The 43,048-nt window shown below is 73.2% G+C and carries 40 protein-coding genes, 1 tRNA gene and 1 pseudogene; 16 read left to right on the forward strand and 26 right to left on the reverse strand.

Going from position 1 to position 43,048, the window contains the following annotated elements; translation table 11 throughout:
* Positions 1 to 154: 154 nt before the first annotated feature.
* Genes JQN72_RS03610 through JQN72_RS03625 form a run of 4 tightly spaced genes read right to left on the reverse strand, consistent with a single transcriptional unit; the run spans position 155 to position 3,677 of the window.
* Complete coding sequence (locus JQN72_RS03610; protein ID WP_204133801.1) at positions 155 to 1,075, reverse strand: ABC transporter substrate-binding protein; 921 nt, start codon at positions 1,073 to 1,075, stop codon at positions 155 to 157.
* A gap of 55 nt (positions 1,076 to 1,130) precedes the next feature.
* On the reverse strand, positions 1,131 to 1,892 hold the full coding sequence (locus tag JQN72_RS03615; RefSeq protein WP_204133802.1) for an ABC transporter permease: 762 nt from the start codon (positions 1,890 to 1,892) through the stop codon (positions 1,131 to 1,133).
* The gene (locus JQN72_RS03620; protein WP_204133803.1) at positions 1,889 to 2,536 is read right to left on the reverse strand and encodes an ABC transporter permease; all 648 of its coding nucleotides are present in this window, start codon (positions 2,534 to 2,536) and stop codon (positions 1,889 to 1,891) included. The genes JQN72_RS03615 and JQN72_RS03620 overlap by 4 nt, the downstream gene beginning before the upstream one ends.
* Position 2,537: 1 nt before the next feature.
* Positions 2,538 to 3,677: an ABC transporter ATP-binding protein gene (locus JQN72_RS03625; protein WP_204133804.1), complete on the reverse strand. Its 1,140-nt coding sequence runs from the start codon at positions 3,675 to 3,677 to the stop codon at positions 2,538 to 2,540.
* An 84-nt stretch (positions 3,678 to 3,761) separates the two neighbouring features.
* On the opposite strand from JQN72_RS03625, the gene JQN72_RS03630 reads away from it, so the two are divergent.
* A complete protein-coding gene (locus JQN72_RS03630; protein ID WP_204133805.1) occupies positions 3,762 to 5,084 on the forward strand; it encodes an MFS transporter in 1,323 nt (440 codons plus the stop codon).
* Positions 5,085 to 5,093: 9 nt separating this feature from the next.
* Here the strand turns inward: JQN72_RS03630 and JQN72_RS18830 are convergent, their stop codons facing one another.
* The 4 genes from JQN72_RS18830 to dcd are packed head-to-tail and all read right to left on the reverse strand — an operon-like array spanning position 5,094 to position 7,353.
* Positions 5,094 to 5,663 carry a YetF domain-containing protein gene (locus tag JQN72_RS18830; protein ID WP_204133806.1) on the reverse strand — a complete coding sequence of 190 codons (570 nt, stop codon included), beginning with the start codon at positions 5,661 to 5,663 and terminating at the stop codon, positions 5,094 to 5,096.
* Between the two features lie 26 nt (positions 5,664 to 5,689).
* The gene (locus JQN72_RS03640; protein ID WP_204133807.1) at positions 5,690 to 6,388 is read right to left on the reverse strand and encodes an alpha/beta hydrolase; all 699 of its coding nucleotides are present in this window, start codon (positions 6,386 to 6,388) and stop codon (positions 5,690 to 5,692) included.
* A gap of 20 nt (positions 6,389 to 6,408) precedes the next feature.
* Positions 6,409 to 6,774 (reverse strand): divalent-cation tolerance protein CutA, encoded by a 366-nt coding sequence (cutA, locus tag JQN72_RS03645; RefSeq protein WP_204133808.1) that lies wholly within the window; start codon positions 6,772 to 6,774, stop codon positions 6,409 to 6,411.
* Positions 6,775 to 6,777: 3 nt separating this feature from the next.
* Positions 6,778 to 7,353, reverse strand: a complete 576-nt coding sequence (gene dcd, locus JQN72_RS03650; RefSeq protein ID WP_204133809.1) for a dCTP deaminase — start codon at positions 7,351 to 7,353, stop codon at positions 6,778 to 6,780.
* Positions 7,354 to 7,471: 118 nt separating this feature from the next.
* Here dcd and JQN72_RS03655 point away from each other — a divergent pair.
* From JQN72_RS03655 to JQN72_RS03665, 3 genes and pseudogenes are all read left to right on the forward strand, one after another.
* Positions 7,472 to 7,542, forward strand: a tRNA-Gly gene (locus JQN72_RS03655).
* Positions 7,543 to 7,634: 92 nt separating this feature from the next.
* Positions 7,635 to 8,544 (forward strand): annotated as a pseudogene (locus tag JQN72_RS03660) (IS5 family transposase).
* Positions 8,545 to 9,072: 528 nt separating this feature from the next.
* A complete protein-coding gene (locus tag JQN72_RS03665) occupies positions 9,073 to 10,236 on the forward strand; it encodes a D-alanyl-D-alanine carboxypeptidase (protein ID WP_204133810.1) in 1,164 nt (387 codons plus the stop codon).
* A gap of 28 nt (positions 10,237 to 10,264) precedes the next feature.
* On the opposite strand, the gene JQN72_RS03670 is transcribed toward JQN72_RS03665, so the two are convergent.
* On the reverse strand, positions 10,265 to 10,786 hold the full coding sequence (locus JQN72_RS03670; RefSeq protein ID WP_204133811.1) for a hypothetical protein: 522 nt from the start codon (positions 10,784 to 10,786) through the stop codon (positions 10,265 to 10,267).
* Between the two features lie 310 nt (positions 10,787 to 11,096).
* Here JQN72_RS03670 and JQN72_RS03675 point away from each other — a divergent pair, with 310 nt between their 5' ends.
* From JQN72_RS03675 to JQN72_RS03690, 4 genes are all read left to right on the forward strand, one after another.
* Complete coding sequence (locus JQN72_RS03675; RefSeq protein WP_204133812.1) at positions 11,097 to 12,968, forward strand: acyl-CoA dehydrogenase; 1,872 nt, start codon at positions 11,097 to 11,099, stop codon at positions 12,966 to 12,968.
* A gap of 102 nt (positions 12,969 to 13,070) precedes the next feature.
* Positions 13,071 to 13,373, forward strand: a complete 303-nt coding sequence (locus JQN72_RS03680) for a hypothetical protein (RefSeq protein WP_204133813.1) — start codon at positions 13,071 to 13,073, stop codon at positions 13,371 to 13,373.
* Entirely contained in the window at positions 13,373 to 15,073 is a 1,701-nt protein-coding gene (locus JQN72_RS03685; RefSeq protein ID WP_204133814.1) for a hypothetical protein, read from the forward strand. Before JQN72_RS03680 ends, JQN72_RS03685 begins: the two co-directional genes overlap by 1 nt.
* The gene (locus JQN72_RS03690; protein ID WP_204133815.1) at positions 15,073 to 16,110 is read left to right on the forward strand and encodes a hypothetical protein; all 1,038 of its coding nucleotides are present in this window, start codon (positions 15,073 to 15,075) and stop codon (positions 16,108 to 16,110) included. Before JQN72_RS03685 ends, JQN72_RS03690 begins: the two co-directional genes overlap by 1 nt.
* Before the next feature lie 69 nt (positions 16,111 to 16,179).
* On the opposite strand, the gene JQN72_RS03695 is transcribed toward JQN72_RS03690, so the two are convergent.
* Together JQN72_RS03695 and JQN72_RS03700 are read right to left on the reverse strand one after the other, a co-directional pair.
* Positions 16,180 to 16,434 carry a DUF6458 family protein gene (locus JQN72_RS03695; protein WP_204133816.1) on the reverse strand — a complete coding sequence of 85 codons (255 nt, stop codon included), beginning with the start codon at positions 16,432 to 16,434 and terminating at the stop codon, positions 16,180 to 16,182.
* 190 nt (positions 16,435 to 16,624) lie between these two features.
* A complete protein-coding gene (locus JQN72_RS03700; RefSeq protein ID WP_204133817.1) occupies positions 16,625 to 17,989 on the reverse strand; it encodes an FAD-binding oxidoreductase in 1,365 nt (454 codons plus the stop codon).
* A 139-nt stretch (positions 17,990 to 18,128) separates the two neighbouring features.
* Here JQN72_RS03700 and JQN72_RS03705 point away from each other — a divergent pair, with 139 nt between their 5' ends.
* Positions 18,129 to 18,350, forward strand: coding sequence for a DUF2188 domain-containing protein (locus tag JQN72_RS03705; protein ID WP_204133818.1), 222 nt, complete (start codon positions 18,129 to 18,131; stop codon positions 18,348 to 18,350).
* Positions 18,351 to 18,353: 3 nt separating this feature from the next.
* Complete coding sequence (locus JQN72_RS03710; RefSeq protein ID WP_204133819.1) at positions 18,354 to 18,992, forward strand: hypothetical protein; 639 nt, start codon at positions 18,354 to 18,356, stop codon at positions 18,990 to 18,992.
* Positions 18,993 to 19,057: 65 nt separating this feature from the next.
* On the opposite strand, the gene JQN72_RS03715 is transcribed toward JQN72_RS03710, so the two are convergent.
* Positions 19,058 to 19,864 (reverse strand): nitrilase-related carbon-nitrogen hydrolase, encoded by an 807-nt coding sequence (locus JQN72_RS03715; RefSeq protein ID WP_204133820.1) that lies wholly within the window; start codon positions 19,862 to 19,864, stop codon positions 19,058 to 19,060.
* 32 nt (positions 19,865 to 19,896) lie between these two features.
* Positions 19,897 to 21,888 carry a cytochrome c oxidase assembly protein gene (locus JQN72_RS03720; RefSeq protein WP_204133821.1) on the reverse strand — a complete coding sequence of 664 codons (1,992 nt, stop codon included), beginning with the start codon at positions 21,886 to 21,888 and terminating at the stop codon, positions 19,897 to 19,899.
* Positions 21,889 to 21,914: 26 nt separating this feature from the next.
* Here JQN72_RS03720 and JQN72_RS03725 point away from each other — a divergent pair, with 26 nt between their 5' ends.
* The 4 genes from JQN72_RS03725 (at position 21,915) to JQN72_RS03740 (ending at position 25,616) form a co-directional block, all read left to right on the forward strand.
* Positions 21,915 to 22,763 (forward strand): maleylpyruvate isomerase family mycothiol-dependent enzyme, encoded by an 849-nt coding sequence (locus JQN72_RS03725; protein ID WP_204133822.1) that lies wholly within the window; start codon positions 21,915 to 21,917, stop codon positions 22,761 to 22,763.
* Positions 22,764 to 22,802: 39 nt separating this feature from the next.
* Complete coding sequence (locus tag JQN72_RS03730) at positions 22,803 to 23,279, forward strand: SRPBCC family protein (protein WP_204133823.1); 477 nt, start codon at positions 22,803 to 22,805, stop codon at positions 23,277 to 23,279.
* 103 nt (positions 23,280 to 23,382) lie between these two features.
* On the forward strand, positions 23,383 to 23,853 hold the full coding sequence (locus JQN72_RS03735; protein WP_239100075.1) for a MarR family winged helix-turn-helix transcriptional regulator: 471 nt from the start codon (positions 23,383 to 23,385) through the stop codon (positions 23,851 to 23,853).
* Positions 23,850 to 25,616 (forward strand): MDR family MFS transporter, encoded by a 1,767-nt coding sequence (locus tag JQN72_RS03740; RefSeq protein ID WP_204133824.1) that lies wholly within the window; start codon positions 23,850 to 23,852, stop codon positions 25,614 to 25,616. The genes JQN72_RS03735 and JQN72_RS03740 overlap by 4 nt, the downstream gene beginning before the upstream one ends.
* 140 nt (positions 25,617 to 25,756) lie before the next feature.
* Here JQN72_RS03740 and JQN72_RS03745 read toward each other — a convergent pair whose 3' ends face one another.
* The 6 genes from JQN72_RS03745 to pdhA form a co-directional block, all read right to left on the reverse strand.
* Positions 25,757 to 26,992, reverse strand: coding sequence for an MFS transporter (locus tag JQN72_RS03745; protein WP_204133825.1), 1,236 nt, complete (start codon positions 26,990 to 26,992; stop codon positions 25,757 to 25,759).
* Positions 26,993 to 27,492: 500 nt separating this feature from the next.
* The gene (locus tag JQN72_RS03750) at positions 27,493 to 28,695 is read right to left on the reverse strand and encodes an acyl-CoA dehydrogenase family protein (RefSeq protein WP_239100076.1); all 1,203 of its coding nucleotides are present in this window, start codon (positions 28,693 to 28,695) and stop codon (positions 27,493 to 27,495) included.
* A gap of 165 nt (positions 28,696 to 28,860) precedes the next feature.
* Entirely contained in the window at positions 28,861 to 30,315 is a 1,455-nt protein-coding gene (locus JQN72_RS03755; RefSeq protein ID WP_204133826.1) for a hypothetical protein, read from the reverse strand.
* Between the two features lie 3 nt (positions 30,316 to 30,318).
* Entirely contained in the window at positions 30,319 to 31,791 is a 1,473-nt protein-coding gene (locus JQN72_RS03760; RefSeq protein WP_204133827.1) for a dihydrolipoamide acetyltransferase family protein, read from the reverse strand.
* Positions 31,792 to 31,804: 13 nt separating this feature from the next.
* On the reverse strand, positions 31,805 to 32,776 hold the full coding sequence (locus JQN72_RS03765; RefSeq protein WP_204133828.1) for an alpha-ketoacid dehydrogenase subunit beta: 972 nt from the start codon (positions 32,774 to 32,776) through the stop codon (positions 31,805 to 31,807).
* Positions 32,776 to 33,969 (reverse strand): pyruvate dehydrogenase (acetyl-transferring) E1 component subunit alpha, encoded by a 1,194-nt coding sequence (gene pdhA / locus JQN72_RS03770; protein ID WP_374190869.1) that lies wholly within the window; start codon positions 33,967 to 33,969, stop codon positions 32,776 to 32,778. The genes JQN72_RS03765 and pdhA overlap by 1 nt, the downstream gene beginning before the upstream one ends.
* A gap of 151 nt (positions 33,970 to 34,120) precedes the next feature.
* Here pdhA and JQN72_RS03775 point away from each other — a divergent pair, with 151 nt between their 5' ends.
* Complete coding sequence (locus JQN72_RS03775; protein ID WP_204133829.1) at positions 34,121 to 34,519, forward strand: hypothetical protein; 399 nt, start codon at positions 34,121 to 34,123, stop codon at positions 34,517 to 34,519.
* A 64-nt stretch (positions 34,520 to 34,583) separates the two neighbouring features.
* Here the strand turns inward: JQN72_RS03775 and JQN72_RS03780 are convergent, their stop codons facing one another.
* Genes JQN72_RS03780 through JQN72_RS03805 form a run of 6 tightly spaced genes read right to left on the reverse strand, consistent with a single transcriptional unit; the run spans position 34,584 to position 40,240 of the window.
* Entirely contained in the window at positions 34,584 to 36,260 is a 1,677-nt protein-coding gene (locus tag JQN72_RS03780; protein ID WP_204133830.1) for an alpha-amylase family protein, read from the reverse strand.
* The gene (locus tag JQN72_RS03785; RefSeq protein WP_204133831.1) at positions 36,257 to 37,276 is read right to left on the reverse strand and encodes a TIGR03885 family FMN-dependent LLM class oxidoreductase; all 1,020 of its coding nucleotides are present in this window, start codon (positions 37,274 to 37,276) and stop codon (positions 36,257 to 36,259) included. Before JQN72_RS03785 ends, JQN72_RS03780 begins: the two co-directional genes overlap by 4 nt.
* Before the next feature lie 33 nt (positions 37,277 to 37,309).
* A complete protein-coding gene (locus JQN72_RS03790; RefSeq protein WP_204133832.1) occupies positions 37,310 to 37,711 on the reverse strand; it encodes a hypothetical protein in 402 nt (133 codons plus the stop codon).
* On the reverse strand, positions 37,708 to 38,886 hold the full coding sequence (locus tag JQN72_RS18835) for a molybdopterin-dependent oxidoreductase (RefSeq protein ID WP_307812404.1): 1,179 nt from the start codon (positions 38,884 to 38,886) through the stop codon (positions 37,708 to 37,710). The genes JQN72_RS03790 and JQN72_RS18835 overlap by 4 nt, the downstream gene beginning before the upstream one ends.
* Entirely contained in the window at positions 38,883 to 39,584 is a 702-nt protein-coding gene (locus JQN72_RS03800; protein WP_204133833.1) for a DUF2064 domain-containing protein, read from the reverse strand. Before JQN72_RS03800 ends, JQN72_RS18835 begins: the two co-directional genes overlap by 4 nt.
* Positions 39,581 to 40,240 (reverse strand): glycosyltransferase family 2 protein, encoded by a 660-nt coding sequence (locus tag JQN72_RS03805; RefSeq protein WP_204133834.1) that lies wholly within the window; start codon positions 40,238 to 40,240, stop codon positions 39,581 to 39,583. Before JQN72_RS03805 ends, JQN72_RS03800 begins: the two co-directional genes overlap by 4 nt.
* Before the next feature lie 124 nt (positions 40,241 to 40,364).
* Between JQN72_RS03805 and JQN72_RS03810 the strand changes: the two genes are divergently transcribed.
* Positions 40,365 to 41,765, forward strand: coding sequence for a hypothetical protein (locus tag JQN72_RS03810; RefSeq protein ID WP_204133835.1), 1,401 nt, complete (start codon positions 40,365 to 40,367; stop codon positions 41,763 to 41,765).
* Positions 41,766 to 41,889: 124 nt separating this feature from the next.
* Here JQN72_RS03810 and JQN72_RS03815 read toward each other — a convergent pair whose 3' ends face one another.
* The gene (locus tag JQN72_RS03815; RefSeq protein WP_204133836.1) at positions 41,890 to 42,942 is read right to left on the reverse strand and encodes an NAD-dependent epimerase/dehydratase family protein; all 1,053 of its coding nucleotides are present in this window, start codon (positions 42,940 to 42,942) and stop codon (positions 41,890 to 41,892) included.
* Positions 42,943 to 43,048: the final 106 nt, after the last annotated feature.

Consider the following 43,048-nt stretch of genomic DNA (forward strand, 5'->3'; position numbering starts at 1 on the left):
GGGTGGCGACGCGAGCCCCAGCGACGAGCCCGCCCCCGGGGACTCACCCGCACCACGCAGCAGTCCCCCGCCGGGTCGAGGTGAAGAACGACCCCGAGAAGGTCGCTCTTCACCTCGACCCGCGCTCAGAAGTACGGCAAGGGGCCCCCGAGGCTCAGCCTGCGAGGCCGTTGCTCGTCAGGAACTCCTGCGCCACGGCCGCCGGGTCCTGCTTGTCGACGTCGGTCTTCTTCAGCATGTCCGCGACCGCCTCCGTGGTGAGCTTCGCCGAGACCGCGTCGAGCGCGTCCTTGACCTCGTCGGCACGGTCGGCCCGCACGAGCGGCACGATGTTCTGCGACCCGAAGAGCTTCTGGTCGTCCTCGAGCGTCACGAAGCCGTTCTCGGCGATGGCCGGGTCGGTGGAGAAGATGTTCGCGGCGTCGGCCTGGCCGTTCTTCAGCGCCTGGACGATCGCCTGCCCGCTGAGCGGACGGAACGACCCGAACTCCACCCCGTAGGTCTTCTCCAGACCCGGGATGCCCTGGGGGCGCTCCTTGAACTCCGGCGGTGCGGCCAGGGTGAGGTCGCCGGCCACGTCCTCGAGGTCGGAGATGGTCGTGAGCGAGTACTCCTGCGCCGTCTCCTGCGTGACGTTGATCGAGTCGTTGTCCTCGGCGGCCGACTTGTCGAGGACCGTGACGTCGTCCGGGATGACCTCCTGGACGTGCGCGTACACCTCGTCCGGGTCGGTGCCCGAGTAGGAGTCGTCGTAGTAGAGGGCGAGCGCACCGGTGTACTCCGGGAACACCTGGATGGAGTTGTCCTGCAGGGCCCGGAGGTAGACCTCGCGGGAGCCGATGTTGAGCTTCGTGGAGGCGTCGATGCCCTCGGCCTTCAGGGCGCCGGCGTAGATCTCGGCGAGAAGGGTCGACTCGGAGAAGTCGGCGCCGCCGACGACGACCGGGCCCCCCGACGACCCCCCGGCCGACCCCGACGAGGGCTCGGAGGACAACGGGTCGCCACCGCCACCGCAGGCGCTGAGCCCGAGGACGGAGGCCGCGACGAGTGCGACGGCGGAGGTGGTGCGCTTCATGAGGGAGTCCCTTCGTGGCCGGGCCCGATGCCCGTGAGATGACGGATGGACGGGGTCATGCGTGCGTGCGGAGGTCAACGGTGGAGGCGCCGGATTCTTCCGCGCCAGCACTTTCGTCATCCTTTCGTGACCCTCCGACAGCCCGGCCGGTGAGCCCCGGCGAGACGACCCGGCGCTGCAGGAGCGCGAGCAGACCCTCGAGGGCGACAGCGAGCACGGCGACGAGCAACGCACCCCCCGCGGCCTGCGCGTAGTCGCCGAGCTTGATGCCGTCGATGATGAACCGGCCGAGGCCCCCGAGCCCCGGGATGGCCGCGATCGTCGCGGTGGCGACGACCTGGAGCATCGCCGAGCGAACGCCCGACAGCATGAGCGGCAGCGCGTTCGGCACCTCCACCTGCCAGAGCACCTGTCGCCCACGCATCCCGACGCCGTGGGCGGCGTCCCGGGCGGACGGGTCGACCGCGTCGATGCCGCCGTACGTGCCGGCCAACAGCGGCGGCACCGCGAGAACGGCGAGCACCGCGATGCTCGGCACGACGTAGGCGAGGTCACCGGGCAGCTTCGGGCCGAGCCACAACGACGCCGCGAGCAGCAGTCCGAGCGTGGGCACGGCCCGGACGGAGTTGGCGACCGAGACCAGCCACCGCGCCCGGCCGGTGTGGCCCACCCACAGCCCGAGCGGGACGGCCACGAGGGCGGCGACGACCATCGTCACGCCCGTGTACCAGAGGTGCTCCCACACCCGCGCGGGGATGCCGTCCGCCCCGGCCCAGGTCTCGGGGTCGGTGAACCACTCGAGCAGCGACGGGATCATGCGTGTCCCCCCGCCGCCCGCCGCCAGGGCGTGAGCATCCGGGACCCGAGGACGATGAGGGCGTCGAGCGCGAGGGCGAGCACGACGGTGGCGACGATCCCGGTGGCCAGCTCACCCCAGATGACGCGGTTGTACCCGTCGATGAGCAGGTCGCCGAGCTGGGAGACGCCGATGATCGACGCGACCGACACGATGCTGACGTTGCTCACCGCGGCGACCCGCAGGCCGGCCGCGATGACCGGCACCGCGAGCGGGAGCTCGACCCCGAACAGCCGGCGCAGCCCCTTGTAGCCCATCGCCGTGGCCGCCTGCTCGACGTGGTCGGGCACCGCCCGCAGCCCGTCGGCGACCGTCCGGGCCATCAGCGCCACGGTGTAGACGGTCATCGCGACGACGACGTTGACCGGGTCGAGGATCTTCGTGCCGAGGACGAGCGGCATGACGACGAACAGCGCGAGCGACGGCACGGTGTAGAGCAAACCCGTCGTCGTGACGACGACCGGGTACGCGCGACCCCACCGCTTGGCGACCCACCCGAGCGGTACAGACAGCACGAGTCCGACGACCAGCGGCACCCCGGCGAGGTACAGGTGCGACGCCCCGAGGTCGAGGACGTCGCGCCAGTGGCCCGCGAGCCACTCCACGTCAGGTCCCGCCCTCGGGATCCTCGACGGCGCCGCCACGGACCGGGTCGGCGTCGTCGCGCTCGGGCCGGTCGGTCTCCTCGATGGCGCTCAGCACCTCGTGGGCCAGGACCGTGCCGACGAGCTCGCCGCTGTCGTCGACGACGACCCCGCGGCGGGACGGCGAGGACAGCGCGGCGTCGAGCGCACCGCGCAGCGACCCGGACGCGCGAGCGACCGTGCCGCCCCGGTGCAGGTCGGCGTCCTCGACCGCCCGCGTGCCGACCCGGGCCGGCTCGACCCATCCCAGTGGTCGGCGTGTCTCGTCGACGACGAGCAGCCAGGGGGCGTCCGTCGCCGGGGTCTCACCGAGGACGACCGTGCGCTCCGAGCGCAGCGGCAGCCGCGGCACGTCCTGGAACTGCAGCGCCCGGTAGCCGCGGTCCTTGCCGACGAAGTCCGCGACGAAGTCGTCCGCCGGGTGGGCGAGGAGGTAGGCGGGCTCGGCCACCTGCGCGAGCGACCCGCCCACCCGGAGCACCGCCACCTGGTCGCCGAGCTTGACGGCCTCGTCGATGTCGTGCGTGACGAAGACGATGGTCTTGCCGAGCTCGTCCTGGAGCCGGAGGAACTCGTCCTGCAGCTGGTCGCGCACGATGGGGTCGACGGCCGAGAACGGCTCGTCCATGAGCATGACCGGCGGGTCGGCGGCGAGCGCCCGCGCCACCCCTACGCGCTGCTGCTGCCCGCCCGAGAGCTGGGTGGGGTAGCGGTCGGCGAGGCGGGGGTCGAGGCCCACGCGCTCGAGCAGCTCGCGCGACCGGTCGCGGATCCGCGTGCGGTCCCAGCCGAGCAGCCGCGGCACCGTGCCGATGTTGTCGAGCACCGTGCGGTGCGGGAAGAGGCCTGCGTGCTGGATGACGTAGCCGATGCCGCGGCGCAGCTCGGCCTGGTCCATCCGGGCGGTGTCCTGGCCGTCGAGGGTGATGGCCCCACGGGTCGGCTCGATCATCCGGTTGACCATCCGGAGGCTGGTCGTCTTGCCGCATCCGGACGGCCCGACGAGGACCGTGATCCGCCCGGTCGGGGCTGTGAGGGAGAGGTCGTCGACGGCGACCGTGCCATCGGGATACTCCTTGGTCACGCCGTCGAAGCGGATCATCCGACGACCCTAATGGCTCCGCCTCCGGGGTGCAGGACCCCGCGGCGCGGAATGCCGGGGGCGGTTCGGCCGTTGTCCCTCCGCGTGACGTCAGACGCCCGCCGGGTCCCTCTGTACCTCGGCCTCCTCTTCGGGCTGGCCGGGATGGGCTCGTCCTCGGCGACGGTGGTGCTCCCCGACATGGCTCGTGATCTCGGGGTCGGCAGCAGCGTCGCGGCCTGGACCATCAGCCTCTACGTGCTCATGCTCGCCGTGACCACCGCGGTGTACGGGCGGGTCTCCGACCTCGTCGGGGTCCGGACCCCGCTCCTCGTCGGGTTGGCGCTCATGGCTGCCGGGTCGCTCGTCTCCGCGCTGGCCCCGACCTTCGCCGTCGAGGTCGTCGCCCGGATGGCCCAGGGCGCCGGCGCGGCCGCCGTGCCGACCCTCGGCGTCACCGTCCTCAACTCGCGCTACGAGGGTGCGGTGCGCGGCTTCGCCCTGGCGCGCCTCGCCGCCACCGCGGCGGCCGTCGTCTGCGCCGGTCCGCTCGTCGGTGGGCTCATCGACCGCGCGTTCGGCTGGCGTGCCGTCATGGCCCTGCCCGTCCTCGGGCTCGCGGTGCTTCCCGCCATCTGGTCGTCGTTGTCCCGCACCGGGACCGGCGACCGGCTCGACCTCCTCGGTGCCGGGCTCGTCGCGCTGACGGCGGGGGGCCTGGTCCTGCTGGTGCAGTCGCCGACCACGGGGCTCACGGTCGCCGTCGCGGGCGCCGTGCTGCTCGTCGTCGGCGCCCCCACGGTCGCCGTGTGGGTCCGCCGGCGGCCGGACGGGTTCCTCCCCGTGTCGGTCGTACGCAACGGCACGGTCATCCGGGCCGCCGTGGCCGCGTCCGCCGTCCCCGCCGCCTGGTTCGCCCTCCTCGTCGCCGTGCCGCTGGTGGTGCTGGGACAGGGGTGGAGCACCTGGCAGGTCGGGCTGCTGCTCGTCCCGAGCGTCGGCGCCGCGGCCCTGGTGCCGCGCCTGGGCGGGCGCCTGATGGACCACCTCGGGGCGCCGCGCACGCTGGGCCTGGCCGGCCTCCTCGCGTCGGGCTCCCTCGTGTCCGCGGCGGTCGGCTCCGCCCTCGTCGCCGTCCCGCTGCTCGTCCTCGCGCTGCTCGCGGTCACGGTCGCCTTCGGGCTCGGCCAGCCCACCCTGTCGGCCACGGTCAGTGATGCCGTGCACCCCGGGGTGCGGGGTGTGGCGCTCGGGGTGGCGACGCTGGTCTTCCTCGTCGGTGGCAGCGTCGGCTCCGCGGGGGTGGCCGGGCTCGGCGACCTCGTCGGCATCCCCGGCAGCCTCGCGCTCCTCGCCGTCCTGCCCCTGGCGGGGGTGGCGGTGCTGGCCCCCGACCTGCGGCGGGCTGCGGTGCCGGAGCCGGCCTGACCCTCGCGCTCAGTCGCTGAAGAGCTCGCCGGGCAGGTCCTCGGCACCCTGGACGCCGACCACGGCGGCACGCTCCAGGCGCTGGTCGGAGCGGATCACGGTCACCGCGCCCTTCGGCTCGAGGACGACGAGCGCGACGTCCTCCCGGTGCCCGATACCGCGCTGCCGCAGCAGGGCCCACAGCCCCGGCTCGCTCAGCCCGGCTCGCCGGATCTCGTCGTGACGCATCTCGCCGGCCGCCATGAGCACGACCGCCGCCGGGCCGAAGCGGCCCTTGCGACGACGACGGGTGAGCCGGATCGCCGGGGACCAGCGCCCGAACACCCGCTCGAGCACGACGAGCGTGCCGATGGCGATCAGCCCGCCGGCGAGCGTGGGGGACTGGCCGAGCGTCGAGCGTGCCGCGATCGCGCCGACGAGGGTGATGAGCGCGATCGACCCGGTGGACGCCGTGGTCGAGACCCGCCTGCCCCAGATGCGCAGCACGACCGCGACCGCGACGTACAGCACGGAGGCCGAGACGACGACGCCCAGCGCGTCGAACAGGGAGATGCCGAGGTGGCTGGCAAGCTCTTTCACGCCTCGATGATCCCCTGTCGTCGGGTTCAGGCGGAGCGCTCCCGGCCGAGCAGGGCTCCGGTGACGAAGTCGGCGACCGTGCGGTGCCAGAGCTCGGCGTGGCGCAGCATGGCGTGGCGCTCGTGGTCGACCTCGATGTGCCGCACGTCGCCGCCGGCCTCCTGCCAGCTGCGGGCCAGCGCCGCGGTGCGCCGCGGGTCCGTCCAGCGGTCGCCGGTGCCGTGCATGAGCAGCACCGGGGTGCGCACCCCGGGTCGGCGGGCGTCACCCTCGACCCACGGGGCGAGCGCCGCCACCGCGCTGACGCCAGGCTCGGCCGCGAGCTGAAGGGCGACCCGGCCGCCCATCGAGTGGCCGATGATCGCGATGGGGACGTCGGGGAGGAGCCGACGGATGCGCTCGACCGCCCAGCGGGCGTCGAGCACCGGGTCCTGGCGCATCCCGTTCCAGCCGCGCACCCTGTTCTTCAGGCGTACCACGGCGACACGGTCGTCCGAGGCGCGCCGGATGGCGTGGGCGAAGGGGAGCATCCGGACCACCGCCAGGCGCCACCACGAGACGGGGACCCGGCTGGACTCGGCGCCGCCGTGCAGGACGAGCGCGACGCCCTCGGGGTGGGCGGGGACGTAGCCGCGCAGCTGCGCTCCACCGCCGCCGTCCGACGAGAGCAGCGCGGCCTGGATGCCGCGCGGGTCGAGGAACCCGTCGTCGGCGGCGGTCGGCATGTCCACCTCGTGCAGTCCCATCAGTCGGCCTCCCTCGACCGCGCGGCCCCCTCGTTCGGGGAGACGGCGCCGTGCAGCCATCGCGTGTACCCGACGTCTCCGGCCGTCACGGCGACGGCCAGCACCTCGGGCGTGTCGTAGGGGTGTTCGGTGACGATGCGGCGTCGGATGGGTTCGAACAGCTGCGAGGTGCTCTTGGCGAGGATCAGGTACTCGTCGTCCTGCTCGACCTCGTCCTCCCAGCGGTACACCGACGTGACGCCCGGGATCACCTGCACGCACGCGGCGAGCCGCTCGTCGACGAGGAGGCGGGCGAGTCGCAGCGCAGACGCGCGGTCCGGCGTCGTGCACCGGACCTCGATGACGTCCGTCCCGTCGTCCGCCATCGCTCAGACGTCGGCGCGATGGAAGTTCTGGAAGCTGCGGCTGGCCGTGGGGCCGCGCTGGCCCTGGTAGTGCGAGCCGTACGCCGCCGAGCCGTAGGGGTTCTCGGCCGGGCTGCTCAGCCGGAAGAAGGCGAGCTGGCCGATCTTCATCCCCGGCCAGAGCATGATCGGCAGGGTGGCGACGTTGCTCAGCTCGAGTGTGACGTGGCCGGTGAACCCGGGGTCGACGAAGCCGGCCGTCGCGTGGGTCAGCAGGCCGAGCCGGCCGAGGCTGGACTTGCCCTCGACGCGGGCCGCGAGGTCGTCGGGCAGGCTGACGGTCTCGAGGGTCGAGCCGAGCACGAACTCGCCGGGGTGGAGGACGAAGCCCTCCTCGGGCTCGACCTCGACGAGCCGGGTGAGGTCGGCCTGGTCCGCCGCGGGGTCGATGACCTGGTACTTGTGGTTGTCGAAGAGGCGGAAGAACTTGTCGAGCCGGACGTCGACACTGCTCGGCTGGATCATCGCCGGGTCCCAGGGGTCGAGCGCGACCCGTCCGGAGTCGACCTCGGCGCGGATGTCGCGATCGGAGAGGAGCACGGGCGTCAGGCTACCGGCGGGCCGCCGTGCGGGCGGGCAGGTGGTGGGGATGGCCCGGTCGCGGTGGGCTAGACTTCCCGGCGCCGGGGAGGTCGGAGCATCCGTCTCGACCCGGCGCGCCGGTGTAGCTCAATGGTAGAGCGCCAGCTTCCCAAGCTGGACACGCGAGTTCGATTCTCGTCACCGGCTCGGACGCACCCCGCGAGCGTAGTGAGCCACCAGTGACGGATCGAGGACGTGTCTGCTAATCGATCGTGGGGTGGTCGGTGATGGTGGTGGGCATGCTTCGTGATGCGCAGGTCAGTGACGAGTTGTGGGCTCTGCTGGAGCCGTTGATGCCGCAGGACGCTGGTCGGCCCGGCCGGCCGTGGAACGACCACCGCACGACGTTGGAGGGGATCATCTGGCGGTTCCGCACCGGCGCGCCGTGGCGGGACCTGCCGAGCGAGTTCGGGGCGCACCAGTCGGTGTGGGAACGGCATCGGCTGTGGTCCACGGATGGCACGTACGAGCGGATGGTCGCCGTCGTCGGTGAACAGCAGGAGAGGGTCGCGGGCGCGGAGGTGTTGCTGTCGGTGGACTCCACCAGTGTGCGAGCCCACCAGCACGCTGCCGGGGCACGGCGGGACTCGGTCGACACGCACGAGGCGCAGGACACAGGGGGCAGGGTCGAATCACAAGAATCCGCCGTCACCGGTGCCCGGGGAGCCCCCTGACCACGCCCTGGGCCGCTCCCGGGGTGGGCTGACCACCAAGATCCACACGCTCGCCGACACCACGTGCACACCTGTGGTGGCGCTGCTCAGCGCCGGCCAGGCCGGGGACAACCCGATGCTCGCCCCGCTCATCGACACCCTCACCGACACCGGGCACGACCTACGGTTCCGGCTGCTGGCCGACAAGGCCTACTCCCACCCCTCGACCCGGACCTACCTACGCAGCAAGCGGATCAAGCACACCATCCCCGAGAAGCGTGACCAGATCGCCCGCCGCAAGGCCAAAGGCTCCCGCGGCGGCCGGCCACCAGGCTTCGACATCGAGACCTACACCCAGCGCAACACCATCGAACACTCCTTCAACCGGCTCAAGCAATGGCGCGCCCTGGCCACCCGCTACGACAAGTACGCCACCACCTACCGCGGCGGCGTCCTACTGGGCATCGTCATCCTGACCCACCGAACCAGGAGTTAACAGAAACGCCCTAGTCACCGGCTCCGCGGCTGTCCGGCGGGAGACCCGGTCTCCACCCCCTTCATAGCCACATATGAGCCTACTGGACCTCAGCGGCCGATCACCGGTGACCTCACCGAATGGGCGCGTTTGGCAGGACACGGTGCCGGTCGTCGGGTTAGGGTCTCCGCGTCGTGGCGCAGGGGCTGCGGCTCTCCCGCCCCCGGCTCAGGACGCCCCATGCATCGTTCTCCGTTCCGATCACTCCACCGACGCGCTACCACCATGGCTCTCGCGGCCGTCGTCGCCGCCCTGGGAGCGACCGCGCAGGCCGCTGCCGCACCGACCCCGACCCCGGGTGCACCCGCCACCGCGTCCACCTCCCCGACTCCGTCATCATCGGCCGAAGCGACCGCCTCGCCGGAGGCCACGACCGCTGCGACCCCGTCCCCGACGACGAGTCCCTCATCCTCCCCCGAGCCGAGGCCCTCCTCGAGTGCTACGCCTCCGGATGTCGGCCAGACTCCCTCGCCGTCGCCCGCCCCGACGGTGGCGGAGGCACCCGAGACCGCCCGGGCCGAGACGCCCGACGAGCGCATCTACCGCGCGATGCGGAACCGGGTGACGACCGCAAGGTTCGGCACGTCGGTCACCGGGTACGTGGCAGACGCCGAGACCGGGGAGTGGATCTGGTCGAAGAACCAGAACACCGCGCTCATGCCGGCGTCCACGACCAAGCTCGTCACCGCGCACAACGCCCTGATGACCTTCGGCACCGGGTACCGCTTCACCACCTACGTCAAGCAGGGGCCGAAGACGAACCGGGTGATCGTCCACGGCGTCGGGGACCCGAGCCTGTCGAGCGCGCAGCTCAACGCGATGGCGAAGACGGTGGCCGCGACCATGCGCTCGAGGGGAGTGACCTCGACCAGGGTCTACATCGACGACGACCGCTTCCCCACCCCGACACTCGCCCACGGCTGGAAGTCGAGCTACGTGCCCTCCAGCATCGGCCCGGTCCGGGCGCTGATGCGCGACCAGCGACGCTCCACCGACAGCGGCGCCGACGTGGGCCGCTACTTCGCCGACCGGCTCACGACGAACGGCATGCGTGCCTCGTACTACGGCCGGGCCAACGTCGCCGGCGGCGCTCGGGTGCTCGCCCGCTCCCAGGGTGAGCGCATGTCGACGACGATCAGCCAGATGCTCCTGCGCAGCGACAACGAGATCGCCGAGGCACTGCACCGGCTCGTCGCGTGGAAGAAGGGCAAGAGCACGAGCTGGGGCGGCGCGCGCTCGGCGCAGCGTGCGGTGATGAGCAGCAAGAAGCTGCCGATGACGTCGCTGTACGACGGCTCCGGGTTGTCCCGTTCCGACAGGCTCTCGTCCAAGCAGCTCGCCACGCTCCTCGTCCGCTCCTCGGACTACGACTACCCCTCGCTGTGGCCGATCCGGAACAGCCAGGGGATGCCCACCGCCGGGCGGACCGGAACCCTCACCCACCGCTTCGACACCTACACCTCGCGGTGCGCCGCGGGGAAGGTGTGGGCCAAGACCGGCACCCTCAACGACGTCACGGCCCTGGCCGGCTACACCTACGGCAAGGACGGCCGGAAGAAGGTCTTCGCGTTTCTCGTCAACGGTCGGAAGAACACCGAGACCCTGAAGTCGAACCTCGACATGCTCGCCGCCACGGTCAACGGCTGTTACTGACGGCCAGCCACACCGGAAACCACGGGTCTCAGCCCGGCACGAACCAGCCGAGCACGGTGACGAAACCGATGACCGCGAACCCGACGAAGAGCGCGGCCAGGATCCAGCCGATGACCTGAGCGCCGTCCGGGCCGCCGCCCTCGCCGCCGTCGGTGGGCGCCGTGTCGGGTTCGAGCGGTGAGCGCGACGGCTCAAGGTGGGCCCCCGTGGCGAGGGCCCTGGCCCGCAGGGCCTCGATCCGCGCCGGACGGGGTTCGGCCCGGAAGGAGCGCGGGAGCGAGCGCCACATGACGGCGAAGTCGTCCCCAGTCTGCTCGCGCCAGGCGGCGACGGCCTCGTCCGCCTCGGGTCCCCGGGTCCCCGTGGCGAACCACGCGGCACCGGCTCGCGGGAGGTCACCCATGCGGTGGTGGACCTCCCCGAGGAGGGTGAGCGACTCGGTGTCCCGCTCCTGCTCGACCCGTTCGGCGAGGAGGTCGCGGGCCTGCCAGGTGCGTCCGGCGTCCAGCAACGCACGCGCCCGTGCGACGACCGCGGAGTCCTCGCTCACCGGCTCGCCCGGGGGCCCGGCCGCGCCGGGCTTGTCGGGACAGGGGTGGTCGTCACCGTCCCGAGTATGCCGCCCCTGGCGGGGACAACGGGGTCCGCGCGTCGCGTACACGACACACCGACCGGCGACGCCGACCATCCGGTCGTCGAGAGTGCGCGACATGCCGACGAGCTGCGTCGCGCATCCGCATGTCGCGCACTCTCGTCCGCACCGTGACCCCCGTCTCCTGCCGAGGTGCTTGCGCCGGTTACCGATGGGTAGCACACTTGGTGAGCAAGCGCTCACTTTGCCACGTCACGGAAGGACCGTCATGGGTCACTACAAGAGCAACCTGCGCGACCTCGAGTTCACCCTCTTCGAGGTGCTCGGCCGCGGGGACGTGCTGGGTCACGGCCCGTACGAGGAGCTCGACGCCGACACCGCCCGCGAGATGCTCAAGGAGGTCTCACGCCTCGCCGAGAACGAGATCGCCGAGTCCTTCGCCGACGCAGACCGCAACCCCCCGGTGTACGACCCGCAGACGCAGACCGTGACGATGCCCGAGTCGTTCGCGACGTCGTTCCGGGCCCACCGCGAGAGCGGCTTCTGGGCCATCGACCTCCCCGCCGAGCTCGACGGCACCGTCGCCCCGCCGAGCCTGCGCTGGGCGGTCAACGAGATGCTGCTCGGCGCCAACCCGGCCCTCTCGATGATGACCGCCTCCTACTCCTTCGCCAAGCTGCTCTTCGAGCTCGGCACCGACGACCAGAAGAAGCTCGCGCGCTGGATCGTCGACAAGGGCTGGCACTGCACGATGGTCCTCACCGAGCCCGACGCCGGCTCGGACGTCGGCGCAGGCCGTACCAAGGCCGTCCAGAACGAGGACGGGACCTGGACCGTGAGCGGCGTCAAGCGGTTCATCACCAGTGGCGAGTCCGACATGGTCGACAACGTGGTCCACTTCGTCCTCGCCCGCCCCGAGGGCGCCGGCCCCGGCACCAAGGGCCTCAGCCTGTTCATCCTCACGAAGTACGCCGTCGACCTCGAGACCGGCGAGCTCGGCGAGCGCAACGGCGTCTACGTGACGAACCTCGAGAAGAAGATGGGCCTGAAGGTCTCCCCCACCTGTGAGCTCACCTTCGGCGGGGACGCCCCGGCCGTCGGCACGCTCCTCGGCGAGGTCCACGACGGCATCGCGCAGATGTTCCATGTCATCGAGAACGCCCGGATGATGGTCGGCACCAAGGCCATCGCGACGCTCTCCACCGGCTACCTCAACGCGCTCGAGTACGCCAAGGAGCGCGTCCAGGGCGCCGACCTCACGCAGATGACCGACAAGACCGCGCCGCGGGTCACCATCACCCACCACCCCGACGTCCGCCGCTCGCTCATGCTGCAGAAGTCGTACGCGGAGGGCCTGCGCGCGCTCGTGCTCTACACCGCGAGCCAGCAGGACGTCATCGACCAGCACGTCCTGACCACGGGCGAGCAGAGCTTCGAGGAGGGCTCCGCCGCCGACGTCGCGAACCGGGTCAACGACCTCCTGCTGCCGATCGTCAAGGGCCTCGGGTCCGAGCGCGCCTGGGTCCTGCTCGGCACCGAGTCGCTGCAGACCTTCGGCGGGTCCGGCTTCCTCCAGGACTACCCGGTCGAGCAGTACGTCCGCGACGCCAAGATCGACACCCTCTACGAGGGAACGACGGCGATCCAGGGCATGGACTTCTTCTTCCGCAAGATCGTCCGCGACAAGGGCCAGGCCCTCACGTACGTCGCCGGGCAGATCCAGGAGTTCGCCAAGGACCTCGGCCAGCACGACGGCCGGATCGACCGCGAGCGCGAGCTGCTCGGCCAGGGTCTCGAGGACGTCCAGGGCATCATCGGCCACATGGTCGGCGAGCTCACGACGTCCGACCCGCGGATGGGCGGCGACGTCACCAACCTCTACAAGGTCGGCCAGAACACGACCCGGCTGCTCCTCGGCGCCGGCGACCTCGTCGTCGGCTGGCTGCTGCTGCGCCAGGCCGCCGTCGCGCTCGACGCCCTGGCCGCCGGCGCCGAGGGCAAGGACAAGGACTTCTACGAGGGCAAGGTCGCCGCGGCGCAGTTCTACGCCCGCCAGGTCCTGCCGCGCCTCTCCGCCGAGCGGGCGATGGCCGAGGCCACCGACAACAGCCTCATGGACGTGCCCGAGTCCGCGTTCTGACCACCACCACGAAGCGGCCCAGGGGAGTTCTCCCCCTGGGCCGCTCCGCGTGCAGTCGGTAGCGTCGACTCGCGAGACCGCCCGGCGGATGAGGAGAGAGCCATGTCGTTCGAGATCGACCCCTCTCGGGTCCGCGGGGTCTGGGCCGACGGGGTCGGGGAGGGCCGCGAGCAACTCGCCGGGTCGCAGGGCGACCGCGACACCGCCCGCGGCCAGAGCCTCGAGGACCTCGCCGGCCCAATGGGCGCGGCGGCCGACGTCCTCGACGGCGTGACCGCCACGGCGCTGGCCGTCGTCGACGAGCTCGGCGAGGCGATGCTGGCCTGCCTCGCCACCTACGAGGCCACCGACGGCGCGTCGGCCAGCTCCTTCCCGGCACTGACGATGCCCGGGCAGGTGCCCTGATGGGCTGGCGCGACGTCGTCGGGGACCTCTGGGGCGAGGCGACGGATCTCGTCGAGGACGGCGTCGACCTCGCAGACGACGCGTGGGACGGCGTGACCGACCTTGCGGACGACGCGTGGGACGGCGTGACCGACCTCGCGGACGACGCGAACGCCTGGGCCATGGACCGCGTGCGAGGCGCGGCGAGCGGGCTGCAGGGTGCGCTCGCCGACCTCCAGTCGATCGGGTGGGGCGACCCGCGGGTCGTCATCCCCCGGATCGTGCAGGCGGCGCAGGGCGCCTGGGAACGCTCCACCGAGCCGCCCGGCCCGACCGGGGCGTCCATCCGGGACGCCGCATCCGGATGGATCGCCGTCCGCAAGCGCTTCGAGGCGGCGTCCGGCGAGGTCGAGGCGACCGCCTCGGGGCTCGGGCCGGGGGTCTGGGAGGGGCCTGCCGGCGGCACCGCCACCGGCTCCCTGCACGCCCTCGCCACCCGCCTCGACAGCGTGACGATCGCGTGCCGCTCCGTGGCCGACAGCCTCGACCGGTGCGCCGACGAGGTCGACACTGCCCGGGCGGAGTGGGAGACGGCCCGGGGTGGGCTCACCTCCCTCCTCACGCCGACCGTGACCTTCCTCGACGACCTCAGCGGGGTCGACGTGTGGGGCCCACGCGCGCAAGGCATCGAGAACGTCGTGGGACTCATCGGCTCCTACGACCGGGCCGGTGAGGCGATGGAGCAGTGCGCGCAGGAGATCGCCATCGCCCTCGACGGTATCCAGCTCCCCGACCACCTCGCGCCCGGGCTCGGCGCCGTGGAGCAGGCGAACGTCACGTCCGTCGGCATCGACCTCGACGGTGACGGCGTGGCCGACCTCGCCGGCGACGACACCGGCCCGCTGCGGGGTGACACCGCCCAGCGGGCTGCCGCCGCGCTTGCCGCCATGAGCCAGGACGAGCGCGCCGCGGCCGAGGCTCTGCTCGACGAGGCCGGCAGCAGCGAGCGTGAGGCCTGGCTGCTGGCCGCGGTGGCGTCGGGCCTCACCGGAGCGGCACTCACCCGGTATGCCCGCGGCCTCGCCGGCCTCTCGGACGCCGAAGTGGCACGCCTCGACCCGGCGAATCACGAGGCGACCTTCGTCCAGCCGGACCAGACGACCTGCGGCTCGTCGACCCTCGTCATGGCCAAGATGCTCAACGACCCGGCGTACCTGATGTACGTCATGACCGGCGAGGACGCCCGTGGTGCCGACGGGCACTTCGGAGACTCCGCGGACACCCCCGAGGACCGCTTCGCCGCCGAGGCGCTCGCGATGCACGACCGGACGAACACGTGGTGGCCGGAGTTCTTCGGCACGTTCCCGTCGTCGGCCTCGGACGAGATGAGCGGCTCCGCCGGGGTCCCCGGCACGTCGTACGGCACCCGCATCGTCGACCCGGGCGACCCGCTCAGCACCTACGACGACGTCGTGCGCGCCGTCGATGCCGGCCACTCCGTGCCGATGTACTCCTACGGCATCGCCGAGGGCGACAGCTGGGGCAGCACCGGCAGCCACGTCACCCTCGCGGTCGGCACCGAGGGTGGCGACGTGGTCGTCTACAACCCGGCCGACGGCACCTACCGGACACTCACACCCGAGCAGTGGACCGAGAGCGACACCCGCGACGCCCTGAGCTGGCGCACCCCGATGACCGTCGCCCTCCCCACGGGCTCGTGATGCTCAGACCCCCCGCCGCCGCGGCACTCGCGGCGACCGTCGCCCTCAGCCTGGGCGGATGCTCACCGGCTCCCGGCGGCGCGTCCTACCCGGACCAGGACGACCTGCGCGCCGCCCGGGCCGCATGGACCGACCCCTGGCTCGCGCTCGACACCGACACCACCACCCCGGCGCCCGGGCCCGTCGAAGGCGTCGTCCGGCAGGTCGTCGGCTCGCGGGAGTGGGAGGTGCCCGCCGGTGGCGACTCCCGGGCGGCCGAGCTCGAGGCGGCGGAGGCGGCTGGATGGTCGACGGCCGCGGGCTGCCCGACCTCCGGCGACGGGGCGACGACCGTGCTCACGAGGTCCGCGGAGCCGGACACGCTCCTCGCCGCCCTCGAGGTGCTGCCCGGCGACGCCACCCATCCCACGAAGGTCACCGTCACGGCGTTCGCCCGGCACCACCTCGTGCCCGACTGGCCACCGCCCGGCTGTGACGGCTCCCCGAGCGGCCGGCTCGACGGCGCCGCCCGGGACGACATCCCGGCCGTCGACGTGCCCTCGTTCCCCGAGGGCGACGACCCGGCCGGCCTCGACGACGCCGCAGGGGCGCTCGGCGCCGACCCACTGCTGCAGCGTGTCGGCCTGGCCCTCGACCGCACCGGTCCCCTGGAGCAGGCGTACCAGCGGGTGCCGGTGGGGACGGCCGAGGTCGCCGACCCGGACCTGGCGGGCGTCGCCCGGCAGGCGGCATCCGACGGCTGGACCCTCACCTTCAGCAGGTGCCGGGACGGCGCGGCCCAGGCGGTCGAGCTGCGGCGTGCGGCCGACGGCGGTGCCGTCGCGGCGCTGCGCCTCACGGCCGTCGCCGTGCCCGGGGGCGGGGCGGGCTCGGTGTCCGCCCGCGCCGTGCTCACCAGGCCGGAGTACGGCGGACCACCGGCGCCCGCGGCAGATGCACCGGTGTCGCCGTGCTGGGAAGGCGCCGAGCCCCCGGCCGGCGGCGCCACCGGCACCCCATGGTTCGCACCGACGCTCGCCGTCCCGCTGCAGCGCTGACCCGGACGACCGAGCGGCCCACACCTCACAGGAGGTGCGGGCCGCTCGGTCGTGCGGAGCGGGGTGCGCTCAGTGCGGGTCGACGTCGGTGCGGTCGACGCGGGTCCCCGTGTTCGGGTCGACATGGCTCTCGCGGGTCGTCGTCACGCCGCCGGTGCGCCGGTTGCCTGCCTGCATGAGGAAGGACAGGACGATCGCGAGCACACCGCCGATCATGAGGATGACGCCGATCATGCTGAGGCTGATGCCCCCGACGGAGGCCGAGACGGCGAAGAACAGGATCGCACCGAGCACGATCAAGAAGATGCCGAGTCCGATGTACATGGGTTCTCCTCTGACAGGCGGGGGTCGGCGAACTCCTCGACCTTACCCGCGGAGATGCTCGACGTCGAACCTTTGTGCAGAGTGTCTGGGACGGGTTGCCGCAGGTCAGATGATGTCGCCGCCCTGGGCGTTCCGGTTGTGCAGCGCCGCGGCCGTGTTCTCGTCGTAGGGCGCACCAGCCGCCGATGTCTCAGACGAAGGAGCCGGGGTTGAGGATGCCGTCCGGGTCGAGGGCCTGCTTGACCCGGCGGTTGAGGTCCATGACGTCCGCGCCGACCTGGTCCTCGAGGCATTCCTTCTTGAGCCGGCCCACGCCGTGCTCTCCGGTGATCGTCCCGCCGAGCGCGATGGCGGCGTGCATGATCTCGTCGAACGCGAGCCGGGCCCGCCGCTCGGAGTCGGCGTCCGCGGCGTCGTGGACGATCGCCGGATGGGTGTTGCCGTCGCCCGCGTGCGCGACGACCGGGATCTCCACGCCGTGGCGCCGCCCGATGGCCTCGACCCGCGCGAGCAGCTCCGGCAGCTGCGGCACGGGCACGCCGACGTCCTCGGGCAGCACGGCACCCCGCTGCTCGAGCGCCGTGAAGTGCACCCGGCGGGCCCGGACGAACATCTCGCCCTCCTCGGGGTCGTCCGTGGCGACCACGTCCTCGGCGCCGGCCAGCTCGCAGGCCGCCACGACGGCGGCGACCTCGTCCTCGCGTGCCGCGCCCGGGGCGTCGGTCTGCACGATGAGGAGGGCGCCGGCGTCGCGGTCCAGGCCCATCGGCCGGAAGTCCTCGACCGCGTTGATGGACGCCTGGTCCATGAGCTCGACCATCGACGCCCGTACCGTCCGACCGAGCTCGACGACTGCTGCAGCGGCGGCCGCGACCGTCGGGAAGAGCGCGACGACCGTGGACGCGGGCTGCTGCGCGGGCACGAGACGCAGCACGGCCCTCGTGACGACGCCGAGGGTCCCCTCCGAGCCGACGAACAGCTTGAGCAGCGAGAGCCCCGCGACGTCCTTGACCCGCTTCCCACCGAGCGTGACGAGCGTGCCGTCGGCGAGCACGACGTCCATCCCGAGGACGTAGTCGGCCGTCACGCCGTACTTGACGCAGCACAGGCCGCCGGCGTTCGTCGCGATGTTGCCGCCGATCGAGGAGATCTCGAACGAGCTCGGGTCCGGTGGGTACCAGAGCCCCTCGGCCGCAGCCGCCTTCTTCACGTCGACGTTCAACGCGCCGGGCTCGACCACCGCCACGCGGGCCGCGGTGTCGATCTCGACGGCGGTCATCCGCTCCAGGCTCAGGGTGACGCAGCCGTCGACGGCCATCGAGCCACCCGAGAGGGACGTCCCCGCGCCGCGCGGGACGACGCCGACACCGTGCCGGGTGGCCCAGCGCAGGGTCTCCTGGACGTGCTCGGCCGTCTCGGCCCGCACGGCGGCGCGCGGGGTGCCGGCTCCGGCGTCGTGCGTCCAGTCGTGGCGGTACTTCTCGAGAGCCGCGGCATCGGTGGTCACGACCCCCTCGGGCAGCGCGGCCACGAGCTCCTCGACGACGTCGTCCATCCCCGTACTCTCGCACGGTCGGCATCTCCAGCACGGCTGTGAGGAACAGCCGCGGACCGTCGAAGCCGTTCGGTCGACGTCCTCCGTACGCGGAGCACTGTCGTACGCGAGAGGTATCGTGAGTCCAGGAGGTGCAGCCATGGCAAAGGGACAGCACGTAGTGCCGTCGGGCGACGGTTGGGCGGTACGCAAGGCTGGTTCCGAGCGTGCGAGCGGGACCTACACGACGCAGAAGGAAGCCGTCTCCAAGGCCCGTCAAATTGCGAAGAACCAGCGGACGGAGCTTTACATCCACGGCAAGGACGGCAAGATCCGCGAGCGGAGCTCGTTCGGGAACGACCCACATCCTCCCAAGAGGTAGTCGATGGCGGGCGGGGGGCAGTTCGACGACAGCGTCTTCATCAACTGTCCGTTCGACCCAGAGTTTCGGCCGATCCTCGAGGCGATCCTCTTCTGTGTGCTCGACTGTGGCCTTCAGCCTCGGTTGTCCAGCGAGCGCCTCGACAGCGGGGAAGTCCGCCTCTCGAAGATCGTCGAGCTGATGAAGGAGTGCCGCTACTCGATCCATGATCTCAGTCGGGTGCAAGCCACCAAGAAGGGCGAGCACGCGCGTCTCAACATGCCCTTCGAGCTGGGCGTCGACTACGGCCTGGCCCTTGCCGGCACGCCGCCCCTTTCGTCCAAGCAACTGTTGGTGATCGCCGAGCAGCGGTATGAGTACCAGGTAGCGCTGTCGGACATCGCCGGCTGGGACATCCGGGCCCACGACGACGACTTCGAGCAGGCGATCAAGGAGGTCCGCCACTGGCTCGCGGCCAACAACCTGACGACTTCGTCTGCGAGTCGCATCGTCGGGAGGTACTTGGGATACCAGGAGTGGGATTACGAGCGATTGCTCGATGCGGGGTGGAGCGACGACGACATCCAAGAGCGACAGACACCTGAACTGCTCCAGGCCATGCGGGACTGGGTGGACGCCGGCCGACCGCTTTCACACCCTTAGCCGGACCGCCTTCCGCCGACGCGTTCGCGTGGCGATCCGTGCGATCAACAGCCGCCCCTGACGGGTCAGAGCCGGCGGTCGGCGAGGACGGGAAAGGCGTCGCGGTACTCGGCGGTGGCGGCGAGGTCGACGTCGACGGACAGGACCGTCTCGTCGGTGTGCGCGGCCTCGGCGAGGACCTCGCCCGTGGCCGAGACGACCTGGCTGTGGCCACCCATGGGGGTCCGGGCGTGGGTGCCGCCGGTGTTGCCCTGGACGACGACGCACTGGTTCTCGACGGCCCGCGCGCGTCCGAGCAGCGTCCAGTGCCCGACCCGGGCCAGCGGCCACGCGGCCGGGACGACGAGCAGCTCCGTGCCGGCCTCCTGCTGGCGGCGGTAGAGCTCGGGGAAGCGGAGGTCGTAGCACGTCGACAGGCCGGTGCGGACCACGCCGCCGGCGCCGTCGGGGAGGTCGACGACCACGACGTCCTCGCCCGCCTCCATGAGCTTCGGCTCGCCGTTGCCGAAGCCGAAGCGGTGCACCTTGCGGTAGACGGCGAGGCGGGTTCCGTCGGCCGCGAGGACGAGCGAGGTGTTCGCGAGGTCGTTGCCGTCCGGCCCGGGCTCCGGCAGCCGCTCGACGAACGAGCCGGCGTGCAGCGTGCCCCCGACGGCCCGGGCGGCGTCCGTCATCGCCGCGGCCCACGGACCGTCGAGGGGCTGGGCCTCGGCGTCCCACCGGCGGTAGTCGAAGCCCGTGGGGGCCCAGAGCTCGGGCAGGACGACGAGGTCGTGCCCGGCCAGCCCGGCGACGAGGGCCGCGACCCGCTCGACCCGCGCGGCGAACGGCTCCTCGTCGTCGTAGGCCAGCTGGACGACGGCGATGCGCATGCCCCCATCCTCGCAGCCGCCGGGCCGGCGGGTCAGCGGCCCTCGCGCTCCAGCCGCCGGGCCTCCTCGCGCAGCCGGCCCAGGTGCGCGTTGTACGCCTCGAGCTCGGCGTCGCCGTCCCGGTCCGCCTGCCGGTCGCGCCGCGCGGTCTCCCGGGTGTCGCTGCGGAACCACTGCACCGCGACGACGACGGCGAGCACGAGGGTCGGCGCCTCGCCGATGCCCCAGGCGATCTCGCCTGCGGTGTGCTGGTCGGCCAGCGGGTCCGGCCCCCAGGGCAGGTTGAGCGTCGTGAAGAAGTCCGGCGCGAGCAGGCTCTGCGAGCCGGTGAGCGCCACCCCGAAGAACGCATGGAACGACACCGTCGCGAAGAGGATGACGAGCAGCGCCAGCGGGGACCAGCGCCGCACCCCCGGGTCGACCCCGATCATCACCCACACGAACAGGTACCCGGTGAGCATGAAGTGGGCCATCATCAGCAGGTGCCCGGTGTGGGTCGTGAGCGCCAGGTCGAACAGCCCGGTGTAGTAGAACGCCGCGAGGCTGAAGAAGAACAGGGACGCCGCGAGCACCGGGTTGGACAGCACCCGCATCGCCCGCGAGTGCACCACCTCGAGCAGCACCTCGCGCGGCCCCCACGTCCGGTCCTGACGCGCCGGCAGGGACCGGAGGGCCAGCGTCACCGGCGCGGCCGGCACGAGGAGCAGCGGGACGGCCATCGCGACCGCCATGTGCATGACCATGTGCGCGCTGAACAGCACCCGGCCCCAGATGCCCGGCGCACCGCATGTGGACCACACGAACAGCGCCCACCCGAGCACCCACAGGACGACGCGCAGCACCGGCCAGGCGTCGCCCCGACGCCACAGCCGCACGGCCCCGAGGACGTACAGGACGGAGGCGAGCACCGCGACCGCGATGAACAGCCAGTCCGGCCGGAACGCCGTGAGCCAGTCGGCGGACGAGACCGGGCCGGGGTCGGGGTAGCCGGTGAGCTCGAGGACCCGGCTCGGGTCGGGCACGGAGTCCGGGACGGGCGGCACGCTCCGCGCGAGGATCGCCGCCCAGCCCGTCGCCGCCCCCATGAGGGCGATCTCCCCGATGGCCAGCCGGGCGAACAGCCGGCCGTCACCGGGGTCCTTCGCGAGCCGTTCCACGATGACCTGCCGCTGCCGCCAGCCCAGCAGGGCCAGCAGGACCAGCGCCCCCACCTTGAGCTGGACGACGACGCCGTAGGCCGTGGCCAGCCCGTCCCGCGACCCGAGCCGGATGGCCGCCTGGAGCACGCCGGAGACCGCGACGAGGACGAAGGACCATGTCGCGAGGGTGGAGAACCGCGCGACGGCCGGGCCGAGGTCCTTGCCGAGCCGGGGCCGCAGGACGACCAGCGCGACGAGACCGCCGACCCAGACGGTCACCCCGAGGAGGTGCACGGCCAGGCCGTTGACGGCGTCCTCGTGGCTGGCCGACCCGGCGGCGTGCCCGGTGAGCGCCTGGACGACCACCCCGAACAGCGCCACGGCGGCGAGCCACGCCATCGCCGCCCGGCCCTGCGCGAGGCGGGCGCCCACGGCCACGACGAGCGCGGCGAGGAGGGTGATCGTCAGGACGCGGGTGGTCTCCAGCGTCCACACGAACGAGACGAGCTGGTCGAGCAGCCCCGGCTCGGTGAGGGGGGTGCCGGCGAGGTCGGCGAAGGTGAGGACGACCTGGAGCGCCGCGGCCGCCACCCAGCCGAGCCCGACCGTCCCCGCGAGGCGGGAGGCCTCGACCCGCCGGTCGGTACGCGCCCGCTCGGGCACGACGAAGGCCGCCATGAGGAGCAGCCCCACCACGGTGACCGCGGCCAGCGTGGCCACGGCGTCGACCACCGGCACGCCCCAGCGGACGAGGGGGCCCGGGTCGGCGAGGGCCAGCGGGGCGACGGCACCGGTGACGAGGGCGGCCGGCGCGAGGGCGAGGAGGGCGGCACCGACGGCGACGACGAGGGGCCGTCCAGGGTCGATGCGCTCCGAGCCGGCCATGCGTCCAGCGTAGGTACTGTGGCGGCATGTCGCTGCACCCCCCGGCACCGTCCACCTACCCCGAGACGGTCGACGCGTGGGCCCAGACGGTACGGGCCGTGGCCGACCTGGGGCGCACGATGCGCCCCGGTGACGCCGGGCTCGCCACCGACTGCCCCGGGTGGACGGTGCTCGACCAGCTCGCGCACGTCGCGAGCGCCGAAGCGGGTCTGGCGGGCGAGCGGGCGCCGGACGTCGACGTCAGCGGGTACGCGCACGTGCACGGGGAGTTCGCCACCTGGATCGAGCGGCTGCTCGAGGCCCGCCGAGGCCGAGACCTCGAGGACCTCCTGGACGAGATCGAGTGGCGGCTCGACGAGCGGCTCGGGGTGTACCGGGCCGACGGGGCCACCGGGGAGGAGCCGGCCCAGGGCCCGTTCGGCCCGACGACCCTCGCCGACCTCGTCGCCATCCGGACCTTCGACGTCTGGATGCACGAGCAGGACGTCCGCGAGGCCCTGGGGCGCCCCGGCGGGCTCGACACCGCGGCCGCCGCGCTGAGCGTCGACGTCCTGTTCCGGCAGCTGGGGAAGATCGTCGCGCGGACGGCCGGGATCGGGCCGGGGAACGCCGTCGTCCTCGACCTCACCGGCCCCACCGTCGGGCGGGCCGGCGTGCGCGTGGAGGAGCAGGACGGCCGGGCCGTCGGGGTTCCGCTGTTCACCGGCGACTCCGAGGAGCACCCCGACGTCGTCACCACGTCGCTGTCTATGTCCACGAGCGTCGCGATGCGCCTCGCAGGAGGGCGACGGCGCCCCGAGGACCTCCCCGTCACGGTGTCTGGCGACGACGACGTCGCCCGCCGTGTCCTGGCGGCCCTCTCGATCACCCCCTGACGCCCCGCTCCCCGACCGTCCACCCCCGCGAAGAGACCCATGACCACCTTCACGACCTCGACCCGCTCCGACGCCACCGTCTCCGCCTCGCCCGCCGAGGTCTGGACCGCGCTGACCGACCCGGACGTCGTGGCCCGCCTCACCCCGTTCCTCTCGCGCGTCGAGGAGCGCGGGGAGCACTGGGTGTGGGAGATGACGAAGGTGCCGGTGCTCGGCTCGAGCTTCTCTTTCGTCTTCACCGAGCGGATGACCTTCGACGAGCCGACCCGCATCGAGTTCACCCACGACCCCGCGGCCGGGGCGTCCCACGAGTCCGCCGGGGTCGAGGGGTGGTACGCCCTCGACGGCCGCGGCGAGCACACGCACCTCGAGACCGCGATGTCCATCTGCGTCGACCTGCCGTTCCCCGGCATGGTGCGGCCGGCCGTCACGGCCGCGATGAAGGGCGTCGTGACCCTCATGGGCCAGCGGTTCTCGCAGAACCTCCTGAGGCACCTCGGCGCGAGCACCGTCTGAGGGACGGGGCCGGGGGGTGGGACCCGGCGTCGTCCGCCGTCGATTTGCTTGCTTGTAGCAAGCAGTTGTACGCTACAAGCAAATGACGGAAGGAGGGCGTGCGATGGTCGGCAACGACGTGTCCACCCCGGAGGCCACCCTCGGCGACGAGCTCGTCCGGGTCTTCAAGCTGATGGGGGTCGCCCGCCAGCGGATGCCTCGACACCACCCACAGGTCGACCCGATGGCCTACCCCCTGCTCCACCACCTGCACCGCGGCCCCCTGCGGGTCTCGGCCCTGGCCGACGCCGTCCACGCCGACGTGTCCACCATCAGCCGCCAGGTGAGCACCCTCGTCGACCTCGGGTTCGTCACCCGGGGCCCCGACCCGGACGACGGCCGCGCCCAGGTCCTCTCCGCCACCGAGGAGGGCGCCGCCCTCCTCCGCGCGATCCGGGAGGGCCGCGAACGCTGGCTCCGGTCCCTCCTCTCCGACTGGTCCGAGGACGACGTGCGGTCCTTCACGGTGCATCTCGTACGACTCGCCGACGACCTCGAGACATCTCTCTCCGACCCGGACAGGCAGACCCCATGACCGACTCCCCCCAGCACACCGTCCCGGGTGCGCCGTCGCTCCACGCCGCGCAGCCCTCCACGGGCCGGCACCCGGCGAGCGACCCCGCCGACGGCCCCCTCTCCCACCGCCAGATCCTCCTGATCATCGCGGGCCTGATGATGGGGATGTTCCTCGCGGCGCTCGACCAGACGATCGTCGCGACGTCCATCCGCACCATCGCCGACGACCTCCACGGCCTCGACCAGCAGGCCTGGGCCACGACCGCGTACCTCATCACCGCCACCATCGTCACGCCGCTGTACGGCAAGCTCGGCGACATCTACGGACGCAAGAACCTCTTCGTCCTCGCGATCTCGATCTTCATCGTCGGCTCGGCGCTGTCGTCCTTCGCCGGCTCGATGTACGGGCTCGCGGCGTTCCGGGCCGTGCAGGGCCTCGGCGCCGGCGGCCTGATGTCCCTGGCGCTCGCGATCATCGGCGACATCGTGCCGCCGCGGGAGCGGGCCAAGTACCAGGGCTACTTCCTCGCCGTGTTCGGTACGTCGAGTGTCGCCGGGCCGGTCATCGGCGGCTTCTTCGCAGGCGCCGACAGCATCCTCGGCATCACCGGATGGCGGTGGGTGTTCCTCGTCAACGTGCCGATCGGGCTCGCCGCCCTCGTCGTCGTCACCCGTACCCTGCACCTCAGCCACCGGCGGCTCGACCACCGCATCGACTGGCTCGGGGCCACGCTGCTGTCCGCGACCCTCGTACCGCTGCTCGTCATCCTCGAGCAGGGCCGCGAGTGGGGATGGACCTCGGGGCGCGCCTGGGTCGCCTACGCCGTCTCCGCGGTGGCTGCCGTCGCCTTCGTCCGGCAGGAGACCCGGATGAAGGAGGAGGCGATCCTGCCGCTGCGGATCTTCCGCAACCGGACGGTCGGCGTCGCCTCGGCGGCCTCGGTCGTCATCGGCGTCGCGATGTTCGGCGGGCTCGCCGCGCTGCCGCTCTACCTCCAGATCGTCAAGGGCGCGACGCCCACCCAGGCCGGCCTCCAGCTCATCCCGCTCGTCGCCGGCATCATGGTCGGCTCCGTGGCATCGGGACAGATCATCTCCCGGACCGGTCGCTACCGGCTCTTCCCGATCATCGGCTCGGCGCTGCTCGTGGTCGGCCTGTTCGCCTTCCACTTCGTCCGGTACGACACCCCGCTGTGGCAGACGATGGTCGTCATGGTCGTGTTCGGCACCGGCCTCGGCTTCAACTTCCAGCCGCTCACCCTGGCGGTCCAGAACGCGGTCCCGGCACAGCAGATCGGCGTGGCGACCTCGACGGCGACGACGACCCGCCAGCTCGGCGGGACGATCGGCACCGCGGTGTTCCTCTCCATCCTGTTCTCGGCGGTCCCGGAGCGGATCACCGCTGCGTTGGAGCGCACTGCCCCCACCCCGGAGTTCCGGCAGGCGGTGGCCGAGGGCCTGCGGGCCCCGGCCGGGTCGGTGGACCACCAGGTGGCCTCCGCGATGCAGCAGGCAGCCGCAGGTGGGGACGCCGGAGCGGCCGCCGCGAGCGGGGTCCTGTCGGACTCCTCGTTCCTCTCCCAGCTCGACCCGACGCTCGCGAAACCGTTCCTCGTCGGCTTCTCGGAGGCCATGGACCTCGTGTTCCTCGTCGGGGCAGGAGTCATGCTCATCGGATTCTTGGTCATGACTTTCCTCCCGAACGTCGAGCTGAGGTCGAGTTCGGCTTACAGTGAGCGCGCCGGGGCACACGACGCCACCGAGCCGGCGGCCGCCGGGTGAGGTGACGCATCACCGGCACGTCCGGTCATGTCCGGTCGAGCAAAGGAGGGCCGGTCCCGCATCGCGGGACCGGCCCTCCGGTGTGTGCCCCGACGTGCACGCCCCCGGTGTATGTGTCGAGACACGGCCTCGGCGGCTGCTCAGACCTCGACGGGGACGCGGCGTGCGTCCTCCGCCCGCTCGAGTGCGCGGTAGCGCACGGCGACGATGCCCACGGCCACCAGCCCGGCGACCACCGGGACACCGTAGGCGCGCTGCGGACCCAGCCACTCGACCGCCCATCCGCCCACGACCGAGCCGGCGGAGATCCCGACGAGGATGCCGGTGACGGCCACGGCCATGCTCTCGGTCATCATCGCCCGGGGCACGAGCCGCTGGCACAGCGACAGCGCGGTGATGAGCATCGGCGCCGTGGCGGAGCCCGCGAGGAGCATGACGAGCGCCAGCTGCCAGGTCTCCGCCACGAGCAGGGCCGGCGCCTCGAGGACGGCCATCCCCGCCGCGGCGAGCAGCAGCCGCCGGGTGAGGGTCGATCGCATGACCCGGCTGCCCATGACGACGCCCGAGACCGTCGAGCCCACGGCGAACAGGCCGAGGACGAGACTCGCCCGCTCCTTGTGGCCGTCGGCCTCGGCGAACGCGACGGCGACGACCTCGTTGGCCCCGAAGATCACGCCCGTGAGCACCAGCGTCCCCGCGACGACGGCGAGGCCGGGCCACCGGATGGCCAGGCCGGTGGGCCGGTCGGCGAGGGGGACCACCGGCGGCTCTGTGGCGGTCGACGACAGGAAGACGACGGCGCCCACCGTGAAGAGCACCTGGGCCAGGACGAGCCCGGCCTCGGGGAACCACAGCGTCGGGACGAGCACCGCGAGCACCGGCCCCACGACGAAGGACGCCTCGTCCGCGACCTGCTCGAAGGACATCGCCGTGTGCAGCCGGTCCGGGTCGTCGCGGAAGATGTGCGCCCACCGGGCGCGGGACATCGGGCTGGGCTCGGGCAGGAACGCGCTGACGCCGTAGAGCACGAAGATCGTCCAGACCGGCGCACCGAGCCAGGAGGCGACGGCCACGGAGAGGCCGGTGACCGACGAGAGCAGCACGAACGGCAGGGCGACGCGTCGTTGGCCGTGCTTGTCGATGAACCGGCCGAGCACCGGACCGGCGACGGCCAGGACGGCCAAACCGACTGCCGAGACGCCCCCGGCCAGTGCGTACGAGCCGTGCCGCTCGCTGACCATGACGACGACCGAGACTCCGAACATCGCCCCACCGACCCGTGAGAACGCGGTTCCGGCGACGAAGCGGCGCGCTCCGGGGACCTGGAAGAGCGGCGCGTAGGCGGACAGCACGGTGACCTCGGACGGGACGGCCACCACCTGGCACGGCGGTGGGGCATGGGGAAGAACGGGAGCCTTCCATCCTCTCACCGGGGAGGTCCGGGCGGCGAACCGGTTTCGGGGGCCGAAGGGTTTCCGGCAGGCCAGCGGTTTCGGGGCCGCGGGGTTCGGGCGAATCACCGGCTTCGGGGGGCCGAGGTGGTTTCGGGCGGCGAACCGGTTCGAGGGCGCTGCCCGGTGCGGCCCGAGGATTCGTCACCCGGCTCCGGGAGAGCCTGGCTTCGTGAGCGGGGACACCCCCTGATCCTGGCCTGTGCTCTGCTTCTCCTGGCGAAGCAGAGCACAGGGTCGGGGGAGGGGTGCTGACCGCTCGCAGGGCCGGCGTCGACGAGTGCCCCGGCAGGGGAGCGAGGGAGCCACGGCCCGGGGGGGGGGGGGGGGAAGGAGCCACTGTCTCCGGGGGCCGGGGACGTCCGCCCCTGAGGAACCGGCACCTCGGCGGCCTCGGGCGACCGGGGGCGTCGCTGGCCCGGTCCTCAGCGGAAGGCGGACTCGCCGGTGAGGGCCTGGCCGATCACGAGCGTGTGCATCTCGACCGTGCCCTCGTACGTGAGGACCGACTCGAGGTTGTTCGCGTGCCGCATCACCGGGTACTCGCCGCTGACGCCGTTGCCGCCGAGGACGGTGCGCGCCGTGCGGCAGATCTCGATGGCCTTGCTGACGTTGTTGTACTTGCCCACCGACACCTGCTCCGGCCGCAGCCCGACGTCGTCCTTGCGGCGGCCCAAGTGCAGCGCGAGCAGCCGGCCGAGCTGGAGCTCGGTGGACATCTGCGCCAGCTTCGCCTGGGTCAGCTGGAAGCCACCGATCGGCCGGTCGAACTGGATGCGCTCGGTCGAGTAGCGCCGGGCCGCCTCGAGCGCCGTCCGCGCCGCGCCGAGGCATCCCCAGATGATGCCGAAGCGCGCCTCGGTGAGGCAGCCGAGCGGCCCGCGCAGCCCGTGGACCTCGGGCAGCACGGCGTCCGCCGGCAGCCGCACACCGGAGAGGGACAGCTCGGCCGTGACCGACGCCCGCAGCGACATCTTGTTCTTGATCTCGTGCGCCTCGAAGCCCGGGGTGTCCGTGGGGACGACGAACCCGCGGATGCCGCCGTGCTCCTCGCCGGCGTTCGCCCAGACGACCGCGACATCGGCGATCGTGCCGTTCGTGATCCACAGCTTGCCGCCGTCGAGCACCCAGTCCTCACCGTCCCTGCGGGCCCTCGTCCGCATCGAGGCGGGGTCGGAGCCGTGGTCGGGCTCGGTGAGGCCGAAGCAGCCGATGGCCTCCCCCGCGGCCAGCCGGGGCAGCCACTCCTGCTTCTGCTCCTCGCTGCCGTAGGCGTGGATCGCGTACATCGCGAGGCTGCCCTGGACCGACACGAGCGAGCGGATGCCGGAGTCGCTCGCCTCGAGCTCGAGACAGGCCAGACCGTAGTCGACCGACGACATCCCCGCGCAGCCGTAGCCCTCGAGGTGCATGCCGAGCAGGCCGACCTTGCCGAACTCCTGCGCGAGCTCGCGCGCGACCGGGAGCTCGCCCTTCTCGTACCACTGCACGATGTGCGGCTCGACGAGGTCGTCGCAGACCTGCCGCACCGTGGCGCGGATCGCCTTCTCCTCGTCGGTGAGCATCGCGTCGACATCCACGATGTCCAGGGGGTCGGTGGGTCGCTTCGGCATCGTCGACGAGCTCATGCGCCCATCATGCCCCGCGGCCAGCGGTCCGGTCGGGGGGCGGTGAGCACAACCGTCGTCGTGCCCAGGGCCTCACCGCTCCCCCGACACGTCCCGCGAACGTGGGTGAACATTGCGCGGAAGGTGCCAGGTCTTCACCCACGTTCGCGACGAGGGGAGGGCGGGTCAGCGGGCGGAGGCGGCGCCGAGGAGGGCCGCGAGACCGAGGGCGCTGCGTGGGTCGTAGGCGCAGCGCCACAACCCACCGTGCGCCGCGGCCCAGGCCTCGTCCTGCCACGGGTGGTCCTGCGCCGGGGGCCGGGCCATGAGGTCGTGGACGAGCAGCGCCGCCATCAAGGTGTTCGCCGTGCCCGGCTCGAAGACCTCGACCCCGAAGCGGTGCGCCCCGGAGTACGCCGCCGCCAGCGCCCGGTTCTTCACGACCGACCGGGTGCGGGTGGGCGGCGCGACCTTGAACGACACCATGGTGCCGGACGCGCGGGCCGCCGTGGCCCGCCAGCGCTGGACCCGCTTGGCGAGCAGGTAGTTGGGCCCCTGCTGCAGGACGACCGAGTCGTTGACACCAGGGTCGACGCCGGGCACGTAGTTGCGCCGCAGCAGCCGCCCGCCCGACAGCGTGCGCAGGGGCACCCGCAGCACCTTGGAGGTGCGGCGGTGCGCGTAGGAGTCGACCGACGCCTCGACGGCCTCGCTCGGGACGGCGAAGACGTCGGTGGGTGTCGCGAGGAAGGACAGTGCGGTGTCCGAGCGACGGCCGCGTACCGCCTCCGTCAGGGCATCCACCGCGGCGCTGACCCGGACGTTCGTCGCGCCGTCCGCGTAGACGTAGTTGCCGAGGACCAGCGACCCGTCCAGCCCCGCGACCCAGGCGGTGGCCGACGGGAGGTCGTGCAGGAGGTCGACCCCGGCGCGCGCCGCGAGGTCGTCCGAACCCGCCCGCACCGGCAGGAGGAGCCGACCGGCGAGCCCCGAGGTGTCGTCGAGGAGGCGGTGCCACAGGTCGCGTCGCGGAAGGTCGACCCCGGCGACGGTGGCGCCCCATCGCAGGAGCGAGCGCAGCGGCCCCATCTCGGCCGCCGCCCCGAGGACGACGAGGGTCCGGCCCTCGAGCCGCAGCCACTCGGGGTTCTCGAGCACTCGCGTCACGGCCTCGCGCAGGCCGGGCTCCACCACACCGCCCGCGACCCAGGTGTCGAGCTGGCGGCGCAGGTCGTCCCCGGCGAGCCGGTGGCCCCGGTACGGGATGGTGAGCGCGGTGTCGGGCCGCCCCGTGCCGCCGACCGTCTCGGTGCCGACGGTCGCGGGACCGGACGGCTCGGCGACCGCCTCGGCGAGCGGACGGTCGTCGACGCCGTCGGGAGACCACCGCATCCGCTCGTGCACCGACGCCAGCCCGGCCTCGGCGATACTGCGCGCATCGCCGTAGCTGGGCAGCCCGGCCTCCACGAGCCGGCGGAAATGGCCGAGGTAGCCGCTGCGCCAGTTCGTCTCCCGCTGGGCCGCCGTGGCGCCCACCGGGTCGACCGGGCGCAGCGCATCGGCCACCACGGCCCGTCCCGTGGACGACGTCGAGCGCCGCCCGTCGACCTGCGGGAAGACGACCCCGCGCTCACCCGCCACCCGTCAGCCCCAGACCAGCGCGCGGGACGGGTCGGACATCAGCGCCGCGACGTCCGCGAGGAGCCGCGAGCCGAGCTCGCCGTCGACGAGGCGGTGGTCGAAGGACAGCGCGAGCGTCGTGACCCAGCGGGGCTCGATGCGCTCGTCCGCCCCGGTACCGACCACCCACGGCTTCCGGGTCACCGAGCCGAACGCGAGGATGGCCGACTCCCCGGGGTTGAGGATCGGCGTGCCGGCGTCGACCCCGAAGACCCCCACGTTGGTGATCGTGACCGTCCCGCCCGCCATGTCGGCCGGCAGGGTGCGGCCCTCGCGGGCCGTGGCCGTCAGGGCGGCGATGGCGTCGGCGAGCTCGCGCATCGACATCCGGTCGGCGTCCTTGACGTTCGGGACGACGAGCCCGCGTGGCGTGGCCGCGGCGATGCCGAGGTTGACGTAGTGCTTGAGGACGATCTCCTGGGCGTCCTCGTCCCAGCTCGCATTGGCCTCCGGGTTGCGGCGCAGCGCCACACAGAGCGCCTTGGCGAGGACGAGGAGCGGGGTGACCTTGACCCCCGCGAACTCCTTGTCGGCCTTGAGACGCTCGACGAGCTCCATCGTCGCGGTGACGTCGACGGTGACCCACTCGGTGACATGCGGCGCGGTGAACGCCGAGCCGACCATCGCCTGGGCGGTCATCCTCCGCACGCCCTTGACAGGCACGCGGGTCTCGCGGGCGCCGCCGGACGCACTCGGCGCCGGTGCGGCCGTCGCCGCTCCGGCCGCGCCGCCCGACCCGGCGGCGGCCTCGACGTCGTCACGCGTCACGACCCCGCCGTCACCGGACGGCGGCACCGACCCGAGGTCGACGCCGAGGTCCTTGGCGAGCTTGCGCACCGGCGGCTTGGCCAGTGCCCGGCCCCGCTCCTCGGCCGGGCCACCCGCGGCCCTGGGGGCGGTGGGCTCGTGGTGCGGTTCGGGCTGCCGCACGGCGGGGCCGTCGCCGGCCCCACCGTCGAGCGAGGTCTGGACGGACGTGGCCTCGGCCGGGCGCCTGCGCGGTCGGCGGCGGGCCTCGGTCTGCTTGACGCCGTACCCGACGAGCACCGCCGTCCGGCCGGACATCGCCCCGCCCGACTCGCCCTCCGCCGACAGGGCGGCGTCGGCGGCGGGTTCGGCACCGGTCTCGGGATCGGCGACGGCGACGGGCTCGTCCGCCGGCTCCGGCTCCTCGGGCGGCTCCGCCGCGGCGTCCGCGCCGTCGTCGACCGTGATGATCGGGGTGCCGACCTCGACCGTGTCACCCTCGGCGACGAGCAGCTCGCCGACCGTGCCGGCGAAGGGCACGGGCAGCTCGACGAGCGACTTCGCGGTCTCGACCTCCACGACGACGTCGTTGACCTTCACGGTGTCGCCGGGGGCGACGTGCCAGGTGACGATCTCGGCCTCGGTCAGACCCTCGCCGGGGTCGGGGAGCTTGAACTCACGGACAGCCATGGTGCACCGCCTCTCAGTAGGCCAGGGATCGGTCGACGGCGTCGAGCACGCGGTCGAGGTCGGGCAGGAAGTCCTCCTCGAGCCGGCTGGGCGGGTACGGCACGTTGTAGCCGCCCACCCGGAGCACCGGGGCCTCGAGGGCGTAGAACGCCTGCTCGGTGACCATGGCCGAGATCTCGGCACCGATGCCGAGGAAGGTGGACGCCTCGTGGACGACGACCGCCCGGCCGGTCCTGCGCACCGACGCGAGGACGGTGGCCTCGTCGAGCGGTGCGAGCGACCGGAGGTCGACGACCTCCACGGATCGCCCTTCCTCCTCCGCCGCCTGCGCCGCCTGCAGACAGGTCTTGACCATCGGCCCGTAGGCGAGGAGCGAGACGTCGGTGCCCTCGCGCATCACCCGGGCGGTCCCGAGCGCACCGTCCGGGCCGTCGCCGATCTCGCCCTTGTCCCAGTACCGCCGCTTGGGCTCGTAGAACACGACCGGGTCGTCGGTCTCGACGGCCTGCTGGATCATCCAGTGCGCGTCGTGCGGGTTCGAGCACACGGCCACCCGCAGCCCGGCGGTGTGCGCGAAGTAGCTCTCGTTGGACTCGCTGTGGTGCTCGACCGCGCCGATGCCGCCGCCGAAGGGGATGCGGATGACGATCGGGACCGTGACCGCGCCGAGCGAGCGGGCCCGCAGCTTGGCGACCTGGCTGACGATGTGGTCGAAGGCGGGGTAGACGAACCCGTCGAACTGGATCTCGACGACCGGTCGGTAGCCGCGCAGCGCCATGCCGATCGCGGTGCCCATGATCCCGGCCTCGGCCAGCGGCGTGTCGATGACCCGGTCCTCGCCGAAGTCCTTCTGCAGCCCCTCGGTGACCCGGAAGACACCGCCGAGCTTGCCGATGTCCTCGCCCATGAGGACGACCTTGGGGTCCTTGTCCATCGCGGCCCGCAGGCCGGAGGTGATGCCCTTGGCGAGCGTCGTGGCGGCCATCAGCGGGCCTCCTCGAAGGACGCGTGGTACTCGGAGAACCACTCCCTCTCGCGGGCCATGACGGGGTGGTCGTCGGCGTACACGTGCGCGAACATCTCCGCGCCGTCGGGGTCGGGCATCGCGAGGCACCGCTCGCGCACGGACGCGCCGAGCTCGTCGGCCTCCGCGTCGACGGCGTCGAAGAACTCGGGGTCCGCCTTCTCCGTGGTCGTGAGCCAGCGCCGGTAGCGCTGGATGGGGTCGCGGTGCTTCCAGACCTCGACCTCGGCCGAGACGCGGTACTTCGTGGGGTCGTCGGACGTGGTGTGCGCGCCCATCCGGTAGGTGAAGGCCTCGATGAACGTCGGTCCCTGGCCGGTGCGCGCGGCGTCGAGCGCCCGCTTGGACACGGCGTAGACCGCGAGGACGTCGTTGCCGTCGACCCGGATGCCCGGGAAGCCGAAGCCCCGGGCCCGGTGCCACAGGGGGGCGCGGCTCTGCTTCTCGTTGGGCTCGGAGATGGCCCACTGGTTGTTCTGGCAGAAGAACACGACCGGGCTGTTGTTGACCCCGGCGAAGACGAGGGCCTCCGAGACGTCGCCCTGCGAGGTGGCGCCGTCGCCGAAGTAGGCGATGACGGCGGTGTCGCGGCGGTCGTCGCCGGTGCCGACGTCGCCGTCGCGCTGGACGCCCATCGCGTAGCCCGTCGCGTGGAGGGTCTGGGCGCCGATGATGATCGTGTAGAGGTGGAAGTTCTTCTCGTTGGGATCCCACCCGCCGTGGTTCACTCCACGGAACATCCCGAGGAGGTTGACCGGGTCCACGCCGCGGCACCAGGCGACGCCGTGCTCGCGGTACGTGGGGAAGGCGTAGTCCTGGCGGCGCAGCGCCCGCCCGGAGCCCACCTGGGCCGCCTCCTGCCCGAGCAGGCTCGCCCACAGGCCGAGCTCACCCTGACGCTGCAGCGCGGTGGCCTCGGCGTCGAAGCGCCGGACGAGGACGAGGTCGCGGTAGAGGCCGCGCAGCGCCTCGTCCGAGAGGTCGTCGACGACGGCGTCGAGCTCGGGGTCGGGGACCCGCTCGCCTTCGGGGGTCAGCAGCTGCACCATCTCGGGCCCGCCCTCGCTGGCCGGGCGGTCGGGCGCGTCGGCACGGGTCACGTGGTGTTCGACGCCGAACGCGGTCTCGAGCGGTGCGACCTCGTTGTCGCTCACGGGGCACTCCTTTGTCCGGGCCCCGTGGTGACGGGAGCCGTTCCGGGGGTCGTCGCGCCGGCGGTGCTGGGTGTGGCGGGCGGGCGCGTCCGGTGTAGGGGCCCACCGTACCCGGCCTGCACTTCGTCGCGGGAGCGTGCAGAGTGGACGTGTGACGACCCGATCCGCACCCCGCGCCCTGCTCGCCCCGACCACTGCGGCCCTGCTCGCTGCGGCCATGCTCGTGGCCTGCAGCGACGGTGGGTCGAGCGCACCGTCGACGTCGTCGTCCGCACCCCCCACGGCGGACGCCGGCACGACCCCGTCCCCGTCGGACAAGGCGGGTCGGGGCCGGCCCACGACCCTCGGGGCAGAGGTCACCCGGGTCGCCGACGACTGTGTCTACGTCGAGATGGAGGGCCGGCCGGGCTGGATCGCCCTCCGTGGCGAGGTCCCCGACGTCGCCACGGGCGACCGTGTCGAGATCCTCGGCGCCTTCGACGACACCGAGTGGCCCGACTGCCCGGACGGCGCACCCTTCCTGGTCACCGAGCTGACGTCAGCCGGCTGAGCCCGCGGCGCCGGACCGGCGACCGGGGAGTCCTCCCCCGTCCGATCCGTGACGCCCGGCGGGCTCAGGCGAAGGGCTCCTGCCCGGGCTCGACCAGCCGCAGCCAACGGCCCTCGTAGGGCTCCAGCACCAGCGACACCCGACCGCGCTCGCCCACCGGCTGCTCCCCGGTGTCGCCCAGGACGTCGCTGAGGACGAGCCCGTCGGCGTCCTCGAGCCGGAGGTCCACGGTGGCCGCCCGCGACCCGAGGTTGTGCACCGCGAGCATCCGCCACCCGTCGGCGTGCGCGACGTGCGCCAGGACGGCCGGGGTGTCGTGGTCCAGGACCTGCACCGTCGACCAGCCGAGCTCGGGCATCTGCCGGTACCGGCGCACCAGGGTCCGGATGAAGGACCACAGCGAGCCCGGGTCCCGGCGCTGGTCGGCGACGTTGACCTGCTCGGGGCCGAAGGCACCCTCGACGACCGGCCGGACGAGCCGCCGCCGCGTCGCGGTCGAGAAGCCCCCGTGCTCACCGGAGGTCCACTGCATCGGGGTGCGGACGGCCAGGCGCCCCGGCACGTCGAGGTTCTCGCCCATCCCGATCTCCTCGCCGTAGAAGAGCACCGGGGTGCCCGGCAGCGAGAACATCAGGGAGTACACGGAGCGGATCCGCCGCTGGTCGCCGCCCAGCATCGGGGGCAGACGACGGCGCAGCCCACGGTCGTACAGCTGCATCTCGGGCTCCGGCCCGAAGGCGGCGAACACCTCCGCCCGCTCGTCGTCGGTCAGCTTGTCGAGGGTCAGCTCGTCGTGGTTGCGCACGAAGTTGGCCCACTGGCTCTGCAGGTCCAGGTCGGGGCGCTCCCGCAGCGCCGCCGCGAGCGGGCCGGCGTCCTCCCGCGCCAGGGACAGGTACATCGCCTGCATCCCGTTGAAGTCGAACTGGAGGGTCAGCCCGTCCCCGTCGTCCCCGCCGAAGAAGTCCTTCTGGCCGGCGTAGGGAAGGTTGACCTCGCCGAGCAGCGCGGCGTCCCCGAGCCGGCGGTTCACGTAGTCCCGCACGTCACCGAGGTAGCGAAACGGGTCGAAGGAGCCCGGCTCGGCCCCCGGGTAGTCGTCGTTCTGGAAGAGGAACGGCACGGCGTCGATGCGGAAGCCGCTCACCCCCAGCTGCAGCCAGAAGCCGAGGGTGCGGGCGATCTCCTCGCGCACCTGCGGGTTCGCGACGTTGAGGTCCGGCTGGGTCCGGTAGAAGTGGTGGAGGTACCACTCGCCGGTCTTCTCGTCGCGCTCCCAGATGCTGTCCTCGGCGTCCGGGAAGACGACCTCGTCGGCGGTGGGCGGCGGCTCCTCGTCGGTCCACACGTAGTAGTGCCGGTACGGGTCGTCGGTGCCGCGGCGGGCCGAGCGGAACCACGGGTGCTTGTCCGAGGTGTGGTTCATGACGAAGTCGACGATCACCCGGATGCCCCGGGCCTCCGCCGCCCGGACGAGCTCGACGAAGCGGCCGAGGTCGCCCAGGCGCGGGTCGACCCCGAGGAAGTCGGTGATGTCGTAGCCGTCGTCGCGACCGGCCGTCGGGTACAGCGGCATCAGCCAGAGGACGGTGACCCCGAGGTCGGAGAGGTACTCGAGCCGGTCGGTCATCCCCTGGAGATCACCCTGGCCGTCCCCGTCGCTGTCCTGGAAGGTCTGCACGTCGGCGCAGTACACGACCGCCGACTTCCACCACACGTCGCCGACGTCGCTGCGCCTCACCGGCCGACCTCCTCACGCTCGACCGCCGGTACGCCGGTCGTCGCCGGCGGAGGCGGCGTGGGGGCGAGCTGCGGCAGGACGTGCTCGCCGAAGGCGTCGACGAACCGCTCCTGCTCCTGGCCGACGAAGTGCAGGTACAGCTCGTCCCATCCGGCGTCGACGTACTCCTGGAGGAGCGCGGTGTGCCGGCCGAGGTCGCTGGAGACGTTGACCACGCCGGCGACGTGCTCGGGGGTGACCGTCTCGGCCATCGCGTCGAAGTGGTCGATGTGCTCGGCGTCCCAGCAGACCGGCGGGGGGAAGACGTTGCTGCGCCACTGGTGGTGGGCGATGGCGGCCGCCTCGTCCTCGGTCGGCGCCCAGCTGAGGTGCACCTGGAGGCGGGCCGCTCCTCGCCCGCCGGCGTCCCGGTACGCCGAGAGGATCTCGTGCAGGGTCTCCAGCGGCTGGTTCGTCGTGGCGATGCCGTCGGCCCAGTCGGCGTGAGCGGCTGCCGTGGCGGGCGTGACCGCGGGCCCGACGAGCGGTGGCACCTCGTCGGGCAGGGTCCAGAGCCGGGCCCGGTTGACGGTGACCAGACCGTCGTGGCTCACCTCCTCACCGGCGAGCAGGCGGCGGATGACGTCGACGCACTCACGCAGCCGCGCGTCCCGGACGTCCTTGCGCGGCCAGACCTCCCCGGTGACGCGCTCGTTGGACGCCTCACCCGAGCCGAGGGCCGCCCAGAACCGGCCCGGGAACATGCTCGACAGGGTCGCGATCGCCTGCGCGATGATCGCCGGGTGGTAGCGCTGCCCGGGGGCGTTGACCACCCCGAACGGCAGCGAGGTCGTGGCGAGCGCGGCACCGAGGAAGGACCAGGCGAAGCCGGACTCCCCCTGCCGGACGCTCCAGGGTGAGAGGTGGTCCGAGGACATCGCCGCGGTGAAGCCGGCCTGCTCGGCGTGCTGGACGTCGCGCAGCAGCCGGCCCGGAGCGATCTGTTCGTGGGAGCAGTGGAACCCGATGACGGTCATGCACCGCCACGAAACAGCAGATCAGTAGGGGCGTCAAACCCCGGCACGGCGCCGACGGACGGCCAGCGCCCCGGCGGCGAGGACCGCGAGCGCCGCGACGGCCAGGTAGCCGGCCCAGTACGGCCGGTCGAGCAGCGTGGGGTTGTCGGGTCGCGCGCCGAAGCGGCCGAGCACCGGGACCGCGACGAGGGTCAGTGGGCCGAGCACGACGAGCAGCCCGACGAGTGCCGGACGCAGCCAGGCGGGGGCGCGGGTCGCGGCGAGCACCCCGAGGACGATGACGACCGGAGCGAGCACGCCGTCGTGGGCCACGACCCCGCCGACGAACCAGACGAGCACGTTCACCAGCTGGGGGCCGAGGCCGACCGCCAGGACGAGGCCGTAGGCCAGGAGACCGAGCCCCACCGCGCCGAGGGCCGCGCGCGCCGCCCTCATGCCCGGACCACCTCGACCTCGCCGAGCCACTTGGTCTGGAGGACGCCCGGCCGGGCCGGTGCGATGAGTCGGCAGGGGTAGCCGTGGTCGGGGTGCAGGGGCTCGCCGCCGAGGGTCAGTGCGAGCAGCGAGTCGGGCTCGCCGACCCAGGCGGCCGGCAGGGTGCTCTCTCGGTAGCCGCCGCGGGCCTGCAGCGAGCGCACGACGACGTCGTCCTGCGCCGTCCCCCCGACCCGGGCGACGACGTCGAGGACCGACACCCCGCCCCACGTGCCGTCGGCGCTCCAGCCCTCGACGCACGCGATGGGCAGCACGGCCTCGCGCTGCGGCATCGCCCGGAGGTCCTCGAGCGACAGCTCGACCATCCCGTCCGGGCCGGTGACCCGCAGCCGCCAGCCGGGGTCGTCGATGACGTCGACCACCTGGGCGCCGACCGCGCTGCGGTTGACCGGCACGCCCTGCGGCCCCTCGCCGGAGCGCACCGCGAGCACCGCGACCCGGCGCAGGCCGGGGACACCGACCGAAGTGGTCGCGACGACCGCGACCGCCGCTGAGAGCCAGGTCGTCCGGAGCAGCGTGCGCCGGGACGGGGCACCGGGCGTGGCGGGCCGCGTCTCGAGCGGCGCGCCGAAGGCCTCCCGGACGACCGGCAGCTTGACGGCGACGTGGACGACGACCGACCCGATCGCGACCCATGCCATCGCGTAGTGCGCGGAGATGAACCCGAACGACCACGGGTACCACTGCGCGCTGTTCGCGAGGCCGGTGACGAGCTGGAAGACCCCGGCCCCGACGAGCAGCAGCACCGACCCCCGCTCGAGCAGGTGGAGGGCGAGCCGCCGCGGGTCGAGCGGCGGGCGCTCGACGAGCCGCGGGAAGACCGACCAGAGCTTGACGAGGATGAGCGGCACCGCCGCCGTGCCGGACGCGACGTGCAGTCCCTGGGTCACCTGGTAGAGCCGGCTCGGGCCGGTGGGCAGCGGCAGCCCGGCCACGGGGTGCTGCAGGAAGTGCGAGTAGAGACCGGTGAGGAAGCACACCCCGAACGCCACGCCCAGCCAGGCGCCGACCCGGGCCGCGGTGCGCGGGCCCCGCAGGTCGCTGCGGAAGTCGTCCGGAGAGGGGACGAGCGCGTCGACCCGGGCCGCCAGTCCGGTGAGCCGCCGCTCGCTCACGACCCGCTCCGGTCCGGCTGCGGCGAGGCCGCCCGGCGCGCCGCGTGCTCGCGCCAGAGCCGCGCGAACCGGGTGCCCGGCGCGGCCGAGGCGACGTGCTCGGCGTCCTCGACGTGGTCGACGTCGCGCAGCAGCGGCCCGGCCACCGGCGGGTACCCGGCGGCCTCGAGCGCGGCCGCGGTGAGGCGCCCGGTGTCCGCCCGGCTCATCGGCACCCCGGCGAGGACGGTGGCCTGCGACGGGTGCGTGGTGACGAGCACCCACCATCCGCCGTCGACGGCCGGGCCGAGGACGGGGCGGCCGTGGTCGTGGGCGAGGTCGGCGACCCCGCGGAGCAGCGCCGCGTGCGCCTGCGGGGTGTCCATCCCCACCTGGACGACCGGCCCGCCAGCGAGGCGGTGAGCCTGCCGGTGACCGTCGACGAGCCGCTCGGCGAAGGTCTGCCCGCTCTGGGGGACGACGAGCCATCCCTCCGCGGCACGGCGCAGCTCGGCCGAGCGGGCGGCGTCGGCGAGCTCGCCGGTCAGGGCGAGGACGCGCCGCCCGGCCGGGTACGCGGCGGCGCCGGCGTCGAGGGTGTCGAGCAGGGCCGCGGCGGCGAGCTCGGCGGCGGCCTGCGGGCCTACGGCGGCGGCGAGCCGGGTCTTGGCGCGGCCGGCGACCGGCGCCTTGGCCATGACGAGGACGCTCCCCCTCACGGCAGGACCTTCGCGAAGTCGCGCGCGGCCCGGACCGTCCCGCTGACCGAGCCGGAGACCTTGGACCGGGTGCCCTCGGCCCGCGGGTGGTAGGCGATGTCGTGCTCGCTGATCGTCCAGCCGGCCCGCTGGGCCCGGACGAGGAGCTCGACGGGGTAGCCGAACCGACGGTCGACGACGCCGAGGTCCAGCAGGTCCGCGCGGCGGCAGACCCGGGCCGGGGCGATGTCCCGGACGGCGAGGCCGGTGCGGCGGCGCAGCCAGGCGAGGACGGCCGCGTTCCCGGCGCGGGCGTGCCACGGCCAGACCCCGCGCGCACTCGGCCGGCGGCGCCCCACGGCCATCGTCGCGCGTCCGTCCCGGACCTCCGCGAGGAGCGGGAGGAGGTCGCGCGGGTCCATCGACCCGTCGCCGTCGAGCACGGCGACGTACTCGGCCGTGGCCGCCTCGACGCCCGCGTGCACCGCGGCGCCGTAGCCCGGGGTGCGCTCCTCGACGACCGTGGCGCCGAGCCCGCGGGCGACGTCGGCCGTCCCGTCGGTGGAGCCGTTGTCGACGACGACAACGCGCATCCCCTCGGGCACGAGGGCGAGGAGCGCCGGGAGCGCGGCCGCCTCGTCGCGGCAGGGCAGCACCAGGTCGCAGGTCGTCGTCACGCGCTCGACACTAGGTCAGCCGTGCGGGCCGGGCACCCTCGGACGGCCTTACGGATCGGTGACGTCTCGCCCTCGTCGGCGGCGCGGGGCCCGGAGCGGCGACGCGGCACGGCATCCTGTCGGTATGACCCAGGCCCCCGCCCGGACCCCCACCCCGGTCCGCGCCGACGACCGTGCCGGCCGGCGCGCGTGGTGGGGGCTCGCGCTCGGGCTCGTCGTGGTGGCCGCGGCGATGGTCGTGCCCAACGCCTTCGGCGTCGTCGTCAAGGCCGGTGGCGCCGAGCCGCTCCTCGGGGACTGGATGCTGCGATACGGCCCGTCCAGCCTCGTCGCGGTGGCGCTCGTCGTCCTCGCGGCCCGGCCCGGGACGCACGCCTGGCTCGATGCGCTCCCGTGGCGGCGGCTGCTCGTCCTGTCCTGGCTCGTCGCGGTCGTGTGGATGGTCTCGCTCGCGCTCGTCGACGGCTACGCGGGGATGGGCAGGATCCTGAACCACGGCACCGAGTACCTCGAGAGCGCCCGGATGATCGACGACGTCGGCGAGGCGCTGCGCACCTACGTCGACCGGATCCCGCTCGACGCACCCGGGCACTGGGCCGTCCACCTCGCCGGGCACCCGCCGGGCGCGGTGCTCATGTTCATCGGGCTGGACCGCATCGGCCTCGGGGCGTGGCAGGTGGCCGGGCCGATCGTCGTCGCGGTGGGGGCCACCGTTCCCGCAGCGGTCGCCGTCACCCTCGACCGGCTCGGAGCACAGGACGCCGCCCGCCGCGCCCTGCCGTTCCTCGTCCTCGGCCCGGCCGCCATCACCTCGGCGGTGTCGGCGGACGCGGTGTTCGCCGCGACCGCAGCGTGGGGGATGGCCACACTGGCCGCCGCCGGGGCCGCCACGGGGGCACGGCGGGGTGGGCTCGCCGTCGTCGCCGGCCTGCTCCTCGGCTGGTGCCTCATGGAGTCCTACGGGCTCGGGCTGCTCGCGCTGCTCGCGGCCAGTGTGCTGCTCGCGATGCCGGTGCCGTGGCGCGTGCGGCTGGGAGTCGGCGCCGTGACCGCGGGGGTGACGCTGGCCGTCGTCCTCGCCTTCGTGCCGCTCGGCTTCACGTGGTGGGAGGCCTTCCCCGTCCTCCACGACCGCTACTGGGACGGCCTCGCCGCACAGCGTCCCGGCTGGTACTGGCTGTTCGGCAACATCGGCGCGCTGTTCCTCGTCGCGGGCCTGCTCCTGCCCGCCGCGCTGGGCGCCGCGTCGGTGCCGGTCGTGCGGCTCGTGACCGCCGCCGGTCGCGCCGCGGCGACGCCCTGGGAGGCACGGGTGGCCCCCCTCGTCGCCGGGGGCGTGGCGATGGTCGCCGTCGCCGAGGTCTCGCTGCTCAGCAAGGCCGAGGTCGAGCGCATCTGGCTGCCCTTCATGCCGTGGATGCTCCTCGCGGTGCTCTGGCTGCCGCCGCGCTGGCAGCGGTGGGGTCTCGTCGCACAGGGCGTGCTGGCCCTGGTCGTCCAGCACGCCGTCCGCCACGTCTGGTGACCCCATCCCCCTCGACATTTCGGGGTCACCCCGAAATGTCCGCCAGACAAGGGTTCGGAACCGCTGTCTCGTGGACGAACCAGGGTCTCACGCGAGCTCGGAACGCCGGGCGTCCCCGGCCGGCTCAGGCGCGCAGCGGCGCGGTGGCGAAGGCGGCGAGCCCGTCCTCGGGGAGCACCTCGGCCGTGAACCCGAGCTCGGCGGCGGCGCGGACGGGCGATGCCACGACGTGCCGGACGTCGCCGATGCGGTACTGCCCGGTGACGCGCGGCTCGAGGCCGCGCCCGGAGCCGGCCGCGACGTGGCGGGCGACGTCCGCGATGGCGATCGGATGCCCGGAGCACACGTTGTAGGCGCGGTGTGAGCCGACATCGTGGCCCACGACCGCCTCGACCGCGGCCCGGTTGGCGCGGGCGACGTCGTCGACGTGGACGAAGTCGCGCATCTGCCGGCCGTCCTCGAAGACCGTCGGCGGCGCGCCGCGCTCCAGGCTCGAGCGGAACATCGCGGCGACGCCCGAGTACGGGGTGTCCCGGGGCATCCCGGGCCCGTACACGTTGTGGTAGCGCAGCGACACGGCCGCGCCGGGCGCCTGCCGCACCCAGGCCGAGGCGTACCCCTCCTGGGCGACCTTGCTCACGGCGTAGCTGCTGCGCGGGTCGAGCGGGGCGTCCTCGCCGACGAGGGCCCAGTCGAGCGGCCCGCCGCACACGGGGCACGGGTTGTCGAACTCACCACCGCCGAGGCTCGCGTCCGTCCGGGGGCCCGGCGCCTGCCCGCCGTGCTCGGGGCACGTGTAGCTGCCCTCGCCGTACACGACCATCGACGACGCCTGGACGACGCGGGAGACGCCCTCGGCGTGCATCGCGGCGAGCACGGCGGCCGTGCCGAGGTCGTTGTGCCCGGCGTACAGGGGAAGGTCGGCGGCGGTGGCGCCGGCGCCGACCATCGCCGCGAGGTGGACGACGGCGTCGACGCCCTGGAAGAGGTCGGCCCATCCGGCCGCCTCACGCACGTCGAGCACGTGCAGGGCCGGCGGCGGGTCGTCCCGGGTGGCCCGCCCGTGGGCCTCGGGGATGACGAGGTCGACGGCGACGACCTCGTGCCCCGCGCGGACGAGCTCACGCCACGTCGCCGTCCCGATGAAGCCGGCCGCGCCGGTGAGGAGGATGCGCACGACGCCTCATCCTGCCCTGCCCCCACCACCCCTCGGGGGGGGGGGGGGGGGGCCCCGCCCCCCCCCCCCGGGGGGGCCCCCCCGCGCCGGGGGGGGGGGGGGGCGG

It is taken from the genome of Phycicoccus sp. CSK15P-2 (genome assembly GCF_016888005.1).
GTDB lineage: Bacteria > Actinomycetota > Actinomycetes > Actinomycetales > Dermatophilaceae > Phycicoccus.

Excerpts from the sequence above, each read along its gene's own strand:
- JQN72_RS03610 (WP_204133801.1), bottom strand. The coding sequence starts at position 1,075 with ATGAAGCGCACCACCTCCGCCGTCGCACTCGTCGCGGCCTCCGTCCTC.
- JQN72_RS03615 (WP_204133802.1), bottom strand. The coding sequence starts at position 1,892 with ATGATCCCGTCGCTGCTCGAGTGGTTCACCGACCCCGAGACCTGGGCC.
- JQN72_RS03625 (WP_204133804.1), bottom strand. The coding sequence starts at position 3,677 with ATGATCCGCTTCGACGGCGTGACCAAGGAGTATCCCGATGGCACGGTC.
- JQN72_RS03640 (WP_204133807.1), bottom strand. The coding sequence starts at position 6,388 with ATGCCGACCGCCGCCGACGACGGGTTCCTCGACCCGCGCGGCATCCAG.
- cutA (WP_204133808.1), bottom strand. The coding sequence starts at position 6,774 with ATGGCGGACGACGGGACGGACGTCATCGAGGTCCGGTGCACGACGCCG.
- JQN72_RS03675 (WP_204133812.1), top strand. The coding sequence starts at position 11,097 with ATGGGTCACTACAAGAGCAACCTGCGCGACCTCGAGTTCACCCTCTTC.
- JQN72_RS03680 (WP_204133813.1), top strand. The coding sequence starts at position 13,071 with ATGTCGTTCGAGATCGACCCCTCTCGGGTCCGCGGGGTCTGGGCCGAC.
- JQN72_RS03685 (WP_204133814.1), top strand. The coding sequence starts at position 13,373 with ATGGGCTGGCGCGACGTCGTCGGGGACCTCTGGGGCGAGGCGACGGAT.
- JQN72_RS03690 (WP_204133815.1), top strand. The coding sequence starts at position 15,073 with ATGCTCAGACCCCCCGCCGCCGCGGCACTCGCGGCGACCGTCGCCCTC.
- JQN72_RS03695 (WP_204133816.1), bottom strand. The coding sequence starts at position 16,434 with ATGTACATCGGACTCGGCATCTTCTTGATCGTGCTCGGTGCGATCCTG.
- JQN72_RS03700 (WP_204133817.1), bottom strand. The coding sequence starts at position 17,989 with ATGGACGACGTCGTCGAGGAGCTCGTGGCCGCGCTGCCCGAGGGGGTC.
- JQN72_RS03705 (WP_204133818.1), top strand. The coding sequence starts at position 18,129 with ATGGCAAAGGGACAGCACGTAGTGCCGTCGGGCGACGGTTGGGCGGTA.
- JQN72_RS03710 (WP_204133819.1), top strand. The coding sequence starts at position 18,354 with ATGGCGGGCGGGGGGCAGTTCGACGACAGCGTCTTCATCAACTGTCCG.
- JQN72_RS03715 (WP_204133820.1), bottom strand. The coding sequence starts at position 19,864 with ATGCGCATCGCCGTCGTCCAGCTGGCCTACGACGACGAGGAGCCGTTC.
- JQN72_RS03720 (WP_204133821.1), bottom strand. The coding sequence starts at position 21,888 with ATGGCCGGCTCGGAGCGCATCGACCCTGGACGGCCCCTCGTCGTCGCC.
- JQN72_RS03725 (WP_204133822.1), top strand. The coding sequence starts at position 21,915 with ATGTCGCTGCACCCCCCGGCACCGTCCACCTACCCCGAGACGGTCGAC.
- JQN72_RS03730 (WP_204133823.1), top strand. The coding sequence starts at position 22,803 with ATGACCACCTTCACGACCTCGACCCGCTCCGACGCCACCGTCTCCGCC.
- JQN72_RS03735 (WP_239100075.1), top strand. The coding sequence starts at position 23,383 with ATGGTCGGCAACGACGTGTCCACCCCGGAGGCCACCCTCGGCGACGAG.
- JQN72_RS03740 (WP_204133824.1), top strand. The coding sequence starts at position 23,850 with ATGACCGACTCCCCCCAGCACACCGTCCCGGGTGCGCCGTCGCTCCAC.
- JQN72_RS03750 (WP_239100076.1), bottom strand. The coding sequence starts at position 28,695 with ATGAGCTCGTCGACGATGCCGAAGCGACCCACCGACCCCCTGGACATC.
- JQN72_RS03760 (WP_204133827.1), bottom strand. The coding sequence starts at position 31,791 with ATGGCTGTCCGTGAGTTCAAGCTCCCCGACCCCGGCGAGGGTCTGACC.
- JQN72_RS03765 (WP_204133828.1), bottom strand. The coding sequence starts at position 32,776 with ATGGCCGCCACGACGCTCGCCAAGGGCATCACCTCCGGCCTGCGGGCC.
- JQN72_RS03785 (WP_204133831.1), bottom strand. The coding sequence starts at position 37,276 with ATGACCGTCATCGGGTTCCACTGCTCCCACGAACAGATCGCTCCGGGC.
- JQN72_RS03790 (WP_204133832.1), bottom strand. The coding sequence starts at position 37,711 with ATGAGGGCGGCGCGCGCGGCCCTCGGCGCGGTGGGGCTCGGTCTCCTG.
- JQN72_RS03810 (WP_204133835.1), top strand. The coding sequence starts at position 40,365 with ATGACCCAGGCCCCCGCCCGGACCCCCACCCCGGTCCGCGCCGACGAC.